This is a genomic window from Arthrobacter sp. MYb213 (assembly GCF_002979915.1).
In the GTDB taxonomy this organism is placed as follows: domain Bacteria; phylum Actinomycetota; class Actinomycetes; order Actinomycetales; family Micrococcaceae; genus Glutamicibacter.
This window is the reverse complement of sequence record NZ_PCQA01000008.1, coordinates 1-57,671: the sequence shown is the minus strand read 5'-3', so window position 1 is coordinate 57,671 and position 57,671 is coordinate 1. Positions and strand designations below refer to the sequence as shown.

50 protein-coding genes and 1 tRNA gene (1 of these 51 running past the window's edge) are annotated in these 57,671 nt (G+C 60.8%); 38 read left to right on the top strand and 13 right to left on the bottom strand.

Going from position 1 to position 57,671, the window contains the following annotated elements; genetic code table 11:
* The 3 genes in view from CQ011_RS16650 to aroA are tightly spaced (at most 12 nt apart) and all read right to left on the bottom strand, a layout consistent with a single transcriptional unit that may run on beyond the window.
* Positions 1 to 429, bottom strand: partial view of an inositol monophosphatase family protein gene (locus CQ011_RS16650; protein WP_105678828.1) — the 5' portion only. 366 nt of this gene lie to the left of the window's left edge; 429 of the gene's 795 nt are visible here — the first part of the coding sequence; it begins with the start codon at positions 427 to 429; its stop codon lies off the left edge, out of view.
* A 12-nt stretch (positions 430 to 441) separates the two neighbouring features.
* On the bottom strand, positions 442 to 1,536 hold the full coding sequence (rsgA, locus tag CQ011_RS16645) for a ribosome small subunit-dependent GTPase A (protein WP_105678827.1): 1,095 nt from the start codon (positions 1,534 to 1,536) through the stop codon (positions 442 to 444).
* Positions 1,536 to 2,903, bottom strand: coding sequence for a 3-phosphoshikimate 1-carboxyvinyltransferase (aroA, locus tag CQ011_RS16640; protein WP_286161243.1), 1,368 nt, complete (start codon positions 2,901 to 2,903; stop codon positions 1,536 to 1,538). The genes rsgA and aroA overlap by 1 nt, the downstream gene beginning before the upstream one ends.
* 210 nt (positions 2,904 to 3,113) lie before the next feature.
* On the opposite strand from aroA, the gene CQ011_RS16635 reads away from it, so the two are divergent.
* Both CQ011_RS16635 and rsrA read left to right on the top strand, forming a co-directional pair.
* Positions 3,114 to 3,764 (top strand): sigma-70 family RNA polymerase sigma factor, encoded by a 651-nt coding sequence (locus CQ011_RS16635; RefSeq protein ID WP_181148179.1) that lies wholly within the window; start codon positions 3,114 to 3,116, stop codon positions 3,762 to 3,764.
* A gap of 2 nt (positions 3,765 to 3,766) precedes the next feature.
* Positions 3,767 to 4,027 (top strand): mycothiol system anti-sigma-R factor, encoded by a 261-nt coding sequence (gene rsrA, locus CQ011_RS16630; protein ID WP_096256412.1) that lies wholly within the window; start codon positions 3,767 to 3,769, stop codon positions 4,025 to 4,027.
* Between the two features lie 87 nt (positions 4,028 to 4,114).
* Here rsrA and CQ011_RS18205 read toward each other — a convergent pair whose 3' ends face one another.
* The 3 genes from CQ011_RS18205 to CQ011_RS16620 form a co-directional block, all read right to left on the bottom strand.
* A complete protein-coding gene (locus tag CQ011_RS18205) occupies positions 4,115 to 4,189 on the bottom strand; it encodes a 50S ribosomal protein bL37 (protein ID WP_374954809.1) in 75 nt (24 codons plus the stop codon).
* Between the two features lie 121 nt (positions 4,190 to 4,310).
* Positions 4,311 to 4,916, bottom strand: coding sequence for a GDSL-type esterase/lipase family protein (locus CQ011_RS16625; protein ID WP_096256413.1), 606 nt, complete (start codon positions 4,914 to 4,916; stop codon positions 4,311 to 4,313).
* A gap of 166 nt (positions 4,917 to 5,082) precedes the next feature.
* Entirely contained in the window at positions 5,083 to 8,871 is a 3,789-nt protein-coding gene (locus CQ011_RS16620; protein ID WP_105678824.1) for a multifunctional oxoglutarate decarboxylase/oxoglutarate dehydrogenase thiamine pyrophosphate-binding subunit/dihydrolipoyllysine-residue succinyltransferase subunit, read from the bottom strand.
* A 430-nt stretch (positions 8,872 to 9,301) separates the two neighbouring features.
* Here CQ011_RS16620 and CQ011_RS16615 point away from each other — a divergent pair, with 430 nt between their 5' ends.
* The 4 genes from CQ011_RS16615 (at position 9,302) to CQ011_RS16600 (ending at position 13,487) form a co-directional block, all read left to right on the top strand.
* The gene (locus CQ011_RS16615) at positions 9,302 to 10,624 is read left to right on the top strand and encodes a hemolysin family protein (protein WP_105678823.1); all 1,323 of its coding nucleotides are present in this window, start codon (positions 9,302 to 9,304) and stop codon (positions 10,622 to 10,624) included.
* Entirely contained in the window at positions 10,617 to 11,687 is a 1,071-nt protein-coding gene (locus tag CQ011_RS16610; protein ID WP_181148171.1) for a hemolysin family protein, read from the top strand. The genes CQ011_RS16615 and CQ011_RS16610 overlap by 8 nt, the downstream gene beginning before the upstream one ends.
* 102 nt (positions 11,688 to 11,789) lie before the next feature.
* Positions 11,790 to 12,623, top strand: coding sequence for a metal ABC transporter ATP-binding protein (locus tag CQ011_RS16605; RefSeq protein ID WP_105678822.1), 834 nt, complete (start codon positions 11,790 to 11,792; stop codon positions 12,621 to 12,623).
* A 6-nt stretch (positions 12,624 to 12,629) separates the two neighbouring features.
* A complete protein-coding gene (locus CQ011_RS16600; RefSeq protein WP_105678821.1) occupies positions 12,630 to 13,487 on the top strand; it encodes a metal ABC transporter permease in 858 nt (285 codons plus the stop codon).
* Between the two features lie 33 nt (positions 13,488 to 13,520).
* Here the strand turns inward: CQ011_RS16600 and CQ011_RS16595 are convergent, their stop codons facing one another.
* A complete protein-coding gene (locus CQ011_RS16595; protein ID WP_105678820.1) occupies positions 13,521 to 13,925 on the bottom strand; it encodes a Fur family transcriptional regulator in 405 nt (134 codons plus the stop codon).
* A 139-nt stretch (positions 13,926 to 14,064) separates the two neighbouring features.
* Between CQ011_RS16595 and CQ011_RS16590 the strand changes: the two genes are divergently transcribed.
* The 3 genes from CQ011_RS16590 to CQ011_RS16580 are packed head-to-tail and all read left to right on the top strand — an operon-like array spanning position 14,065 to position 16,039.
* Positions 14,065 to 14,748 (top strand): MBL fold metallo-hydrolase, encoded by a 684-nt coding sequence (locus CQ011_RS16590; RefSeq protein WP_105678819.1) that lies wholly within the window; start codon positions 14,065 to 14,067, stop codon positions 14,746 to 14,748.
* Positions 14,745 to 15,596, top strand: coding sequence for a sulfurtransferase (locus CQ011_RS16585; RefSeq protein ID WP_105678818.1), 852 nt, complete (start codon positions 14,745 to 14,747; stop codon positions 15,594 to 15,596). Before CQ011_RS16590 ends, CQ011_RS16585 begins: the two co-directional genes overlap by 4 nt.
* Positions 15,597 to 15,610: 14 nt before the next feature.
* On the top strand, positions 15,611 to 16,039 hold the full coding sequence (locus tag CQ011_RS16580) for an HIT family protein (RefSeq protein WP_105678817.1): 429 nt from the start codon (positions 15,611 to 15,613) through the stop codon (positions 16,037 to 16,039).
* 7 nt (positions 16,040 to 16,046) lie between these two features.
* On the opposite strand, the gene hrpA is transcribed toward CQ011_RS16580, so the two are convergent.
* Positions 16,047 to 20,042, bottom strand: coding sequence for an ATP-dependent RNA helicase HrpA (gene hrpA / locus CQ011_RS16575; protein WP_105678816.1), 3,996 nt, complete (start codon positions 20,040 to 20,042; stop codon positions 16,047 to 16,049).
* 415 nt (positions 20,043 to 20,457) lie between these two features.
* Here hrpA and CQ011_RS16570 point away from each other — a divergent pair, with 415 nt between their 5' ends.
* From CQ011_RS16570 to CQ011_RS16555, 4 genes are all read left to right on the top strand, one after another.
* Positions 20,458 to 21,465: an ABC transporter substrate-binding protein gene (locus CQ011_RS16570; RefSeq protein WP_105678815.1), complete on the top strand. Its 1,008-nt coding sequence runs from the start codon at positions 20,458 to 20,460 to the stop codon at positions 21,463 to 21,465.
* Between the two features lie 101 nt (positions 21,466 to 21,566).
* Positions 21,567 to 22,487 (top strand): ABC transporter permease, encoded by a 921-nt coding sequence (locus CQ011_RS16565; RefSeq protein WP_105678814.1) that lies wholly within the window; start codon positions 21,567 to 21,569, stop codon positions 22,485 to 22,487.
* Positions 22,480 to 23,271: an ABC transporter ATP-binding protein gene (locus CQ011_RS16560; protein WP_105678813.1), complete on the top strand. Its 792-nt coding sequence runs from the start codon at positions 22,480 to 22,482 to the stop codon at positions 23,269 to 23,271. The genes CQ011_RS16565 and CQ011_RS16560 overlap by 8 nt, the downstream gene beginning before the upstream one ends.
* Before the next feature lie 210 nt (positions 23,272 to 23,481).
* Complete coding sequence (locus tag CQ011_RS16555) at positions 23,482 to 24,504, top strand: CobW family GTP-binding protein (RefSeq protein WP_105678812.1); 1,023 nt, start codon at positions 23,482 to 23,484, stop codon at positions 24,502 to 24,504.
* Between the two features lie 101 nt (positions 24,505 to 24,605).
* Here the strand turns inward: CQ011_RS16555 and CQ011_RS16550 are convergent.
* Positions 24,606 to 24,681 (bottom strand) — tRNA-Arg (locus CQ011_RS16550).
* A 152-nt stretch (positions 24,682 to 24,833) separates the two neighbouring features.
* On the opposite strand from CQ011_RS16550, the gene argS reads away from it, so the two are divergent.
* The 20 genes from argS (at position 24,834) to CQ011_RS16450 (ending at position 46,427) form a co-directional block, all read left to right on the top strand.
* The gene (gene argS / locus CQ011_RS16545; RefSeq protein ID WP_105678811.1) at positions 24,834 to 26,474 is read left to right on the top strand and encodes an arginine--tRNA ligase; all 1,641 of its coding nucleotides are present in this window, start codon (positions 24,834 to 24,836) and stop codon (positions 26,472 to 26,474) included.
* Between the two features lie 4 nt (positions 26,475 to 26,478).
* On the top strand, positions 26,479 to 27,900 hold the full coding sequence (gene lysA, locus CQ011_RS16540; protein ID WP_105678810.1) for a diaminopimelate decarboxylase: 1,422 nt from the start codon (positions 26,479 to 26,481) through the stop codon (positions 27,898 to 27,900).
* Complete coding sequence (locus tag CQ011_RS16535) at positions 27,901 to 29,190, top strand: homoserine dehydrogenase (protein WP_105678809.1); 1,290 nt, start codon at positions 27,901 to 27,903, stop codon at positions 29,188 to 29,190.
* Between the two features lies 1 nt (position 29,191).
* Positions 29,192 to 30,292, top strand: a complete 1,101-nt coding sequence (gene thrC, locus CQ011_RS16530) for a threonine synthase (protein WP_105678808.1) — start codon at positions 29,192 to 29,194, stop codon at positions 30,290 to 30,292.
* Between the two features lie 99 nt (positions 30,293 to 30,391).
* The gene (thrB, locus tag CQ011_RS16525) at positions 30,392 to 31,324 is read left to right on the top strand and encodes a homoserine kinase (RefSeq protein WP_105678807.1); all 933 of its coding nucleotides are present in this window, start codon (positions 30,392 to 30,394) and stop codon (positions 31,322 to 31,324) included.
* A gap of 331 nt (positions 31,325 to 31,655) precedes the next feature.
* On the top strand, positions 31,656 to 34,139 hold the full coding sequence (gene rho / locus CQ011_RS16520; protein ID WP_105678806.1) for a transcription termination factor Rho: 2,484 nt from the start codon (positions 31,656 to 31,658) through the stop codon (positions 34,137 to 34,139).
* A gap of 148 nt (positions 34,140 to 34,287) precedes the next feature.
* Positions 34,288 to 35,364 (top strand): peptide chain release factor 1, encoded by a 1,077-nt coding sequence (gene prfA / locus CQ011_RS16515; RefSeq protein ID WP_105678805.1) that lies wholly within the window; start codon positions 34,288 to 34,290, stop codon positions 35,362 to 35,364.
* Positions 35,327 to 36,235 carry a peptide chain release factor N(5)-glutamine methyltransferase gene (gene prmC, locus CQ011_RS16510; RefSeq protein ID WP_181148170.1) on the top strand — a complete coding sequence of 303 codons (909 nt, stop codon included), beginning with the start codon at positions 35,327 to 35,329 and terminating at the stop codon, positions 36,233 to 36,235. The genes prfA and prmC overlap by 38 nt, the downstream gene beginning before the upstream one ends.
* A gap of 30 nt (positions 36,236 to 36,265) precedes the next feature.
* Complete coding sequence (locus tag CQ011_RS16505) at positions 36,266 to 36,952, top strand: L-threonylcarbamoyladenylate synthase (protein WP_105678804.1); 687 nt, start codon at positions 36,266 to 36,268, stop codon at positions 36,950 to 36,952.
* Positions 36,949 to 38,067 (top strand): MraY family glycosyltransferase, encoded by a 1,119-nt coding sequence (locus tag CQ011_RS16500; RefSeq protein WP_105678803.1) that lies wholly within the window; start codon positions 36,949 to 36,951, stop codon positions 38,065 to 38,067. Before CQ011_RS16505 ends, CQ011_RS16500 begins: the two co-directional genes overlap by 4 nt.
* Positions 38,068 to 38,214: 147 nt before the next feature.
* Positions 38,215 to 38,649 carry a hypothetical protein gene (locus CQ011_RS16495; protein ID WP_105678802.1) on the top strand — a complete coding sequence of 145 codons (435 nt, stop codon included), beginning with the start codon at positions 38,215 to 38,217 and terminating at the stop codon, positions 38,647 to 38,649.
* Between the two features lie 286 nt (positions 38,650 to 38,935).
* Positions 38,936 to 39,727, top strand: a complete 792-nt coding sequence (gene atpB, locus CQ011_RS16490) for a F0F1 ATP synthase subunit A (protein WP_105678888.1) — start codon at positions 38,936 to 38,938, stop codon at positions 39,725 to 39,727.
* Positions 39,728 to 39,830: 103 nt separating this feature from the next.
* Entirely contained in the window at positions 39,831 to 40,043 is a 213-nt protein-coding gene (locus CQ011_RS16485; RefSeq protein ID WP_096256440.1) for an ATP synthase subunit C-like protein, read from the top strand.
* Positions 40,044 to 40,125: 82 nt separating this feature from the next.
* Positions 40,126 to 40,680, top strand: coding sequence for a F0F1 ATP synthase subunit B (locus tag CQ011_RS16480; protein WP_096256441.1), 555 nt, complete (start codon positions 40,126 to 40,128; stop codon positions 40,678 to 40,680).
* Positions 40,680 to 41,492 carry a F0F1 ATP synthase subunit delta gene (locus CQ011_RS16475; protein ID WP_105678801.1) on the top strand — a complete coding sequence of 271 codons (813 nt, stop codon included), beginning with the start codon at positions 40,680 to 40,682 and terminating at the stop codon, positions 41,490 to 41,492. The genes CQ011_RS16480 and CQ011_RS16475 overlap by 1 nt, the downstream gene beginning before the upstream one ends.
* Positions 41,493 to 41,624: 132 nt before the next feature.
* Complete coding sequence (atpA, locus tag CQ011_RS16470; RefSeq protein ID WP_105678800.1) at positions 41,625 to 43,262, top strand: F0F1 ATP synthase subunit alpha; 1,638 nt, start codon at positions 41,625 to 41,627, stop codon at positions 43,260 to 43,262.
* Between the two features lie 78 nt (positions 43,263 to 43,340).
* Positions 43,341 to 44,234 (top strand): F0F1 ATP synthase subunit gamma, encoded by an 894-nt coding sequence (locus CQ011_RS16465; RefSeq protein WP_096256444.1) that lies wholly within the window; start codon positions 43,341 to 43,343, stop codon positions 44,232 to 44,234.
* 38 nt (positions 44,235 to 44,272) lie between these two features.
* The gene (gene atpD / locus CQ011_RS16460) at positions 44,273 to 45,718 is read left to right on the top strand and encodes a F0F1 ATP synthase subunit beta (RefSeq protein ID WP_105678799.1); all 1,446 of its coding nucleotides are present in this window, start codon (positions 44,273 to 44,275) and stop codon (positions 45,716 to 45,718) included.
* Between the two features lie 2 nt (positions 45,719 to 45,720).
* Positions 45,721 to 45,990, top strand: coding sequence for a F0F1 ATP synthase subunit epsilon (locus CQ011_RS16455; RefSeq protein ID WP_105678798.1), 270 nt, complete (start codon positions 45,721 to 45,723; stop codon positions 45,988 to 45,990).
* 8 nt (positions 45,991 to 45,998) lie between these two features.
* Positions 45,999 to 46,427 (top strand): DUF2550 domain-containing protein, encoded by a 429-nt coding sequence (locus tag CQ011_RS16450; protein WP_105678797.1) that lies wholly within the window; start codon positions 45,999 to 46,001, stop codon positions 46,425 to 46,427.
* Positions 46,428 to 46,524: 97 nt separating this feature from the next.
* Here the strand turns inward: CQ011_RS16450 and CQ011_RS16445 are convergent, their stop codons facing one another.
* A complete protein-coding gene (locus CQ011_RS16445; RefSeq protein ID WP_105678796.1) occupies positions 46,525 to 47,733 on the bottom strand; it encodes an N-acetylglucosamine-6-phosphate deacetylase in 1,209 nt (402 codons plus the stop codon).
* 9 nt (positions 47,734 to 47,742) lie between these two features.
* Positions 47,743 to 48,438 (bottom strand): endonuclease NucS, encoded by a 696-nt coding sequence (gene nucS, locus CQ011_RS16440; RefSeq protein ID WP_105678795.1) that lies wholly within the window; start codon positions 48,436 to 48,438, stop codon positions 47,743 to 47,745.
* A gap of 91 nt (positions 48,439 to 48,529) precedes the next feature.
* Here nucS and CQ011_RS16435 point away from each other — a divergent pair, with 91 nt between their 5' ends.
* Complete coding sequence (locus CQ011_RS16435) at positions 48,530 to 48,880, top strand: Rv1322 family protein (protein WP_105678794.1); 351 nt, start codon at positions 48,530 to 48,532, stop codon at positions 48,878 to 48,880.
* Between the two features lie 52 nt (positions 48,881 to 48,932).
* Here CQ011_RS16435 and CQ011_RS16430 read toward each other — a convergent pair whose 3' ends face one another.
* Positions 48,933 to 50,051, bottom strand: coding sequence for an AI-2E family transporter (locus CQ011_RS16430; RefSeq protein ID WP_286161242.1), 1,119 nt, complete (start codon positions 50,049 to 50,051; stop codon positions 48,933 to 48,935).
* 444 nt (positions 50,052 to 50,495) lie between these two features.
* Here CQ011_RS16430 and CQ011_RS16425 point away from each other — a divergent pair, with 444 nt between their 5' ends.
* The 4 genes from CQ011_RS16425 to CQ011_RS16410 all read left to right on the top strand — a co-directional run bounded on the left by CQ011_RS16425 (position 50,496) and on the right by CQ011_RS16410 (position 55,634).
* Positions 50,496 to 52,241, top strand: a complete 1,746-nt coding sequence (locus CQ011_RS16425; protein WP_105678793.1) for a hypothetical protein — start codon at positions 50,496 to 50,498, stop codon at positions 52,239 to 52,241.
* Entirely contained in the window at positions 52,241 to 53,152 is a 912-nt protein-coding gene (locus CQ011_RS16420; RefSeq protein ID WP_105678792.1) for a co-chaperone YbbN, read from the top strand. Before CQ011_RS16425 ends, CQ011_RS16420 begins: the two co-directional genes overlap by 1 nt.
* A 176-nt stretch (positions 53,153 to 53,328) precedes the next feature.
* Positions 53,329 to 54,087, top strand: a complete 759-nt coding sequence (locus tag CQ011_RS16415; RefSeq protein WP_105678791.1) for an ABC transporter ATP-binding protein — start codon at positions 53,329 to 53,331, stop codon at positions 54,085 to 54,087.
* On the top strand, positions 54,069 to 55,634 hold the full coding sequence (locus CQ011_RS16410; protein WP_105678790.1) for a transporter: 1,566 nt from the start codon (positions 54,069 to 54,071) through the stop codon (positions 55,632 to 55,634). The genes CQ011_RS16415 and CQ011_RS16410 overlap by 19 nt, the downstream gene beginning before the upstream one ends.
* 160 nt (positions 55,635 to 55,794) lie before the next feature.
* Here the strand turns inward: CQ011_RS16410 and CQ011_RS16405 are convergent, their stop codons facing one another.
* The gene (locus tag CQ011_RS16405; RefSeq protein ID WP_146112651.1) at positions 55,795 to 57,543 is read right to left on the bottom strand and encodes an HNH endonuclease signature motif containing protein; all 1,749 of its coding nucleotides are present in this window, start codon (positions 57,541 to 57,543) and stop codon (positions 55,795 to 55,797) included.
* Between the last annotated feature and the right edge of the window lie 128 nt (positions 57,544 to 57,671).

Below are 57,671 nucleotides of genomic sequence, written 5' to 3'. Positions count from 1 at the left end.
ATCGAGCCCCGGTTCGCTCACATACGCGCCCAGTGAAGTAGCGGCGTGCCAACGCCGGGATAGTGCAGGTGCCGAGACCACACCCACTACCGGTTCATCGTCGATGACTAGCGCGATCAGCGTCGCCCAGACCGGTACATGGCGCACAAAGTTTTTCGTCCCGTCGATCGGGTCGATCACCCAGCGCCGCGACCCACTGCCGTGCACCCCAAATTCCTCGCCCAGCACCGAATCATCCGGGCGATGTTCGGCGAGCATCGCGAGGATCAGCTCCTCGGCCCCGCGGTCAGCATCGGTCACCGGAGTCATATCTGGTTTGGTATCCACGCGCAGGTCGTTGGCTCCGTAGCGGGCCAGGGTCAGTTCATCGACCCGCTGCGCCATCATGAGGGCGAAGTCGAGGTCCTCTTGCAAGGTGTATTCGGCCATGGGGTATTAGCGCTAGAGTGCGCCCAGCTCCTTTTCGTGCGAGATGTCTTCGGTGGTGATCAGTCGGCGGTACGAGGCGAGCCGGGAGGCTGCCGCCGGGGGAGTGTCAGGGTCTTGCACCCAGGCCTCTAATGCGCAGCCTGCGGCATTGGCCTGATGGTTACAACCGCGTGGGCAGCGTGTGGCGATCTGCGCCAGTTCGCCAAAGGCACCCAAAATATTGTCCGGGTCAACCAGCCCGAGCCCGAAGGAACGGATGCCCGGGGTGTCGATCAGCCAGCCGCCCGGGGCATCGCCTAAGCGTAAGGCCAGCGCGCTGGAGGAGGTGTGGCGGCCGCGGCCGGTCACCGAGTTCACCTGTCCGGTGGCTCTGGTGGAGCCGGTCAGCGCGTTGACCAGCGTGGATTTACCCACCCCGGAGTGCCCGATGACTACCGAAACGCAACCTGCCAGAAGTTCTTCGAGCTCATCTAATGCGCCCACGGCCAGGCGCGCGCTGGAGCCGTCGGCGCCGCGCGCATCCACACCGGTAGCTTCCGAACCGGTGGTCCGCGAGATCACCACGTCCAGTGGCAACCCCTCGTAGTGCTTCAAAAATTCAGCCGGGTCTTTCACATCGGCCTTGGTCACGCACAATACCGGAGAAATGCCCGCATCGTAGGCGGCTACCAGCGCGCGATCCACAAAGCCGGTGCGCGGTTCGGGGTTCGCGGCGGCGACCACGATCACCAATTTGTCCACGTTGGCCACCACCACCCGCTCGGTCGCGTCGGTATCATCGGCGCTGCGTCGCAGCAAGGTGCTGCGTTCTTCAATGCGCACCAGTCGCGCCAGCGTGTCCGGCTTGCCGCTGGTATCTCCCACCAGCGCTACCAAATCCCCGGGGACGATCGCTTGGCGGCGCAGTTCCCGGGCGCGGGCGGCGATGACGATGCGCTCCGCGGCACTATCCTCATCCAAAATCGCGGTGTAGCGTCCGCGGTCCACGGTAATAATGCGCCCGATCACTGCCTTGTCATAGGCGGGGCGGTCCTTGGTGCGCGGACGGGTGCCCTTTTTGTTCGGGCGGACCCGCACCGATGATTCGTCGTAGTCGCTATAACGCATTAGCCTGCCTGGCTTGGAGTGCTTGAGGTGCTTGAAATGTTGGCGGTTCCGGCCATCTGCTCCCACAGTGCGGGAAAATCGGGCATGGTTTTAGCGGTAGTCGCAATATTCTCCACCCGAACCCCGTCGATGGCGAGGCCCAATAGCGCTCCCGCGGTCGCCATCCGGTGATCTTCATAGCTGTGCAGATCCGCGGCATGCAACTGGCCGGGGTTAATCTGTAGCCCATCCTCGGTGGCGCGCACGCTGGCACCGACCTTGCTCAGTTCGGTTTCTAGCGCCGCCAGCCGGTCGGTCTCATGTCCGCGCAGGTGTCCGATGCCGCGCAGCGTGCTCGGCGAATCGGCCAGCACACACAGGGCCGCCAGCGTCGGGGCCAGCTCGGAGGCATCGGAGTAGTCGATCCCGCGGATGGTGCCGGTGCCCGTGACGGTCAGCACTCCGTCCTCGTCCAAGGAGACCTTCGCGCCCATGGCAGAAAGGATTTGTACCCATTTACCGCCGACCTGGGTGGTCTGCGCGGGCCAGAAAGGTACCCGCACGGTGCCCTTCGAGGCGAGCGCCGCAGCCAAAAACGGTCCGGCGTTAGATAAATCTGGTTCGACGGTGACGCTGAATCCTGCCAACCGGCCCGGTGCGATCTTCCAGCCGCGACCGTCGGCGTCCGTAGCCACCTGCACACCGAGTTCGCGCAGCGTCGCCACGGTCATCACAATGTGGTCGGGGCTCGCGATATGCCCGGGCGCCGCACGCAGGTGCAAACCGCCCGGTAGCGCATGGCCGATGAGCAGCATTGCGGAAATGAACTGCGAGCTGGCCGACGCGTCGATGCTCACTGTCTCGGGCACGCTCAGCGAGCTGGCGTCGAGCGTAAAGGGCATTAGCCCGGGCTGATCGGCAAAGCTAAATTCCACGCCGAGTTCCGCCAAGGCATCAAGTACCGGGGCCATCGGACGAGCCCGAGCAGCTTCATCACCGTCAAAGTGCACGCGTGCCCCGGTGACCGCAGCCAGTGCCGGCACAAAACGCATCACGGTTCCGGCTAGCCCACAGTCGATCTGCAGGGTTTGTGCACTAGCGGGGTGCAGCGCGCCTGCCTCGGCGGGATGCAGCACCACGGTGGTTGACCCGTCGTCCTGGGTCGAACGAGTGATCTGCACGCCAAAGGCTTCCAAGGCACGCAACATCAGCTCGGTGTCGCGACTAATCAGCGTGTTGTGGATCGTGGAAGGTGCATCCGCCAGCGCGGCCAGCAGCAGATACCGGTTGGTCAGCGATTTTGAGGCCGGCACGTGCACCGTCGCATCCAGCGCGCCGGAGGCAAAAGGTGCCTCCCACCAGTTCAGTTCGCATCCATGAGCGCTCACAGAGATAATCGCACTTCCCGTCTAAATCGGCCGTTGAACTCTTTGCCTAATTCTAGCCGAGAGCGCGCCGGGAATAACCGTCACCGGTCGGCGGTTGAAATAAGTGTGACGACGATGGAACAGACACAGACACAGAAGCCCTGCAAGGCTCGGCCCGGTGTGAGCGGCGCCCTGTCCACTAGTCGGGTCAAGCGCGTAGACTCATCGGTGATGACTGATAACACCGTGGACACGGACTTGCCCGATGTGAGCAAGGAGACCGAGGACGAACGTCGTGCGCGTTTTGAGCACGACGCACTCGGTTATGTCGACCAGCTGTACTCGGCGGCGTTGCGCATGGCGCGTAACCCGGCCGACGCCGAAGATCTGGTGCAGGAGGCCTTCACGAAGGCCTACTCGGCATTCCACCAGTACAAGCCCGGGACCAACCTGAAGGCTTGGCTGTACCGAATTCTGACCAACACCTACATCAACCTTTATCGCAAGCGCCAACGCGAACCGCTGCGCACCTCGACGGACACCATCGAGGACTGGCAGATGGCCGAGGCGATGGAACATAGCCCCACAGGGTTGCGCTCCGCGGAAGTTGAGGCACTCGATCACCTGCCTGATTCCGATGTGAAGGCTGCCTTGCAGTCCATCGGTGAGGATTTCAGGCTCGCGGTGTACTTCGTGGACGTCGAGGGTTTCAGCTACAAGGAAGCCGCCGAGATCTTAGGGGTGCCGATCGGGACCGTGATGTCACGGTTGCACCGCGGACGTAAGTCGTTGCGCGAACTACTGGCCGATTACGCCGCAGACCGTGGCATCAAAGCCGCCGGGCCAGGCACCAAGGCCACAGCGAAGAAAGCGGAGAAGTAGCGATGGACTGTAACTCATTGGGGGACTGCGCCGATGACCGCATGGTACGCATTTATGAGTACCTCGACGGCGCGTTGACGCTGGGCGACCTAAAAGACGTTAAAGCACACCTGGATCACTGCCCGGAATGCACCGAGCAGTACGATCTGGAGTGCATCATTCGTTCGGTGGTGCGCCGCAGCTGCCAGGAGGCTGCCCCACAGCAGCTGAAAATGAACATTATTACGCGCATCTCGCAGATCCGCACCGAGTCCGGGCACTAAGCTCCGCGCGGATCAAGACCCAAAAAGAAAACCCCGTATCCTTCGAAATTACTTCGAATGGTACGGGGTTCTTTGTGCTCAAATCGCTTAGCTGTTTGGGCGCTTGCCGTGGTTGGCACCGCCACGCTTACGATCTTTACGCTTACGTGAACGCTTCGACATGGTGACTCCTTTGCGGGATCAATAATTGCCTTCCCGAATGCTCGGGCCGGCTAATAGTCTTTCATACCTTGGCACCATTGCCTAACCGGTGCGCCGGTGGTGAGTCGGCGATTGCCCGGCTTTAGCTGGCGTCTGGTTCGGGCAGATCTAACCAGGAATACCAGCCACGGTGCAGCACCAGCCAGGCCATCAAACCATAACCGGCCTGACCCGGCACACCGCCGGAAGCGGTCAGGTCACTGCGCCACTGCGAGTGGGCGCGCAGCGGAGTGAAGGTGTCGATGTAATGGTGGTTGCGACGTAGCGCCACATCAGAGTAGACCCGGTTCAGCTCGGCGACGCGCTCATTGCGTGCGTCATCTAACCCCGGAGCCGGACCCACCAACAGTGCTTTAATGCTCATCTGCGAGGCCGAATCGAGGATGTTGGCCAGGTTTAAGCGGCTACGCGCGGTGGTCAGCCCCAGATCCACGTCCCGATCGGAGAGCGCAATGACCAGACGGTTCTCGACCTGATCGCCAAAGCGACGGGAGGCTTCGCCCATCCAGCGTTCGGCTAGCGCTTCGGAACCTTCTGCCGGCGCGGCCAGCACGAAGGACTGCAAACGTAGTGCGGGGTCTTGGGTTCGAGCCATCACTCGGCCGAACCAGCCCAGTGCGCGCGGGTCGCCGTGTCCTGCAAGTAACTCATCGCCGATGGCGGTGATGCGGATGGTGCGAAATTCCAACTTGGCGACCTTTCGTTGGTAAAACTAAATCTTTGTCAACCTTAGCAGTGTCCAGTTGCCAGATCGGGGAGGTAAGAGCGGGTTAAAGACCACAGCCGGCGAACCTGAGACCGTCATGACGGTCTCAGGTTCGCCGGCTGTAGTTACACAGTCACGAGCGTGTCGCTTAGCGTGCGAACGCGGCCTTGAGCAGCACCGCAGCTTCGGCTTCGTGACGCTTCGCGTTACCCGCGGAGGTCGCAGCCGAGGCCGGACGTGACACGAGGCTAACCTTCGTATCGAGCTCAGGAGCCACATACAGACCGAAGAACGGCCATGGGCCCTGGTTCGCAGGTTCGTCCTGAACCCACGAAACGCTGGCGTTCGGGTACTTGGCCAGCTCGTCGGCGATCTGCTTCACAGGTGCCGGGTAGAGCTGCTCAACACGAACGATCGCAACCTTCTCATCCTGCGCCTTGCTGCGCGCAGCGATCAGGTCGTAATACAGGCGACCCGAAACCAGCAGCACCTTTTCGACGGCATCCTTGTTGGTGATCGTCGAATCGGCGATGACCTCCTGGAAACCACCGGTGGTGAAGTCCTCCACCTGAGTTGCCGCGGCCTTCAAACGAAGCAGCTGCTTCGGGGTGAAAACGATCAGCGGCTTGCGTGGACGGGCGTAAGCCTGACGACGCAGCAGGTGGAAGTGGTTTGCACCGTTGGAAGGCTGGGCAACAACCATGTTGTTTTCCGCGCACATCTGCAAGAAGCGTTCGATGCGTGCCGAGGAGTGGTCTGGACCCTGACCCTCGTAGCCGTGTGGCAAGAGCATCACCAGCGAAGAGGATTGGGACCACTTCTGCTCGGCCGAGGAGATGAACTCGTCGATCACGGTCTGCGCGCCGTTGACGAAGTCACCGAACTGCGCTTCCCACAAGACCAGTGCATCTGGGCGTTCCACCGAGTAACCGTATTCGAAGCCTAGGGCCGCGTATTCGGAAAGCAGCGAGTCGTAGATCCACAGTGGGGCCTGGTCATCGCTGAGGTGGTGCAGTGGGTACCACTCGTTGTCGTTCTCGCGGTCGTGGAAGACCGAGTGACGCTGTACGAAGGTACCGCGGCGCGAATCCTGGCCTGCCAGACGAACCGGCACGCCTTCCATGGATAGCGAGCCCAAGGCAGCCAGCTCGGCGAAGCCCCAGTCAATGCCGCCTTCGCGGGACATCTTCTCGCGACGCTCCAGCAAAGCCTTGAGCTTGGTGTGCATGGTGAAGTCTTCCGGTACGGCCAGGTGGGCCGCGCCGATCTTCGCCAGCGTGGACTCGGTGATCGCCGAGCCACGTGCACCGTCGACGGTATTCTCGTCGGCGGCCTGCGCGAAAGGCTTCTCCAGGTCGTTAATGGTCGAGCCCGGGGTGATGATCGGGATCGGCGAGGTCTGCGCGGCGTGAGTTTCGGAGAAGATCCGTTCCAGGTTCCCCTTGTACTCGGCCAACACGTTCTCGGCTTCCTCCGCGGTGATATCGCCGCGACCAACAAGGGCCTCGGTGTATAGCTTGCGGGTGGAGCGCTTCGCCTCGATCAGGTTGTACATGATCGGCTGGGTCATCGACGGATCGTCGCCCTCGTTGTGACCGCGGCGGCGGTAGCAGATGAGGTCGATGACGACGTCCTTGCCGAACTTCTGGCGGTACTCGAAGGCCAGCTGGCCTACGTGTACGACGGCCTCCGGGTCATCCCCGTTGACGTGGAAGATCGGTGCCTGCACGGTGCGTGCCACGTCGGTAGCGTATACCGAGGAGCGTGAGGAACTTGGAGCGGTGGTGAAACCGATCTGGTTGTTCACGATCACGTGCACGGTGCCGCCGGTCTTGTAACCTGGCAGCTGGCTCATCGCCAGAACCTCGGAAACTACACCCTGGCCGGCGAATGCTGCGTCGCCGTGCACCAGAATTGGCAGCACGTTGTTCTTCGAATCCATGCGGTCTAGCTTTGCGCGGGTGATGCCCTCAAGCACCGGATCCACGGCTTCTAGGTGCGATGGGTTCGCAGCCAGGTAGACCTTGGTCTGGTTGCCGGCATCGGAGGTGTAGGAACCCTCGGTACCCAAGTGGTACTTCACGTCGCCCGAACCCTGGACCGAGCCCGGAGTTGCGGTGCCCTCAAATTCGCGGAAGACCTGTGCGTAGGTCTTGCCAGCGATATTTGTCAGCACGTTCAAGCGGCCGCGGTGCGCCATACCGATGGCGACCTCGTCCAGCTGCTCGTCGGCGGCGTCAGAAATGATCGCGTCCAACAGTGGGATCAGCGATTCGCCACCCTCAAGGGAGAAGCGCTTCTGGCCGACGAACTTGGTCTGCAAGAAGGTTTCAAACGCTTCGGCGGCGTTCAGCTTCGACAGGATGCGCAGCTGCTCATCGCGTGATGGCTTCGCGTAACCCGATTCCAGCTTCGCCTGGAACCATTCGCGCTCTACCGGGTTCTGCAGGTGCATGTACTCGGTACCGGTGGTACGGCAGTACGCGTCACGCAGGATACCCAGGATGTCGCGCAGCAGGGCGCGGTTTTTGCCGCCCAATCCGCCGGCAACCCATTCGCGATCCAGGTCCCACAGGGTCAGCCCATAGGTCTGGATGTCGAGGTCCGGGTGCTTGCGCTGAACGTATTCCAGCGGGTTGGTGTCCGCCATCAGGTGGCCACGCACGCGGTAGGAGTTGATCAGGTGCTGGATGCGGGCGACCTTGTTGACTACCAGGTCAACGTCAACCTGGTTGTCGATGGCCCAGCGTACCGGCTCGTAAGGGATGCGTAGCTGCTCGAAGATTTCGTCGTAGAAACCCTGCTCGCCGAGCAAGAGGGATTCGATGAGCTTCAAGAATTCGCCGGAACCTGCACCCTGGATCACGCGGTGATCGTAGGTGGAGGTCAGCGTGATGTGCTTGCCGATGCCCAAGGAGGCGACGGTCTTCTCCGAGGAACCACGGTATTCTGCCGGGTATTCCAGTGCGCCGACGCCCACGATGGCGGCCTGGCCCTTGGACAGTCGAGGCACCGAGTGCACGGTGCCGATGCCGCCTGGGTTGGTCAGCGATACGGTGGTGCCCGAGTAATCGTCGGCGGTCAGCTTGTTATTGCGTGCGCGCTTGATCAGGTCTTCGTAGGTGGTCCAGAACTCGTTAAAGCTCAGGGTCTCCGCGGCCTTGATATTTGGCACCGCGAGCATCCGCGAGCCGTCAGGCTTGGGAATGTCGATCGCGATACCGAAGTTCACGTGCGCCGGCTGGATCGCGGTTGGCTTCTTGTCGATCACGTCGTAGGTGACGTTCATCGATGGGATCTGGCTCAACGCACGGATCACGGCGAAGCCGATCAAGTGGGTGAAGGAGATCTTGCCGCCGCGGGCACGCTTGAGGTGGTTGTTGATGACGATACGGTTGTCGATCATCACCTTCGCCGGTACTGCGCGCACGGTGGTCGCGGTAGGCACGGTGAGCGAGGCATCCATATTGGTGGCGATGGCCTTCATTGGCCCGCGCAATGGGGTGCGTTTTTCCTCGCCGTAGAGCTCGGTCGACGGGGCAGGCTTCGGCGCCTGTGCCGGGATCGGAGCGGTTTTCGGAGCGGCATCCTTCGCAGGAGCCGATTCGGCCTTGGTCGGTGCCGGTGCTGCTGGCGCCGATTCGGTGGTGCGCGCCGCGGCCGCGGCGCGAGGTGCGCCCTGACCATTGCTCGACGCTACCGGTGCTGCCGGGGCAGCCTTGGGTGCTGGCGCAGGTGGTGCGCTTGGCTCCGCCTTCGCCGCCGGTGCCGCGGGGGCAGCCGATGCATTGTTTTCGGTGGTGAGGGACTCGAAAATATCCCACCATTTTTTATCGACCGAGTTCTTATCGACGAGATACTGCTGGTACAGCTCGTCTACTAGCCACTCGTTTCCACCAAACTCTTCAGTAAGTCGGTGGTGTGCTTGCTCTGGCACGTGCAACGCCTCTTCCCTGATTTCTACGTTGTTCTAGCTTGAGCCGGTGGTAGCCCGAGGACGTGAAAATGGCCACCGATACTCACAAGATTTCTAGACCTGCGCTCCAGTCTAGTGACATGTTGCAAGGTTTTGCCACGAGTCGTCGGGAATATCACGAAAGTGTCGCTAAACACTGACCATTTACCCCGAGCTAACTACCGCATATCGCGTCTGGCAGAATATTGTGCGCGATCGACGATCTTTCGTTAGACTAAATCGCACTATGGAATCTCATTCTCCAAGCCGGTCCGTCGCCCGCGGGCGCAGCACCGGCCATCACACCGAACGCCTGGCAGATTCTGCCTCCCGATTGGAGCCTTCTAGTTGCCGCTCAGAGCAAACTAGAGGCCTTCTAACCCATCGATTCCAGGGGCGTGGCTAACCGCCCATGGAATGGATCTTCATACTTTTCGGTGTACTGCTCATACTTGGCACCGGCTTTTTTGTGGCGGTCGAGTTTTCGCTCGTAGCCCTCGATAAAAGCACCGTCCAGCAGGCCATCGATCGCGGCGAAGCAGGCGCAAAACCACTGCTGCAGTGCCTGACCTCGCTGTCCACCCAACTTTCCAGCTGCCAGCTAGGTATCACGCTGACCACGCTGCTCACCGGTTATGTACTTGAACCGGCGATGAGCAAGCTGCTCGCCCCGGTACTAGAAAACTTCGGTATTGGCGGCTCCAGCGCCACCGCGGTCGCCGTGGTGATCTCCCTGGTAGTGGCCACCTTGCTCTCGATGCTGATCGGCGAGTTGGTCCCCAAGAACCTGGCGATCGCTAAGGCGATGGCGGTCGGTAAGGTGCTGGCCCGCCCACAACTGGTATTCACCGCCATCTTTAAGCCGGCGATCGTGGTGCTCAACGGTTTTTCGAACATGATCCTGCGCAGGTTCTTCGGCCTCGAAGCGAAGGAAGAAATTTCCGCCGCCCGTAGTGCCCAAGAACTTGCCTCGCTCGTTCGGCGTTCCGCGGAACTTGGCACCCTCGACATTCAGACCGCGCGATTTGTGGAATCAACCATTGAATTTTCCGAACGCACCGCGGCCGATGTGATGACCCCACGCACCTCGATGGCCACCATTGAATCCGAGGCGGACCTCTCCGAACTCATCATGATGAGCGCCGATACCGGGTTCTCCCGGTTCCCGGTCACCGAGGGCTCCAGCGACGAAATTCAGGGCATCTGCCACGTCAAAGCCGTCGTTTCGGTGCCACGCGAACGTCGTGCGGCGCTGCAGGTCGGCGAATTTGCGCGCGACGCCCTCTACGTTCCAGAGACCATTCACCTTGACGTCTTGCTCGAACAACTTCGCGCCGCGGAATTCCAGGTAGCGATCGTGATGGACGAATACGGTGGCACCGCCGGACTGGTGACCTTGGAAGACCTGGTCGAAGAGATCGTCGGGGAAGTCTCCGACGAGCATGACGAGGACGAGGAAGAGGCGGTCACTCAGCCCGACGGCCAATGGCTGTTCCCCGGGATGAACCGCCCGGACCACATCAACGAGCACTTCGACACGGATGTGATTCCCGACGACTCGGCCTATGACACCATCGGCGGCTTTATGCTCTCCGAACTTGGCCGCCTGGCCGAATTGAACGACACCGTGCACACCGCGGCCGGTACCTTCACGGTGACCGAACTTGATGGCCGCCGGATCGCGCAGGTACGTTTTGAACCTGCCCCGGACGTAGCGGAGGGCACCCATGAGTGACCTAATGGGAATCGCCTGGCTTTTCATCCTTTTGGCGATCAACGCGTTCTTCGTGGCCGGCGAATTTGCCGTCATGTCGGCGCGCCGCTCGCAGATTGAACCATTGGCCGACGAGGGAAATAAACGCGCGAAGATTGCGCTGTTCGCCATGGAGCACGTTTCGATCATGCTCGCGGTCTGCCAGCTGGGCATCACCGTCTGCTCGTTGTTGATCCTGAACATTTCCGAACCTGCGCTGCATCACCTGCTCGGCGTGCCGATGATGGCGCTGGGGATGCCGGTCGAGGTTGCGGACACCGTCGCCTTCCTGATCGCGCTGATCTTGGTGACCTTCTTGCACGTGACCTTTGGCGAGATGGTGCCGAAGAACATTTCGGTGTCCATCGCGGACAAGGCGGTGATGGTGCTGGCGATGCCGCTGGTGGGCGTCTCCAAGGTGCTCAAGCCGATCATCGCGATGCTTAACGGTGCGGCGAACCTGTTCCTGAAACTCTTTGGCGTGGAACCGCAGGACGAGGTGACTAGTTCTTATACCGCCGCCGAGGTGCGTTCGATTATCGATACCTCCTCGCAGGAGGGAACGCTAGAAAACAAGCACGCGCTGCGGCTGACCAAGGCGCTGGAATTTTCCACCGTCTCGGCGGCCTCCTGCATGGTGGAAGTTGACAAGTTGTTCACCCTGGAATGGGGGCAGACCACCGCGCGCGAGTTTGAAAAGAAGGTCGGCAAGACCGGGTATTCGCGCATGCTGATCACCCGCGAGGATGTGCCGGTGGGCTACTGGCATGTTAAAGACGTGATGCTGATCGACGATGCACACTCCACCGCGCCGCTGCGAGATCTGCCGCTGCACCCACTGGGTGTGGTGAAGCAGGATACCGAAATCGAAGAGGCGCTGGAGAGCATGCGTCAGGAGGGCAATCACCTCTCGGCAGTGGTCAACGAGGCGGGCGCCACCATCGGCGTACTGTTCCTGGAGGACATTATCGAGGTGTTGGTGGGCGAGATTAGCGATTCGACGCAGAAGCGTCACGCCCCGCCAAGCTCGCAGCAGGACAACTAGCCTCACAAATAAATGCGTATTGCGAACCAGTCGCAACTGGTAGAGTTAACTGCGGCATCGTACCCACGATGCCGCAGTTTCTTTAAGCGTGAAAGCCGGTTTATGAGCACTTCCCCGATCCTCAGCTTCGACGCGGCAACCCTGGCCTTCGGCCCGCGGGTGCTGTGGCAAGAATTGAACCTGCAGGTGAAACCCGGGGAATTTCTGGCGGTGCTCGGGCCCAACGGTTCGGGCAAAACCAGTTTCATCAACACCATGCTGGGCACCACCGCGCTGAATTCCGGGCGCGTTTCCATCGCCGGAGCCCCGGTGCGCCGCGGCTCAAACCTGGTAGGTCTGATCCCGCAACAACGCCCCTTTGGTGACAACGTTCCCTTACGCGCGCGCGATCTGGTGGCGCTCGGGGTAGACGGCAACCGGCCCGGGATCCGCATCGCCCGCAAGGCGGTCCACGCCAAGGTTGATGAGCTGCTGGAATTGGTGGGCGCCAGCGCCTACGCGGACCGGGCGGTCGGCGATCTTTCCGGTGGCGAACAGCAACGTTTACGCGCCGCCCAAGCGTTGGCCGGGAACCCGCGGGTGCTGCTTTGTGATGAACCATTGCTCTCCCTTGACCTGCACCATCAGCAGGCGATCAGCCAGGTGATTCACCGCCAGGCCGCCGAACACGGCGCCGCGGTCATCTTCGTCACCCACGAGATCAACCCGATCTTGCCCTATGTGGACCGCGTGCTTTATCTGGCCGAGGGTAAATTCCACCTCGGCAGTGTGGATGAGGTGATGCAGTCCTCGGTGTTGAGCAAACTTTATGGTGCTCCGGTAGAAGTGTTGCGCGTGAACGGACGGATCGTGGTGGTCAGCGGCGATGGGCAACGCCAATTGCCGCCCGACGGGCATGAGCACGCCGAAGATGCCACGACAGAGACCGGGAAGTAAGCGACGATGAACTTCGCAGATTTTATCGACCGCACGTTGAACTTTGACGACTATGGGCTGCTGCTGCCACTGGTCTCCAACTCGCTGATCGCCGGCGCCGCGCTGGGCATCGTCGGCGGGCTGATCGGCATCTTCATCATGATGCGCGATATGGCCTTCGCGGTCCACGGCATCGCCGAGCTTTCCTTCGCCGGGGCGGCCTTTGCGCTGCTCATCGGGGTGGACGTGGTGACCGGGTCGGTGGCCGGCTCGCTGATTGCCGCACTGGTGCTCGGAGTCTTAGGGACCCGGGCGAAGGATCGAAACTCGATCACCGGGGTGCTGATGCCCTTCGGCCTGGGCCTGGGCATCTTATTCCTCTCACTCTATGAGGGGCGCAGTGCAAATAAGTTTGGCCTGCTCACCGGGCAGATTGTCGCGGTCGACGACGTGCAGCTCGGCGGCATGCTGGCGCTCTGCGCGGTGGTGGTGCTGGCGCTGATCCTGGTTTGGCGTCCGCTGACCTTCGCCTCGGTGGACCCGGTATTAGCCAACGCCCGAGGCGTACGCACCGGCGGACTGTCGATCATCTTTATGGTGATTTTGGCGTTGGCGGTGGCCGTCGCGATCCAGGTAGTTGGTGCGCTGTTGGTGTTGGCGTTGCTGATCACCCCGGCCGCCGCGGCCTTGCGGGTCAGCTCCAACCCGGCGCTCACGGTGATTTTAGCGATCGTGTTTGCCGAGATTTCGGTGCTCGGCGGAATCCTGCTGGCGCTGGCCGGCTCGCTGCCGATCAGCCCGTACGTGACTACCATTTCCTTCGTGATCTACCTGGTTTGCCGCGGCGTGGAAGCGCTGCGGAGTCCGCGCAAACACCAGGTTTAACGCCGCCGCCAGACCGGCCGGCAGCGCTGCGGCTTAGCTGGCCTTGCGCCGGCAGTCCTCGCAGAGCCCATAAATTTCTACGGTGTGCTCCGGATCGGTGAACCCATTTTCTGCGGCCACCCGCGCAGCCCAACGTTCCACCGCCGGGGCGAGCACCTCCACGGTCTTCGAGCACACCCGGCAGACCAGGTGGTGGTGGTGTACCTCGGTCTCACAGCGCCGAAAACGGGCCTCGCCGTCACCGCTGCGCAACACATCGACCAGGCCATCGTCGGCCATCGACTGCAGCAGCCGGTATACCGTGGCCAGCGAGACCTGCTTCGCCGAGTCCACCAGCCAGCGGTGCAGCTCCTGAGCGGTGGCAAAATCGTCGACCTCGCCCAACGCCTCGGATACCGCGAGCCTCTGTTTGGTCACGCGGGTTTCTGGCTGCGCCATCTCGCTGCACCGTTCCTTCCTGAAAACTTTTTGGTCCGGGTACACTGATGCGCCCTTAGAACCTCAATTTTAGCCAACTTCGCCGCAAGATCCGTGTCTGTGACTGGCCGAGGGCGCGCCGTCGGCCTAGGCTGAAGCTATGCGCATCACATTACGCGGGCATTCCGCCATTCACGTGGCCACCATCGACGGTTCCTTGTTGCTCGATCCCGGCGTCTGGTCAGCACTTGACGGGGCTTTCACCGGCATTAGCGCGGTGCTGCTCACCCATCAACATGCCGATCACGCAGATCAGCCACGGATCGCGGACGCGGTGATCGAAAATTCGATGTTGCGCGTATATGCGCCCGACGCGTTGGCTCGCGCCCTGCGTGAGGCGCTGCCCGGCCCGCACCAGGCGCAGATTACGACGGTACAGGCCGGGGACGACTTTGTGGTCGGCGGAATCCGCGTGCGCGCCTTCGGAGGCACCCACGCCACCATTCATAGTTCGATCGAGCTGGTGGGGAACGTCGGCTATCTGGTCGGCGAGAGCGAGCTCTTCCACCCCGGGGACAGCTATCAGGTGCCCATCGGGATTCGCCCGCAGGTGTTGGCGCTGCCGCTGATGGCCCCGTGGGCAAAAATCGCGGAGACCATGGATTTTGCTACCGCGGTGGGTGCGCCGGTATGGGTGCCGATCCACGACGGGCTGCTCAACGAGCGTGGCCGCAACCTCTTTGACACCCAACTATCGACCCGAGCTCAGGGCTCCGGCGCGACGCTGCGCCGACTAGAGCCGGGCACCAGCTACGAACTTGCACAGATCGGAACGGACGCATGAATCCACTAATTTCGGCCTCCGAGCTGGCCGCACGGCTGGCCGAGCCCACACTAGTGCTCCTTGACGTGCGCTGGGTGCTGGGCCGCACCGACGGCAAGGCGCACTACGCGGCGGCGCATATTCCCGGCGCGGTGTTCGTCGACCTAGACACCGAACTGTCGGGTGCCACCACCACGCATTCTGGCCGCCACCCGCTACCGACTCCCGCAGATTTTGAGGCGAGCGCGCGCAGCTGGGGGATCGGTCAGGATTCCTCCGTGGTAATTTACGATGATTCCGGCGCGCTGGCCGCGGCCCGCGCCTGGTGGTTACTGCGCCACGCGGGTTTTGACCAGGTGGCGGTGCTCGACGGCGGATTGGACTCGTATAAAGAGCTAGGCGGACAGCTGGCAAGCGGGGAGGAAAATAACCCGCCCGGGGACGTGCAACTAAGTTGGGGCGCCATGCCGGTGCTCGATTTTGCCCAGCTTGAAGGTTATCCCGGCACGCTGATCGATTCGCGCGCCACCGCCCGCTACCTGGGAATCGAGGAACCTATCGACCCGGTGGCCGGGCATATTCCCGGGGCACGTAATCGGCCAACCACCGACAACCTCGACGCGCAAGCCAAATTTTTGCCACCCGCGGACCTAACCCGCGCCTTTCAAACTCTGCAACAGGGCGCGAAAACAGCCGGTGAAGACGCGCGGTTAGCCGCCTATTGCGGGTCCGGGGTGACTGCCTGCCACCAGGTGCTCGCCGGCGCGCAGGTCGGGCTTCAGATCGCGCTCTACCCGGGCAGCTGGTCACAATACTGTTCCTACCCGCAGGCGCCGGTCACCACCAGCGATGAACAACACCGTCACTAACCGAAAGGCCCTTTATGAGCACGCTCTTTAGCAAAATTATTAACGGAGACATCCCGGGACGCTTTATCTGGTCCGATGAGACCTGCGTCGCGTTCCTTTCCATCGGACCGCTCAGCGATGGCCACACCTTGGTGGTGCCGCGCGCGGAGATCGACGAATTTACCGACGCGGACGACGCACTGCTCACACACCTGAACCTGGTAGCGGTGAAGATCGGTCGCGCGCAGAAACGTGCGTTTAATGCGGCGCGTGCCGGGCTGATGATCGCCGGTTTTGAGGTCCCACACCTGCATGTGCACGTTTGGCCGACCAATTCGCTAGCCGACTTTGACCTGTCCAACGCGGCGGTCAACCCGGATCCGGCACGCATGGATGAGAATGCGGCCACACTGCGCGCGGCCTTGCATGAAGACGGCTACGCGCAGTTTGTCCCGGCCGACTAGGCGCACCCTACAGCGCCGCCAGCGAATCCTTAATCGCCTTGCGGATGCGCTTCTCGCTGACCGAATACGCGGTACCCAACTCTTGGGCAAACAGCGAGATGCGCATCTCTTCGAGCATCCACTTCACCTCGCGCAGCCCCGCCGGAGTGCGAGCTCCCTCGGGGACCTTAGACAGCGCGACGTCGTAGTCATCCTCTAATTTCTGGATCACCATCAGCCCGTGCCCATCTCTGGTCACCGCCCCGGAGGTGAGCTTAGCCAGACGGGATTCGATACCCTCCAAATAGCGCGGCAAACGCATCAGATGGCCGGCCCCGGTCGCGGCGATAAACCCTGGGTAAATGAGCTGTTCCAGCTGCGAGCGAATGTCGCTGACCGCGGCAAACATCGCCAACGACTTAGTGGCCTTCAGCGCGGTGTGTACCCGGGTCGCGGAGCCAAACACCTTGGAAATGACCGCGGTGATCGCAAAAACTGTGTCGATCTGCTCGGCGCGCACCGTTTCAAACAACTTCTCAAATCCGGCACGATCCATCGGCAGTGCCTCGGGGACCAGCTTGTCCACCGCGGCCATCGTGCAATCGGCGATCAGCTCATCGATCGAACCATGCGGATTTTGGCTAAAGGCTAGCCGCTCGGCATTATTCAGATGCCCGATGACAAACTTTGAGGCGGCCGGTAGGCGCAGCATCAGCAGGCGGATAATTCCGCCGCGATGTGCGCTGTCGCGTTCGGCGGCGCTGCGATAAACGCTCAGGCTCACGTCCTTGCCGGTATCCACCAACCCTGGATAAGCGGTAATTTCCTGACCCATCACGGTGGTGGTGACCTTTGCCGGCAGTACGTCCGCCTGAGTGTGCAGCGTCGGCCAGGCGGTGAGCCCCTGCTGATCCCACTGGCCTGAAGACCCGGATGAGCCCGATGCCTGCGACCCCTTCGCGTTTTTGGCGCCCTGAACCGGGTTCGCGCCCTGGACATTTTTGCCCTTCGCGCCAGCCTTACCCGCAGCACCAGTGTTACCGGCAGCCGGGGCCGCCGGTCGCGCCAAACTAGGGGAGTTAACCCCACTGGCCAACGCCGCCCGGTTCGCCGCCGCCAACTTGTACTGCAGCGCGGCCAAGTCATCTCCGCGGCCAAGCACCGTCCCGGCAGAGTCAACCACCTCAAAGCCGAAGCGCAGGTGAGCGGGAAGCGTCGAAAAATCAAACACCTCCGGGTCCACCACCATGCCGCCCAGTCGGCGCAGCACCAGCGCCAAGGATTGCGCCAAGTCATCGTTGTCCGGGTCAAAACCGGTGTCCAACATGGTTAGCGCACGGCCGGCCACATCGGGAGCCGGAACAAAGTTTTTGCGAATCGCCTTGGGCATCGAACGAATCAACGCGGTGATCAGTTCGTGGCGCAGCCCCGGGATCAGCCAGCGAAAACACGCCGGATCCAACTGGTTTAAGAACACCACCGGAACCTGCAGCGAGACGCCGTCACCCTCGGGCCCGATAGCCGCCGGGTTGTACTCATAATTGAGCGGCAGCGCGATGGAACCGTGAGACCAGGTGCGCGGGAACGCGGTCTCATCCAACTGATCCGCGTCCGAGGCGAGCACCGCCGCCGGATCAAAGTCCAACAGCCCAGGATCGGCAGCCGACGCGCGCTTATACCAACGATCAAAGTGCCGCTCGGAGACAACATTTTCGCCCAGCCGCGAGTCGTAAAAGTCGAACAGGTCCTCGTCGCTGATGCGCAGGTCATGACGGCGCATCCGAGTTTCGAGCTCTTCAACTTCGGCCAGCACCGCGCGGTTGCGGGCGAAGAACTTGTGGTGGGTACGCCAATCGCCCTCCACCAGGGCATGGCGGATAAACAGTTCGCGGGCCAGCGGCTGATCCACTCGCCAGTAATGCATGCGACGCTTGGCCACGATCGGCAACCCGAAGAGCGTGACCTTCTCATAGCCCATCACCGAACCCATTTTTTTGGACCAGTGCGGCTCCGAATAGCTGTGCTTGAGCAGATTCGGCGCGAGCTCCTCCACCCATGCCGGGTCGATCGCCGCCGCGGTGCGCGCCCACAGCCGCGAGGTTTCCACCAGCTCGGCGGCCATCACCCAGGTCGGCGACTTCTTAAACAATGCGGACCCCGGGAAGATCGCGAAGCGTCCGCCGCGCGCCCCCTGGTAATCACGTTTGCGTTCATCATAGAGCCCGATGTGTCCGAGCAACCCGGCCAGCAGCGACTTGTGGACCTGGTCCTCGTTCGCCGCCGGGTCAATCGGTGCGGCGGCCACGGTAATTTGCAGCGACTTGGACAGTTGGCGCAGCTGGGTGAACAGATCCTGCCACTCGCGCACCCGCAGGTAGTTAATGTGTTCGGACTTGCACAGCCGGCGAAACGCCGAGGAGGACAGCTCTTTTTGCTGTTCTTGGAGGTAAGCCCAGAGGTTCAGCAACCCGGTGAAGTCCGACTTTTCGTCGGCGAAGCGCTTATGGAGCAGCGCGGCTTTTTCGCGCTGCCCGGTGTCTTCGCTGGGTCGTTCGCGCGGATCTTGGATGCTCAGCGCGGCGGCCAGCACCATCAGTTCCTTAGCCACCCCACGGTTCGCGGATTCCAAAATCATCCGGCCCAACCGCACATCGAGCGGAAGCAACGCGAGTTTGCGTCCCACATCGGTCACTACCGCGCGCTTGTCTTCGCTTAGCGCCCCGAGTTCGCGCAGCAGGTTCACCCCGTCGGAGATCGCCCGCGCGTCCGGTGGCTGCACAAAACCGAAGTTTGAAACCTCGGCGGCGGTGGCCACCACACCCATCGAAATCATTTGCAAGATGACACTTGCCAGCGAGGTGCGCAGAATTTCGGGGTCGGTAAATTCCGGGCGCGAGTCGTAGTCCGCCTCGGAATACAGCCTGATCGCGACGCCCTCCGAGACACGCCCGCAACGCCCGGAACGCTGATTGGCGCTGGCCTGGGAGACTCGTTCGATCGGCAGGCGTTGCACCTTGGTGCGGTGGCTGTAGCGCGAGATGCGCGCGGTGCCGGTGTCGATCACGTATTTAATGCCCGGCACCGTCAGCGAGGTTTCGGCCACGTTGGTCGCCAAAATAATGCGCGGCGCGGCCCCCGGATGGAAGACCGCATGCTGTTCGGCTAGTGAGAGTCGGGCGAACAACGGCAACACCTCATAGCGCGGCAAGCGTTTGTTCGCCACCACCAGGGCGCGCAACGCATCGGCGGCATCGCGAATTTCACGCTCCCCGGAGAAGAAGATCAGGATATCCCCGGGCGCCTCGCTTGCCAGCTCACGTACCGCGTCGGTGACCGCGTCCAACGGATCGCGGTCATCTTCCAGCGAATTAGCGTCCTCGTCGGATAATTCCTCGGTGGATGCCTCCAGCGGGCGGTAGCGGATTTCCACCGGGAAGGTACGTCCGGAAACCTCGATAATCGGCGCTGGCTTAACCTCACCGGAAGGTAAAAGCGTGCCAAAGTGCGTGGCAAAGCGTTCCGGATCGATGGTCGCGGAGGTGATGATGAGTTTAAAGTCCGGCCGCTTGGGCAGAATTTCTTTCAGGTAGCCGAGCAAAAAGTCGATGTTTAGGCTGCGTTCGTGCGCCTCATCGATGATGATCGCGGAATACTTTTTGAGCAGCTTGTCGCGCTGAATTTCGGCCAGCAGAATGCCGTCGGTCATCACCTTCAGCTGCGTTTGGCGGGAAACTTCGCCGGTGAAACGCACATGGAAGCCCACCTCGTCGCCGATCTTGGTGCCCAGTTCCTCGGCGATGCGCTCGGCTACGGTGCGTGCGGCAAGCCTGCGCGGTTGGGTGTGTCCGATCATGCCCCGCTGTGCCAGCCCGAGTTCCAGCAGCATTTTGGGTAGCTGCGTGGTTTTACCGGATCCGGTCTCGCCGGCGATGATCACCACCTGGTTCGCGCGGATCGTCTCGATGATGTCCTCGCGACGCGCGGATACCGGAAGGGTTTCGGGATAAGAAATGCTGATGGCCATGATGAGCCCATTCTATGGCCCGAGGCTTCGCATCGCCGACTTCGGGCGCAGATCCACGTGCAAGGCCGGCACTTACGGGATAAAGCGTTGATTTGTGTCACATCTAAGGGGCTGTCAATTTTTCATTCCGTCCAGTGTCAGAGCGTCAGCTTCGGCAATGAGGATACGGATTTGCCTCCGGATCGACGCAAATCGTGCAGTTGTGCGCGTTAGCGGTCGATTGTGGGGTTAAACGTCTTTACTCACCTCGGGTTTGAAGCCTAGGTGAGGTCGTTCACATGTAAGATCGTGGGTAATCACCTGCACGTGATTCGGGTAGTTCCCGCTCCGGCTCGTCGTCGCCGACGGGCTGGGAACCGAATCGGTCGGGCATGGGGACATCACTCGCATATGGGAACTTGTTGAAAGGAACACCATGAAGAGCTTCACCGCTTTGAAACTTGTTGCACTTGCCGCCTCCGGCGCGCTGGCCCTGACCGCTTGTGGCGGCAGCACCGGGGATGAAACCTCAGGTAACGGCGGGGCCGCTGCGGAAGGTCCGGTCAAAATCGGCACCATCCAGTACGTATCGCACCCCTCCCTGGACGCCGTGACCAAGGGCTTCAAAAAGGGTATGGAAGAAGCTGGGTACACTGGCGACAAGATTTCCTACGACGACAACAACGCCCAGGGCGACCAGGCCACCAACGCCTCGATCGTCGGCAAGCTCGCCTCGGATTCAGACATCGATCTGGTCCTCGCGATCGCCACCCCATCGGCTCAGGCTGCGGCTCAGTCGATCACCAGCATTCCGGTACTTTTCTCCGCCGTCACCGATCCGGTAGACGCGAAGCTGGTAGCTTCCAACGAGGCACCGGGCGCAAATGTCACCGGCACCTCTGACAAGAACCCGGTCAAGGAGCAGCTCGAACTGCTCAAGCAGATCTCCCCAGACGCCAAGAAGGTCGGCATCGTCTACTCCTCGGGCGAAGCGAACTCCGCCGTCCAGGTCCAGTGGGCCAAGGATGCGGCCGCAGAGCTAGGACTCACGATCGAAGAGTCGGCGATCTCCGCTCCCTCGGAAGTTCAGCAGGCTGCTAACTCGCTGGACGTCGACGCGTTCTACGTACCTACCGACAACGCGGTAGTTTCCGCGTTGGAAGGCCTGCTGCAGACCGCACAGACCAAGAAGATCCCGGTCATCGCCGCCGATGGTGATTCGGTCAAGCGTGGCGCTACCGCCACCTTCGGTATCAACTACGAGAAGCTTGGCGTGCAGACCGCAAAAATGGCTGACAAGATCCTCAAGGGTGAGGCCAAGCCTGCCAGCATGCCAGTTGAGACGTTGACCGAGGTTGACCTGTACCTCAACGAGACCGCAGCGAAGAAGATCGGCCTTCAGTTCCCAGCGGAGCTCAAAGACAAGGCGATCGAAACCTACTAAGGGTTTAGCACTACCCACCAGCTAAGGAGGCGAGGCGCGAGATGTTAACGCCTCGCCTTCTTCGTGACCTATGAACTTTCTTACCACTCAAGGATCCACAAATGATCACAGCGGTTGAACTCGGGCTGATTTACGCGTTGATGGCGCTCGGGGTATATCTGACGTTCCGCATTCTGGACTTTCCGGACCTCACCGTCGACGGCAGCTTCACCACCGGTGCCGCGGTCGCCGCGGTAGGCATCGTGAACGGAATGAATCCGTGGCTGGCCACCGTGCTGGCATTCCTGGCCGGCATGGTCGCCGGTACGATCACCGGCCTGCTGCACACCAAGGGCAAGATCGACGGCCTGCTCGCCGGTATTTTGACGATGATCGCGCTGTATTCGATCAACCTGCGCATTATGGGCAAGGCAAATACGCCGCTGCTGGGCGAGGACACGCTGATCAGCCCGTTGCGTGCGGCCGGAATACTCGGCTCTGCCACCTCGGTGCTCATCCTCTTCGCCGTCGCGCTGGTTTTTGTGGCCGCGATCGTCTGGTTCCTGCACACCGAGATGGGCATGGCGATGCGCGCCACGGGGGACAACCACGAGATGATCCGCTCCTTTGGTGTCTCCACCGACAACCAGAAGATCCTTGGTCTGGCACTGTCTAACGGGTTTGTGGCCCTTTCCGGTGCGGTCATCGCCCAGTACCAAGGCTTCGCCGACGTGGGCATGGGCATCGGTGTGATCCTCATTGGTCTGGCCTCGGTGATCGTCGGTCAGGCAATTTTCACCCAGCGTTACATCTGGCTGGCCGCGGTGGCCGTCGTCTTCGGCGCGGTCATCTACCGTCTGGTCATCCAGTTTGCACTGGTCGCCGGTCTGGAGGTCAACGACATGAAGCTGATTTCCGCGGTGCTGGTGGTCGTTGCGCTGCTGCTTCCCAAGTGGAAGGGCTTCCAAAAAATTATGAAAAACTTCAAACGCAAGGACTCGGACGCCGAGCCGATCCAGGAAGAGGTGCGCAGCAATGCTTGAAATTAAGAACCTGTCACGGACCTTCTTCCCCGGAACGGTCAACGAGCGCAAGGCGCTACGCGATATCAACCTCTCGTTGGGCTCCGGCGAATTTGTCACCGTCATCGGCTCCAACGGCGCCGGTAAATCCACGGTGCTGAACATGGTCGCCGGCAAACTGTACCCGGACACCGGATCGGTCACCGTCGACGGTAAAAACGTCACTCGAATGGCCGACTACCGCCGTGCAAAGTACATCGGCCGGGTCTTCCAGGATCCGATGGCCGGCACCGCGCCGACGATGAGCATCGAAGAGAATATGGCGCTGGCTCACGCCCGTGGCCGATTCCGCGGACTGAGCATGGGGGTCAGCGCCAAGCGCCGGGAACTGTTTGTTGAAGAGCTCAAATCCTTGGAGCTCGGCCTGGAAAATCGGCTGAAAACCAAGGTGGGACTTCTCTCCGGTGGTCAGCGTCAGGCGCTAAGCCTGCTGATGGCTACCTTCTCGAAGCCGAAGATCCTGCTGCTCGACGAGCACACCGCGGCGCTTGATCCGCAGCGTGCGGCGCTGGTGTCCCGGTTGACCAATGAGATCGTGCAACGTCACCAGCTGACCACCCTGATGGTCACCCACAATATGGAGCAGGCGCTCGCGCTGGGCACCCGGTTGATCATGATGCACGATGGGCAGATCATTCTGGACCTGGACCAGGAAGCAAAGTCAGCGATGACCGTTAAGGGTCTGCTCGGGGAGTTTGAGAAGATCAAGGGCGCGCAGCTCGATGATCGCACGATGCTTCAGTAGCTTTAGCTATGCAGTGCCGCTAGCCGCCGGTGGTTCCTTCGTCTTGACGGGGTCCGCCGGCGGCTTGCTGCGTTAACCGGCTGAGCTTTGGCTTGCAGGCAGCGCACCGTACTACTGTTGAAGTCGAATGTTGAAGTCGAAACCGCGTGACCGCGATTCGCAGGATGGATCGAGCAGGTTAAGTCACGCAGGGCAGATAGGCGAGGGTAAATGGCACGCACACAAATTCCGGTCATCGGGTTAACCGGGTATTTGGGCGCCGGTAAAACCACGCTGCTCAACCATTTGCTGCGCACCCCGGGTGCCCGGATCGGCGTGGTGGTCAACGACTTTGGGGTGATCAACGTCGACGCGGGACTAATCACCGGGCAGGTAGACGCCGCCGAGTCGATCGCCGGCGGCTGCGTGTGCTGTCTGGATGACTCCGGGGGATTGGACCAGGCGCTGGCCACGCTCGCGGCCCCTCGGCTGCGACTGGATGCGATCATTATCGAGGCCAGCGGGGTGGCCGAACCCTTAGCGCTCGCCCGATTGATTCGATTCAGCCAGGCAAAAAGTGTGCGCCCCGGCGGGCTGATCGAGGTGGTGGACGCGGCGAACTACTTTGCCACGGTGGACACCCACGATCAACCACCTGCACGTTTTGAAGCCGCCTCGCTGGTGGTGCTCAACAAGATCGACCAGCTTGAAGGCGGCGAGCAAGAGACCGAAGCTGCGCTGACGCGCATCGCACAGCGGATCGCGCTGCGTAACCGGCAGGTGCCACTGGTGCGAGCCCAGCGTGGGGCGATCGACCCGGATCTGGTCTTCGACGTGGCCCTGGCCGAAGATCCCGAGGATCAGCTACCGCTGGGAGCACTGCTACGTGCCGAACATGGATCGCACACCCATCAGCATGCGGCCGCGGTCACCGTGGCCGCGCCGGAGCCGATTTCCCCGAGCGCGCTGGTAGATCTGCTCGAACGCCCGCCGGCCGGGGTGTACCGGTTGAAGGGGATTGTGTCGGTAGCTACCGCGCGCGGCGCGAAGTGGTGGGCGGTCAACCTCACCGGCCGGCAGATCCATGTGGCCAGCCATCGGGGAAGTGAGCAACCCGGGCTGGTGGCTATCGGTGTGGGGATCGATGAGCAGGCGGTTCGTGCGGCGCTGGATACCGCGGTGCAACCTAGCCAGTTGGCCGATGCGGCGGGAACCCGACGGTTACAACGCCACGCACGGCTCAGCGCTTCGTAGTCCGGCGGTTAGTCTGGCGCGGGTCAGCCTGGCGCGGGTGAGATCGGGCGCCAAAAAAGGGTAAAGAAAAAGGCCCCGCAGTGACTGCGGAACCTTTTTGCTGGTGCCCCTGAAAGGAATCGAACCTTCGGCCTTCTGCTCCGGAGGCAGACGCTCTATCCACTGAGCTACAGAGGCGTGTTGCTAAGCAACAGGAAAAATACTATCAGGTGATCGCGGCATCTGCGCAATCCATCTGGGCCACACGGGCCAGTCAAATGCCTACAGCATCACAAGCGGTTATGTCATGAATGCCTAAGAAGTGCACGAAAAACCGCTATTCTTGTACGGTGACTCCTGAAGAACTCTCCGCTGCCATATCCGCATGCCTTTCGCAGGCCGTAGCCGCCGGCGAAATCGCCGTCGAAGTACCCGACACCGTACGCGTCGAGCGACCCAAAAGCCGTGAGCACGGCGACTGGTCCACGAACATCGCGCTACAACTGGGTAAGAAGGCGTCCATGGCGCCGCGCGACTTCGCGGCCATGTTGGTGCGACGACTTTCCGAGGTGGAAGGCATCGGCGGCGTAGAAATCGCCGGGCCTGGCTTCCTGAATATCACCCTGGATACCGCCGCCGCCGGCGAGCTGGCGCGCACCATCGTGGAGGCCGGGGATCACTTCGGCCACAACCAGGCGCTGACCGGCCACGTGGTGAACATGGAATTCGTCTCCGCAAACCCGACCGGACCGTTGCACATCGGTCACACCCGCTGGGCCGCGCTGGGCGATGCGATCGCCCGCGTACTTCGCGCATCTGGCGCACAGGTCACCAGCGAGTACTACATTAACGACGCCGGCAACCAGATGAACGTGTTTGCACGTTCGGTGTACAACCGGATGCATGGCCTGCCGGTTCCCGAGGGTGGCTACCCGGGCGAGTACATCAAGGAGCTGGCGGACATTGTCTTGGCCCAAGCCCCGGAACTTGCCGAGCAGGACGAAGAAACCGCGCTGCCAAAGCTGCGCGAACTTGCTTACACCGCGCAGCTGGCGGACATTAAGTCCACGCTGGCAGACTTCGGCGTGAACTTTGACGTCTTCTTCTCCGAAAGTGCCTTGCACGATGGCGGAGCGGTAGCCGACGCGGTGGCCCGCCTACGCGAACAGGGCCACATCTTCGACCTAGAGGGCGCGGTCTGGCTGCGCACCACCGACTTTGGTGATGACAAGGACCGCGTGCTGATCCGCGCGAACGGGGAACCAACCTACTTCGCTGCCGACGCCGCCTACTACCTGTCCAAAAAAGATCGTGGCTTCAGCGAAAAGATTTACCTGCTGGGCGCGGACCACCACGGTTATGTGAATCGGCTTAAGGCCATCGCCGCCTGTGCCGGCGACGACAAAGAGGCGAACATCGAGGTGCTGATCGGCCAATTGATCAGCGTCAACGGTGCGAAGCTGTCCAAACGTGCCGGCAACATCATCGAGCTGCGCGATCTGATCAACTGGATTGGTGCGGACGCGCTGCGCTACTCGCTGGCGCGCTACCCGGCCGATTCGCCGATCGCGCTGGACCCGGAACAGTTGAAGAAGAACACCAACGACAACCCGGTCTTCTACGTGCAGTACGCTCATGCGCGCTCCTTCGGCGCCTCGGCCAACGCACAGGCCAAGGGCGTCACCCGCGAATCCTTCGACGCCTCGCTGCTCACCGACCCGAGCGAAAACGAGTTGTTGGCGGTGCTTGGCCAGTTCCCTTCGGTGGTTGCCGGCGCCGCACAATCACGCGAACCACACCGCATCGCCCGCTACCTGGAACAGGTCGCCGGCGCCTACCATTCCTGGTATGCCGCCACCCGCGTCACCCCGCTGGGCGACGGACCGGTCGAAGAAGTGCACCACACCCGGTTATGGCTCAACGACGCCACCACCCAGGTTCTGGCCAACGGACTGTCACTGCTGGGCGTCTCCGCGCCCGAGAGGATGTAATTTTATGACCGCTTCACCGCTGGCTCCGGCCTGGCTCTCTTTCCCGACCGACGTTAACGCACTGCGCGAGATTCAGTGGGCCGCCGGGGTTTCCCGGGGTGCTACCGGAGAGCTTGCGGTGCAGGGGTTGGCGGTGAGCGCGCTGGCTAAGGAATTTGGCACGCCGCTCTTTGTGATGGACGAGGATGACTTCGCCGCGCGCGCCCGAGGGTTTAAGACCGCGTTCGACGCAGCCTTCAAGGAACTCTGCGGGGGCGTGGACGTGTACTACGCCGGCAAGGCGTTTTTGTGCACCTCCGTGGCCCGCACCGTGATCGCTCAGGGGTTGCGCCTGGATACCTGTTCGGGTGGCGAACTTGCCGTGGCCGCGGCCGCCGGGGTGCCCGGAGCCAAACTCTCGCTGCACGGCAATAACAAGTCGGTCGCGGAGATCACCCGCGCGCTCAATATGGGTGTGGGGCGCATCGTGATCGACTCGCTCGACGAGTTAGAACGCGTGATTCTCATCTCTAGCGAGCTCGGCGTGAGCGCCCAGGTCATGCTGCGGCTGACCCCCGGGGTGCACGCCTCCACCCATGAGGCGATCGCCACCGCGCACGAGGACCAGAAGTTCGGGCTCTCCATACAGCCCGGAGTCACCGGTACCTCGCCGGCCATGCAGGCGATCGCGCGCGCCATCGAAGCGCCAAGTATCAACCTGCTGGGCCTGCACGCGCATATTGGTTCACAAATTTTTGAGTCAGACGGTTTTGCGATCGTCGCCCGCACGATGCTGGGCATCCTCGCCCAGGTGCGTGAAATTCATGGGGTGAGCCTGCCCGAGCTGGACTTAGGCGGCGGCTATGGCATCGCCTACACCGAGGCAGATACCCCCTCCACCCCGGCGATCCTTGCCGGGCAGATGGCGGCGGTGGTCGCGCAAACCTGTGCCGAGCTCGCGCTGGATTGCCCGCGCATCTCGATCGAACCGGGACGTGCGATCGCCGGACCGTCGACCTTCACCCTCTACGAGGTGGGCGTGCTTAAGGACGTCAACGTCGAAGACGGTTCCGGGTCCACCAGCCCCCGGCGTTATGTGTCGGTGGACGGCGGGATGAGCGACAACGCCCGCCCGGTGCTCTACGACGCGGATTATTCGGCGGTGCTGGCCAATCGTATGACGCAAAACGACGCAATTATTTCTCGCGTAGTTGGGAAACACTGCGAGTCAGGTGACATAGTCGTGAAAGACGTTTACCTGCCCGACGACGTAGCCGCCCAAGATTTACTGGCGGTTCCGGGCACCGGCGCCTATTGCTGGGCGCTGTCTAGCAACTACAACTATCTGACCCGTCCGGCGGTAGTTGCGGTGGCCGACGGCGCAGCCCGTTTGATCGTGCGCAGGGAAACCGAATCCGATTTGTTGGCCCGTGACATGGGAGTTTAAGTGAGCGGTGAAAAAAGCCTGAAGGTCGCCCTACTAGGTTGCGGCACGGTGGGTGCACAGGTGGCCCGAATCCTGATCGAGGACGGTGGCGCGCTGGCGGCCCGCAGCGGCGCCAGCTTGGAACTGACCGGGATTGCCGTGCGCAACCTGGACGCCAAGCGTGATGTGCAGCTTGATGCCAAGCTCTTCACGCTCGACGCCGAGGCGTTGATCGATTCCGCCGACGTGGTCATCGAACTGCTCGGCGGGATGGAACCAGCCGGGGCGTATATCGAACGTGCGCTGGCCCGCGGGGCGAGCGTGATCACCGGTAATAAGGCGTTGATCGCCGCCCGCGGGGCACAGCTGAACGCCGTGGCCGCGTCCACCGGAGCGCAGCTGCGCTACGAGGCAGCGGTGGCCGGCGCCATTCCGATCCTGCGTCCGATCGCCGACTCGCTGGCTGGCGACCATATTAACAAGGTCATGGGCATCGTTAACGGCACCACAAACTTCATCCTCGACGCGATGGATTCCACCGGTGCGGCCTTTGACGACGTGCTCGCCGAGGCGCAGGCGCTCGGTTATGCCGAGGCCGATCCCACCGCCGACGTGGGCGGGCTCGACGCCGCCGCGAAGGCAGCAATCCTCGCCTCGCTAGCCTTCCACACCACCGTCTCCTCGGATCAGGTGCACACCGAAGGCATTACCGAGGTTTCGGCCGCCGACGTGAGCGCAGCTGCCGCCGCCGGGTATGTGATCAAACTTTTGGCGATCGCAGAAAAGCTTGAGGCGGGCATTTCGGTGCGCGTCTACCCGTCGCTGATTAAGCGCGATCACCCGCTGGCCTCCGTACGCGGCGCGTTCAACGCGGTGTTTGTTGAGGCAGAAAACGCTGGCGACCTGATGTTCTATGGTGCCGGCGCCGGAGGAAACCCGACCGCCAGCGCGGTGATGGGCGATGTGGTCGCCGTCGCGCGGCAGCTGGCCGCCGGGGCCCCGTTGCCTCATGGCTCGGCCGATACCGCCGCGCAGTTGATCGATTTCTCCGCGATCAGCACCCGCTACTGGATCGGTTTGACCGTTTTTGACGAGCCCGGTGTGCTCGCTCGGATCGCTGCGATCTTTGGCGAACACGGGGTCTCGATCGAATCCATGAACCAGCAGGCTGCGCTCGGCGACGGTCCGGCCGCGCTGCGCATCCTCACCCACCAGGGCACCGAAGCTGCTCTGGCCTCCACCGTCGCGGCGCTCAAGGCGTTGGACGCGGTGGACACCGTTCTATCCGTAATGCGAGTTGAAGGAAACTAACATGGCTCATCAGTGGCGTGGAGTCATCCGCGAATATGCCGACCGTCTGCCGGTCGATGAGAACACCCAAGTGGTCACGCTCGGCGAAGGTGGCACCCCGTTAGTCTTCGCCCCGGCGCTGTCACAGCTCACCGGTTCCGAGGTATACCTCAAGGTCGAAGGGATGAACCCCACCGGTTCGTTCAAAGACCGTGGAATGACGATGGCGATGACCACCGCGGTAGCCGCCGGCGCGAAGGCTGTAGTCTGCGCTTCCACCGGTAACACCTCGGCCTCCGCCGCCGCCTACGCCACCCAGGCCGGGCTCAAATGCGCGGTGCTGGTCCCGGAGGGCAAAATCTCCATGGGCAAAATGTCCCAGGCGATCGCCCACGGCGCGGACATCATCCAGATCGACGGCAACTTCGATAACTGCCTGGACGTCGCGCGCAAACTCAGCGAAAGCTACCCGGTGTTCTTGGTGAACTCGGTGAACCCGGCGCGTATCGAAGGCCAGAAGACCGGCGCCTTTGAGGTGGTCGACTCCTTGGGTGACGCACCGGATTACCACGTGCTTCCGGTGGGTAACGCCGGCAATATCACCGCCTACTGGAAGGGCTACAAGGAGTACGCGGCTTCCTACACCAACCAGGCCGGGCAGGTGCTCGACGCGGTGTCTTCCAAGACCCCGATCATGTGGGGCTTCCAGGCCGCCGGGGCCGCCCCGATCGTCCTAGGTCACCCGGTCACCGAGCCGGACACCATCGCTACCGCCATTCGCATCGGCAACCCGGCCTCCTGGGAACAGGCAGAGGCCGCGCGCGATGAATCCGGCGGACTGATCGACTCGGTCACCGACGAGGAGATCCTTGCCGCACACCGCTGGCTCTCCTCGCGTGAAGGCGTGTTTGTGGAACCTGGTTCCGCCGCCGGCGTGGCAGGGCTGATCAAGCACCAAGCGGCGGGCAATGTCCCGACCGGCAAGAAGATCGTCATCACGGTCACCGGCCACGGCCTGAAGGACCCGAACTGGGCCCTGCAGAATGCCGACGGCAGCACCGTAGAACCCACGAAGGTAGGCTTCGACGTGGTGGAAGTTGCCACCGCATTGGGTCTGTCCTAACCAATAAGTAGCGGCCCGTCGTGTCCTTAGGGGCGCGGCGGGCCGAGTACTATCACCGGCTTTTCTCTCCAGCGCTAGCGCGCGAACCTCGAAGGAATCATGACGCAGCAGATCGCCCTGGGCCAGCAGATCATCGTGGCCCCACCGGCCACCAGTGCAAACCTCGGACCGGGTTTTGACTCGCTAGGTCTGGCCCTGGAATACCGCGACAGGCTTACCATTCGCACCGCGGAGCGCAGCAGTGTCACGCTCCACGGTGAGGGCGCGGACTCCTTGCCTACCGATGAATCGCACCTGATCATCGCGCAGATCCATAATTACTGGAAGGCGCGCGGTTTTGCGCCGGTGGGTATTGAACTGCACGCGGAGAACAATATTGCTCATGCCCGCGGTATGGGTTCCTCCGCCGCTGCGATCGTCGCCGCTTTTGCCGCCGCCGACGCGCTGCTACCGGCCGGCGCTCAAGGTGGGATTGACGCGATTTTCCAGGCCGCCGCCGCCTGGGAAGGCCACCCGGATAATGTGGCGCCGGCGGTGTTCGGGGGATTGAGTATTTCCACCACCAACACCGACGGAAGTTTTAGTTCCGTGCAGGTTCCGTTGCATCGGGCGGTGCGTGCGGTGCTCGCGGTGCCCTCCAACGGGTTGTCTACCGAGGCCGCGCGTGGGGTGTTGCCGGCACAGATCGACCATGCACAGGCCGCCGCAAACTCTGCCAGTGCCGCCTTGCTGATTCACGCGCTGAGCAATGACCCGGCGGTGCTTTTGGCCGGCACCCGTGACTACCTGCACCAGGATTACCGGGCGGTGGCGATGCCACAAAGCGCCGCACTGCTGGCGGCTTTGCGTGAAAACTCCTTGGCTGCGGTGATTTCTGGTGCCGGGCCGACGGTGCTGACCTTGGTCGCCGATGAGGCCGGGGTGCAGGCCGCACGCGCGGTGATCGAGTCCTTCGCCACAACTTCTTCGGTGGATTGGGACATCAAAGTGCCTGCGTTGGCATCGAACGGTGTTACAGTAGAAGTGCTGTAACACTCAAGGCAGACCGGATTGCTAAGCGCGCTGCGCTGTAGCGAATCCACTTGGCCAGTGTTGACCGGAGGAAACGCGGGTTCCGCACTTCTCTTCGTCCAGCCCTTCCGGATCTTTTCTGCAGTTCACAGCACCCTTGATACCCCATTTTTGTGCACGCTTGTGCCCGGAGGTATCTACCCATTAAGTCCAGTGTTCGCCTCAGGCATTCTATGTGCCGTGAGCGGCGTGGACGGTGTCACAACCACTGTTTACCGGCGGTGGCACCTCATATAAACGGCACAGTGGGTTTGTTTGAACCAGCCCATCCTACGAGTCAGAAGGAACTTTCGTGACCGAAACCACAAGCCTCAACGAAGGCGTGGACACCAAGACTTCCGAAACCAAGAGCGCCGGCCTGGCCTCTTTGAAGATGACCCAGCTCCAGCAGCTGGCCTCCCAGCTCGGCATCACCGGCGGCTCGCGCATGCGCAAAGCCGACCTGGTGAAGTCCATTGGCGATCATCAGCGTGGCGGTTCCATCGCCGCAAAGGACGCAGCGAAAGAATCGGCTAAAACCGCTTCGGCACCTGCCGCCCAGCAAAGCGATTCCGCACAGGCCCCAGCGAAGTCCGAGACCAAGGCACCGGCTAAGGCCACCCGCGGTCGTCGTGCACCGAAGGCAGCCGAAGCACCGGTAGCAACCGAGAACGTTGCCGCGACCGAGGCACCGGCGCCAGCCGCTGAGCAGGCCGAAAAGCCTGTTCGCGCACGTCGCACCTCGCGCCGCGTAACCGATTCGGGCAAGATCAACGCTCCGGCAGCGGTGGAAAACACCGAAACCGCTCAGGCACCTCAGGCACAGCAGACCGAGCAGGCGCCGCAGGCGGACGCCGAGCCGGTTCGCGCTACCCGTCAGCGTCGTAATTCACGCGCCAAGGTTGAGCAGCCAGAAACCAACGAAAACACCGGCTCGGAGGCGCAAGCCCCAGCTGAGCAGGGTGCATCGAACGGTGCTGCCGAGACCGAACAGTCCGGCGAGGCACGCGATGAGCGTCGCGAACGTGGCAACCGTCGCGATCGCAACTCGAACCGTCGTGAGCGTAATAACGACCGCAACAACGATCGTAATGCCGATCGTAATGCTGAGCGTAACGACGAGCAGGCCGGTCAGGATTCCGAGGATCGCACCAACGATCGTAATGATCGCCGTGAGCGTTCCAACGAGCGTCGTGAGCGTAATAACGACCGCAACAACGATCGCAATGCCGATCGTAATGCGGAGCGTAACGACGAGCAGAGCGGTCAGGATTCCGAGGATCGCACCAACGATCGTAACGATCGCCGTGAGCGCTCCAACGAGCGTCGCGAGCGTAACAACGATCGCAACAACGACCGTAATGAGCGCAACGAGCGCACTAACGATCGTAATGACCGTAACGAGCGCAGCAACGATCGTAACGACGAGCAGGGCGGCCAGGATTCCGAGGATCGCTCCAACGATCGCAACGATCGCAACGACCGTAATGCCGAGCGCACCGAGCGTAACCGCAACCGTCGCGAACGCAACCGTAACGACCGCAACGATCGTAATGATCGTGGGGATCGCAACGACCGCAACGACCGTAACGATCGCAATAACCGCAACCGTCGCAACCGCCGTGATGACCTCGACGAGCCACAGCTGAGCGAAGACGATGTCTTGTTGCCGGTGGCAGGCATCCTGGACGTGCTGGAGAACTACGCATTCGTGCGCACCTCCGGCTACCTGCCAGGGACCAACGATATCTACGTGACCCTGGGCCAGGTGAAGAAGTACAACCTGCGCAAGGGTGATGCGATCGTCGGTGCCGTACGTGCTCCGCGCGATGGTGAAACTCCAAACCCACGCCAGAAGTTCAACGCCCTAGTGCAGTTGACCTCGGTGAACGGCAAAAAGCCTGAAGACAACATGGAACGCGTCGAGTTCAACAAGCTCGTTCCGCTGTACCCAACCGAGCGCCTGCGCCTGGAAACCGATCCGAAGCTGGTCGGCCCACGTGTGATCGACCTGGTCGCTCCGATCGGTAAGGGCCAGCGCGGTCTGATCGTTTCGCCTCCGAAGGCCGGTAAGACGATGATCTTGCAGGCTATCGCGAACGCGATCACGGTCAACAACCCAGAGGTACACCTGATGATGGTGCTCGTGGACGAACGTCCCGAGGAAGTCACCGACATGCAGCGCACCGTCAAGGGTGAGGTTATTGCCTCCACCTTCGATCGTCCGGCCGATGACCACACCACCGTCGCGGAGCTCGCCATCGAGCGTGCCAAGCGCCTGGTGGAAATGGGCATGGACGTCGTGGTCTTGCTGGACTCGATGACCCGTCTGGGCCGTGCCTACAACCTGGCTGCCCCTGCCTCCGGACGTATCCTGTCCGGTGGTGTGGATTCGGCCGCGCTGTACCCACCGAAGCGTTTCTTCGGTGCCGCACGTAATATCGAAAACGGTGGCTCGCTGACCATCCTTGCCACCGCGCTGGTGGAGACCGGGTCCAAGATGGACGAGGTCATCTTCGAGGAGTTCAAGGGCACCGGCAACATGGAGCTACGCCTCTCGCGCAAGCTCGCCGACAAGCGCATCTTCCCAGCGGTCGACGTCAACGAGTCGAGCACCCGCCGTGAAGAGCAGCTGATGAGCGCCGAAGAGGTGCGCATCATGTGGCGTCTGCGCCGGATGCTCTCGGGCATCGAACCACAGCAGGCACTGGAAGTACTCACCGGAAAGATCCGCGAGACCGGATCGAACGCTGAATTCTTGATGTTGGTCAACAAGACCACCCCTACCAAGGATTAGCACCGCTGACCGCCATGGCGTTCAGGCAGTTGGCATTCACGCCGACCGCCTGGACGCCATCGGCGCGTCACACCACTTAGACTTTGACTTAGAGTCCGCGACACACGATCCGTGAGCCGGGCACCGCAGAACAGGAAGAACAGCGATTATGTTTGAATCCGTCAAGACGCTACTTCAGGAGCACGCCGCGATTCAGGCGGAGCTCTCAGACCCAGCGGTTTACGCCGACCAGGCTAAGGCCCGCAAGCTCGGCCGACGCTCGGCGCAGCTCAACGGTATCGTCGACGCATATAACCGCTGGAAGACGGCGACCGAAGATCTGGAAACCGCCCAGGAAATGGCCGACGAGGACCCGGATTTCGCCGAGGAGGTCGCGAGCCTGCAGGTGACCTTGCCGGAGCTGGAAGAAAAGCTTCGCCGCCTGCTGATCCCACGCGACCCTAACGACGCACGCGACGTGATCCTTGAGGTTAAGGGCGGCGAAGGCGGCGACGAGGCGGCACTATTCGCCGCGGACCTGCTGCGCATGTACACCCGCTTCGCCGAGCACAAGGGCTGGAAGGTGGAGATGATCTCCTTCAACGAGTCGGACCTCGGCGGCTACAAGGACGCCCAGGTGGCGATCAAGGGTAAGTCCAATGATCCGGCCGAAGGCGTCTACGCGCAGCTGAAGTTTGAGGGTGGCGTGCACCGCGTGCAGCGCGTGCCGCAGACCGAGTCCCAGGGCCGTATCCACACCTCGGCCGCCGGCGTGCTGGTACTTCCCGAGGTCGACGAGCCCGAAGAGGTCGACATCCACGCGAACGACCTGAAGGTCGACGTGTACCGTTCCTCGGGCCCCGGCGGGCAGAGCGTGAACACCACCGACTCCGCGGTGCGCCTGACTCACCTGCCTACCGGCATCGTGGTCGCCATGCAGAACGAAAAGTCGCAGATCCAGAACCGTGAAGCGGCGATGCGTGTGCTTCGCTCGCGCCTGCTGGCCCACCAGCAGTCGATTATCGACGCGGAAAACTCGGCTGTGCGTGCCAGCCAGATCCGCACCATGGACCGTTCCGAGCGCATCCGTACCTACAACTACCCGGAAAACCGCATCGCCGACCACCGCACCGGCTACAAAGCCTACAACCTTGACGCCGTGATGGACGGCGAATTGGAGCCGGTGATCGTATCCTGCATCCAGATGGATGAAGAAGAGCGCCTGGCAGCGCTGGGCGAGCAGTAAGCGCCAGCGAATTCTCGTGGAGCAACTGAATACCTCCCGGCGTACCGCCGCAGCGCAACTTCGCGAAGCGGCGGTACCCTCGCCGGGTGTTGACGCGGAGCTGTTACTGAGTTTTGTGACCGGCGATAGCCGCTCCGAGCTCAAACTGCGCGAACTGCGTGGGGAGAGCCTCACCGAAAAGCAGCACGCACAATATCTGGACCTTGTGAATCGGCGGGCGCAGCGTATTCCGTTGCAACACCTGACCGGTGAAGCGTATTTTCGCTACCTGACGCTGAAAGTTGGCCCCGGGGTCTTCTCACCGCGTCCAGAAACCGAAACCGTGGTGCAGGTCGGACTGGATTTCATCGGCGATGTACAAGGTTCACGCTGTGTAGATTTATGTTCGGGTTCCGGGGCGATCGCCGCGGCGTTGGCCACAGAACTTGATTCCGCGCAGGTGTGGGCGGTGGAGTTATCCGACGAGGCCATCGGCTACACCCGGGCAAATTGTGAACCCTACGGGGTGAGCGTGCTGCATCAAGACGCCTCGGCGCTACCGGCACAACTGCACGGCAGCATCGACCTGGTGATCTCCAACCCGCCCTACATTCCGCCTCATGCGGTGCCACGCGAACAAGAGGTCCGCGAGCATGACCCGCAGATGGCGCTCTACGGTCTGGGCGAGGACGGATTGCAGATCCCACGGTTGGTTTCCGCAGAGGCCAAACGCCTGTTGCGCGGTGGGGGACTGTACGTGATGGAACACGCCGAGGTGCAAGCAGCAAGCGCCGCGGCGATGCTGATCGAACTTGGATTCACACAGGTTACCGGACATCTTGACCTCAGCGGTCGTCCGCGAGCCACCAGCGCCCTGGCCCCGCTGACCTAATAACCGTTCAACGCATGAAAGAATAAACCCGTGAGCACAACATACTTGGTTAGCACCGAAGCACAGCGCGAGGCAGCGATCGCCGCAGCAAAAGCCACCCTAGGTGAAAAGCGTTGCATCGTGCTGCCCACCGATACCGTGTACGGGATCGGCGCCGACGCGTTCAGCCCACAGGGGGTAGCGATGCTGATGGCGGCCAAGGGACGCTCACGAAATATGCCACCTCCGGTGCTGATCGCACAGGTCGCCACCATGGATGGGTTGGCCCGCGACATTCCCGATGACGCGCGTAAACTTGCCGACGCTTTCTGGCCCGGTGCGCTGACCCTGATCCTGCCCGCTCAGCCCTCGCTGACCTGGGATCTGGGGGAGACCCGCGGCACCGTCGCGCTGCGTGTACCGAACGATGAAATCGCGCTGGAACTTTTGCGCGCCACCGGACCGCTGGCGGTCTCCTCGGCGAACCGCACCGGGCAGCCGGCGGCCACCACCGTAGAAGAAGCCATCGCCCAGCTCGGTGACAGCGTTGAGGTGTACCTCGACGGGGGATCGCGCGCCACCGACGAGGCGGAAACCACCCTGCCTTCGACCATCGTTGATGCCACCGGGGACACCCTGGTCATCGTGCGCGCAGGAGCGATCGACATCGATGAGCTGCGCGTGGTTGTCCCCAATATTCTCCCCGCGAAACCTGACACGCCGAATCAGGACGTATGAGAAGCTACGTCGTACTGATCGCGTTTAGCTTCGCGACCTCATTTTTGCTCACCCCGATCATTCGGTCGGTGGGAGAACGCTTTATCCGCGGACAACTGGTGCGCGAACGCGACCAACACCAGGTTCCGATCGTCAAATTTGGTGGCCTGGGCATCATGATCGCCTTCGGCGCGGGACTGTGGCTGGCCAGCCAACTAAGTTTCTTCTCCGGAGTGTTTGAGAATTCGGACCCGTTGCGCGGGGTGGGGATCGCACTGATCCTGATCGCCGTGCTCGGTCTCTGGGACGATGTAGGAGATCTGCGTTGGTACTACAAGGCCGCCGGCCAGGTGGTGATCGGCATCGTGATCGCCACCCATGGGCTGGTAATCCGCTCCTTACCGGTGGGTACTTGGCGGATCGAAGAACCGTGGGTACAAGGTGCGCTCACGGTATTCCTGGTCGTGCTGACCATGAACGCGATCAACTTCTCCGATGGGCTCGACGGGCTCGCAGCCGGGCTCGCAGCCATCGGCGCGGCTACCTTCTTTATTTACTCCTACATCTTGGCTACCCATGTAAGCGCGGATGACTACGCCAATGTTGGTGCGCTTCTTTGCGCATTGTTACTCGGCGCGTGTTTGGGATTCTTGCCACATAATTTTAACCCCGCGAATATTTTCATGGGGGAGACCGGAGTACTGACCATCGGGTTGGTCCTGTCGGTCTCTGCAATTGCCGTGACCGGGGACGTGCAGGGTTTGGACGCGCACCGCTTCCGCAACGTTCCGGCCTATATGCCGATGGTCTTACCGATGGTGATCGTCTTCTTGCCAGTGCTCGATCTGAGCTTGTCCGTAGTGCGCCGGCTACTGAACAAACGCTCACCGTTCTCACCTGACTCTAAGCACATCCACCACCGGATGCTTTCTCAAGGCCACTCGGTACGTAAAAGTGTGGTGTTGCTCTATGTTTGGGCCGCCTTGGTGGCCGCCACGGTGGTTTCGATCGCGTTCATCCCGCTCGCCGTGTTGATCCCGATCATTGTAATTCTGGTCATCGGCGCCGCTTTGCTGACCTGGTGGCCGTTGGTATCGGTTCGTTTTGTGAATCTGCGACGCAAGCTTGGCAAGTAATTCCCAAGCAATCAGTTTCTATCTCGTGTAGAATTCATTACGGATCATCTCCCAAGTGGTTTTATACTGCGCGGGGGTAATGAGTTTCATCAGCATCATTCGGTTGCAGATAGATCTTTGACAGCGAACTAGAGGGAGAGTGCGGGCATGAATTCACATTCGGCTCGCGTTGTCGTCTCTGCCGCTCCGAAATCCATCTGGCTACCAATTCTTGGTATCTCCATGCTGTACTCGTTGATCGCAGCGGCCGCATTTTTCCTGATTTCGTGGTTGATTGCAGATTTGCGATATGCACTGTCCGGGGCTTTAGCTTCCGGGTTAGTGATCGGCTTTTTCGCCGTCAGCATTTTGATTGCTGAGGCCGCCGGACGATTCCGCAGCACGTGGGCCATGCCCGCGTTTCTGGGAACTTTCGTCATCAAGGTATTTGGTATTGCCTTCTTGCTGTTGAACCTGGGATTACCTGACTGGGTTAATCGACAGGGATTCGTGCTTGCAGCTGCAGTCAGCCTCGTTGCCTGGCAGACCGGTGAGATTCGTGCCTTTATGAAGACACGACTTGCCATCTACAACGAAGCATAGACATACTGCCGCCGACCTTTAGGTCTGGGGCGAGCTGTGAGTTTGATAAGCTTACTACGGGTCATTTTTGGTGGGTTGCTTTACGGCGATCGGCCGTCTATGACTGGCATCCTTGGGGCAACCTAAGGATGGCACTTCATCAGCGTCGATGCGTTACGCAAAAACTCTGATGTAACCCGTTTGATTTTTTCTTCACACGGTGAGAGGCAGTTACCGCCAGTCACCGCCTTTTGCCCGTGACCGTTACTGCAGAGAGGACAGCGCGTTGTTCGCGTTTGCGCTCCCAATGGCCTCAGAAGAAGGCGGATTTATTCCGCCATCCGTATCCGATACTCACCTCCCGGAAATTTTCCCGTGGTTCGCTGAGTACGGAACCGGTTTCGGCAAGCAGATGGTCATGATCGTTCTTTCGATCGTGCTCATTACTTGGTTCTTCACCAAGGCCATCAAGAACCCGAAGCTGGTTCCAAGCAAGACGCAGTACCTCGCCGAGTCCGGCTACGCTTTCGTGCGTAACGGAATTGGCCGCGACATCATTGGTGAGAAGAACTTCCGTCCTTGGATTCCTCTGCTGTTCGCGACCTTCTTCTTCGTCCTGCTGAATAACCTCTTCGGAGCAATCCCATTCCTGCAGATTCCATCGTTCTCACACGCTGGTTCTGCATATGCGATGGCCATCATCATCTACGGCACCTGGATTGCCGTAGGTTTGAAAAACCATGGTATTCGCTACTTCAAATTGGCAGTCGTTCCGTCCGGTGTTCCGGGCTGGATCATGCCACTGATGATTCCTTTGGAAATCATCTCTAACTTCATCGTCCGCCCGATGACGCACTCATTGCGTTTGATGGCAACGATGCTGTCCGGTCACATCATCGTGATGCTGGCTGCTGCCGGCGCTCGTCACCTGATTGTTGTTCAGGATTCCTTGGCTATGAATGGTCTTGGCGTCTTGGTCATCCTCGGATCGGTCGCAATGTACTTCCTGGAACTTCTGATCATGGTCCTGCAGGCCTTTGTATTCACCCTGCTGACCGCGATCTACCTCCAGGGTGCAATTGAAGCCGACGCCCACTAAGGCCAACACTTCTTCCACCCACTAAAGATCTTCCTTGAATCGCTCAAGGAATACCTCACAACCTACCGGCAAAAGCCCGGTATCTTGAAAGGAACATAATCACATGTTGCATGGCTCCCTGAATATGATCGGCTACGGCCTGGCTGCAATTGGTTCGGCTATCGGCGTTGGCATGATCTTCGCTGCCTACATCAATGGTGTTGCACGTCAGCCAGAAGCACAGCGCATCCTGCAGCCAATCGCAATGCTTGGCTTCGCACTTGCTGAAGCACTTGCAATTTTGGGCTTGGTCTTCGCCTTCGTCGTCGGCGCCTAGTCTTTTCGCAACTTGTAGTGGCCTCGCCACTATCGCGAGGCGTACACACAAAGCGGAAACTAGTAGATAAGGAATAGTGAGAATGAACAGCACTGATTTCATCCTCGCTGCGAGCGAATCGGTTAACCCGTTGTTGCCGAACCCGTGGGAGATTCTCGTCACGGGTGTTGGTTTCGCGGTCCTTCTGTTCATCGTCATCAAGGTAATTGCTCCGAAGTTCGAGCAGTCCTATGAAGATCGCGTCACCGCGATCGAAGGTGGCCTGGAGAAGGCTGAAGCAGCGCAGAAAGAAGCAGAAGAGACCTTGGCACTGTACAAGGCTCAGCTTCTCGAAGCCCGCACGGAAGCTAACCGCATCCGTGAGGAAGCTCGTAGCGAAGGCGCTCAGATCCTTGCAGATCTGAAGACCAAAGCAACCGATGAGGCTACTCGTATCACCGAGCAGTCGCACCGTCAGATTGAAGCAGAGCGCGTTGCTGCTCTGACTTCGCTCCGCACCGACGTGGGCGTATTGGCTACCGAGCTTGCAAGCAAGGTAGTCGACGAAGCTCTCAAGGACGACGCCCGTGCACAGCGCGTGGTTGATCAGTTCCTGACCGATTTAGAAGCTCAGCAGAACGCAGGTGCATCGAACTAATGGCAAGTGTATCGAGCGAGTCACTAGCAAAGGCTTTGGAGTTTTTAGAACCCAAGCTGGCACAGGCATCTATTGATCTGCCAAAGGAACTGTTCGCGGTCCTGGAAGTACTGGATGCAAATGCCGGTCTTCGCCGCGCAATGACTGATCCAGCCCGTGAAGTTGCCGATAAGGCAGGCCTTCTGGCGCAGCTGTTGCGCGGAAAGGTCTCGGCTGATGCCGAGGCCACCGTTGCACAGTTGGCTTCCACCCGCTGGAGCTCGGAACGCGACATTAGCGATGCGCTCGAAACGCTGGCAGTTACCGCGGTCTCCGCGGTAGCCGAGCAGCAGGACGGCGTTTCTGGGCTGAACAAGCTGGAGCAGGATCTGTTCTCCTTCATCGAGGTAGTTCGTTCAAACCACGAACTACAGCGTGCGTTGGATGATGCCCAGGCCCCAGACGAGGCTAAGCGTGCACTGGCGCTGAAGCTCGTGCCGAACGCTTCGCAGACCGCACAGGTTTTGATCTCCCAGGCTGTTTCAAACCCTCGTGGTTTGAAGCCAGCAGCTTTGATTGCACGTTTTGTTGAGCTAGTGGCCAAGCGCCAGCAGCGTTGGATCGCTTCGGTGACCAGCACTGTGCAGCTCTCCGAGACTCAGCTATCGCGTCTGGAAACCAGCCTGAACAAGCTTTACGGTCGTCAGCTTAAGCTCAACGCCACCACCGACCCATCGCTGGTCGGTGGACTGGTGGTCAAGGTTGGCGACGAAGTTGTCGACGCTTCCGTGGCATCACGCGTGGCCGACTTGCGCCGCGCCCTGGTTAGCTAGGACGCATTGGAACCGGGAGTAATCCCGAATCCGATGTCCTAGCTACCAGGACCACAACAGACTTCATTCACATTCGATTCGTATCATTTCTTTTCAGATACGAATCACAATTTAGGAGAGCAGGGACTGCAGATGGCCGATTTGACCATCAATGCCAACGACGTCCGTAATGCCCTAAACGAGTTCGCATCATCCTACGAACCGGGTAAGGCAGAGCGTACCGAGGTGGGACGCGTCGTCGCCGCGAGCGACGGCATCGCCAAGGTGGAAGGTCTTCCTTCCGTCATGGCCAACGAATTGCTGAAATTCGCTGATGGCACCCTGGGCCTAGCCCAGAACCTTGACACCCGCGAAATCGGTGTTGTTGTGCTTGGTGACTTCACCGGCATCGAAGCTGGCCAGAAGGTCGAGCGCACCGGCGAGATCCTTTCGGTTCCAGTCGGCGACGGCTACCTGGGCCGCGTGGTTGACCCACTGGGTGAGCCAATGGATAACCTGGGCCCAATTGAAGCCGAAGGCCGTCGTGCCTTGGAGCTTCAGGCACCAGGCGTGACTCAGCGTAAGAGCGTGCACGAGCCAATGCAGACCGGTCTGAAGGCTATCGACGCCATGATCCCGATCGGCCGTGGCCAGCGTCAGCTGATCATTGGTGACCGCCAGACCGGTAAGACCGCTATTGCGGTTGACACCATTCTGAACCAGCGCGCCAACTGGGAAACCGGAGACCAGACCAAGCAGGTTCGCTGCATCTACGTGGCTATCGGACAGAAGGCATCGACTATCGCTGCCGTTCGTCAGACCCTCGCAGATAAGGGTGCACTGGAATACACCACCATCGTGGCGTCCCCAGCATCTGACCCAGCAGGCTTCAAGTACCTGGCACCTTACGCAGGCTCGGCCATCGGCCAGCACTGGATGTACGGTGGCAAGCACGTTCTGATCGTCTTTGATGATCTTTCCAAGCAGGCTGAAGCTTACCGTGCGGTATCGCTGTTGCTACGCCGTCCACCAGGGCGCGAAGCTTACCCAGGCGACGTCTTCTACCTACACTCCCGTCTGCTTGAGCGTTGTGCCAAGCTTTCGGACGAGCTCGGCGCAGGTTCGATGACTGGTCTTCCAATCATCGAAACCAAGGCGAACGACGTAGGCGCGTTCATCCCGACCAACGTAATCTCGATTACCGATGGTCAGATCTTCTTGCAGTCGGACCTCTTCAACGCTAACCAGCGTCCAGCCGTCGACGTGGGCATCTCGGTGTCCCGCGTGGGTGGTTCGGCACAGGTCAAGGCCATGAAGAAGGTTTCCGGTACTTTGAAGCTTGAATTGGCTCAGTACCGCGACATGGCTGCCTTCGCGATGTTCGCTTCGGACCTGGATGCTGCTTCCAAGCAGCAGCTGACCCGTGGTGCACGCCTGATGGAGCTGCTCAAGCAGGGTCAGTACACCCCGTACCCGGTAGAAGATCAGGTCGTTTCGATCTGGTCGGGCACCAACGGTTACCTCGACGATGTACCAGTGGAAGATGTTCAGCGTTTCGAAGCTGAGTTCATCGACTACCTGCGTCACCGCACCGAGGTACTGACCGTGATCGGCCAGACCGGCAAGCTGGAGAACGAGACTCTGGAAGCCATGAAGACTGCGGTTGTAGACTTCAAGGCCGGATTCTTCGGTGACGGTGATGACCAGTTGGTCGCCGCCGGACACGAAGAGCACGACGCTCTCGATGCCGAGTCCGTTGACCAGGAAAAGATCGTCAAGCAGAAGCGCTGACAATTTCCTTCACGTTTTGGGGTGCGGCGTCGCTAGCGGCGCCACACCCCGAGCGTAGGGAATAAGGAAAGGACACACATGGGAGCCCAGATTCGGGTCTACCGCCAGAAGATCGGATCGACTAAGTCGATGGCCAAGATCTTCAAGGCGATGGAACTGATTGCTGCATCCCGCATTGGTAAGGCACGTACGCGTGTTTCGGCTTCATTGCCGTATGCCAATGCGATTACCCGTGCAGTAACCGCCGTCGCGTCCCAGGCCGATGTCGAACACCCACTGACCACCGAGCCTGCACAGGTTCGACGGGCAGCCGTTTTGGTGATGACTTCGGACCGAGGACTTGCCGGGTCCTACTCCGCCAGCGTTCTGAAGCAGGCTGAGCACCTCGTGGAACTCCTGCGTGAGGATGGTAAGGAAGTCAAGACCTATTTGGTCGGCCGCAAGGCTCAGGCTTACTTCGATTTCCGTTCACGCGGATATGAGCGAGTGTGGACCGGAGATACCGATTCTCCGCGTTTCGAAACCGCACGCGAGCTGCGCGATATCCTCCTAGAGGATTTCGCCACCGACTACGAGCAGGGTGGCGTGGATGAAATCCACGTCGTATACACCCAGTTCAAGTCGATGGTTACGCAGGAACCGACGGTCATCCGTCTGTTGCCGTTGGAGGTTGTCGAGGATGATTCCGAGACTCCAACCGACGAGCTTTTGCCACTGTACGAGTTTGAGCCATCGCCGGAAGAAGTGCTGGACGCACTGCTTCCGCGATACATCGATTCTCGATTGTTCAATGCCCAGCTGCAGTCCGCAGCCTCGGAGCTTGCTGCACGTCAGCGCGCGATGAAGGCTGCAGGCGACAACGCCGGCGAACTGATCAAGAAGTTCACGCGATTGCTTAACAACGCCCGTCAGGCTGAAATCACCCAGGAGCTTTCGGAAATTATTGCCGGCGCAGACGCGCTGGACAGCTAAATTTCCGTTTCTCTCCGACCAGATAAGAAGTGAGAAAGATGACTGCCCAAATCAACGAGCAGGTTACCGCAGGGGCCACCGGCCGTATTGCCCGCGTGATTGGCCCGGTCGTGGACGTCGAGTTCCCTGCCGATGCACTGCCTTCAATCTACAACGCACTTACCGCGGAGCTAACCCTCAACGGTAAGACCACAACTATTACCTTCGAAACCAGCCAGCACCTCGGTGAGGGCCTGGTCCGTGCGGTATCGCTTCAGGCCACTGACGGCCTGGTTCGCGGTGCCCAGGTGAAGGACACCGGCGCTTCGATTTCCGTCCCAGTAGGCGACGGCGTCAAGGGCCACATCTTCAACGTATTGGGCGATGCCCTGGACGTTGATAACTCGGAGATTCAGGTCACCGAGCGCTGGCCCATCCACCGCCCAGCACCGAAGTTCGCGGACCTTGAGGGTTCGACCGAGATGATGGAAACTGGCATCAAATCGATCGACCTTCTCACCCCTTACATCAAGGGTGGCAAGATTGGTCTGTTCGGCGGCGCAGGCGTGGGTAAGACCGTGCTGATCCAGGAAATGATCACCCGTGTTGCACGTAACTTCGGTGGTACTTCGGTATTCGCCGGTGTGGGCGAGCGCACCCGTGAAGGTAACGACCTCTGGGTCGAAATGGAAGAAGCCAACGTTCTGAAGGACACCGCCTTGGTGTTCGGTCAGATGGATGAGCCACCTGGAACTCGTTTGCGCGTGGCACTGTCGGCACTGACCATGGCGGAATACTTCCGCGATGTGCAGAACCAGGACGTGCTGCTGTTCATCGACAACATCTTCCGCTTCACCCAGGCCGGTTCCGAGGTGTCGACCCTGTTGGGCCGCATGCCTTCGGCCGTGGGTTACCAGCCGAACTTGGCCGATGAAATGGGTCTGCTTCAGGAACGCATCACCTCGACGAAGGGCCGCTCGATCACCTCGATGCAGGCAGTCTACGTCCCGGCCGATGACTACACCGACCCGGCTCCAGCAGCAACCTTCGCTCACTTGGATGCAACCACCGAGCTGTCGCGTGAAATCGCGTCGCGTGGTCTGTACCCAGCGATTGATCCGCTGACCTCGACCTCGCGCATCCTGGATCCGCAGTACATCGGACAGGATCACTACGATACCGCCATCCGTGTGAAGGCGATTCTGCAGAAGAACAAGGAACTTCAGGACATCATCGCGATCCTGGGTATCGACGAACTGGGCGAAGAAGACAAGATTGTTGTCGCCCGTGCACGTCGTATGCAGCAGTTCCTGTCGCAGAACACCTACACCGCAAAGCAGTTCACCGGTGTCGAGGGTTCGACCGTGGACATCAAGGACACCATCGAAGGCTTCAAGGCCATCGCCGATGGCGAATTGGACCACATTGCAGAGCAGGCGTTCTTCAACATCGGCGGTCTTGACGACGTCGAGCGCCAGTGGGCCGAAATCCAGAAGGCCAGCTAATTATGGCTGAGCTTCAGGTAGAAATCGTCGCGGCGGATCACTTCGTGTGGTCCGGCGCTGCGAAGCTGGTCAAGGCACGGTCGGTTGACGGCGAGATCGGCGTTTTGCCCGGTCACGTTCCGATGCTTTCGGTGCTTGCCTCTGGGGAGCTGGAAATCGCTCCAGTTTCCGAAGCTCGCTTCACGGTGCAGATCGACGGAGGATTCTTCTCAGTCGATTCGGACCGCGTAGTGATCGTCGCCGATAACGCTGTGATTGGTACCGCAGCGTAGGCGAACCATTGATTGAGATAACCGCACCAGTTCTGCTCGCACTGCTCGTCTTGACGTGCATCGTGCTGTTCTTCGGGGCCATGGCCGTGCGCCGCATTCAATTGCGGCGCACGCTAGGCACCTTCGACGCCTCCATCCTCACGCCGAAAGGCCGGTGGATGATGGTGATCGCCCGCTACGGCGGGGGACATGTGGATCTGTTGCGGTTTTTCTCTGTCTCGCCGGTGCCGCGTTTTGTACTGCAGCGCCGCGGACTAGACCTCAATGGTTGGCGCCGGCCCACGGTGAACGAGGCGATGCTGATTCCCCCGGGATTTATCATCGTGCAACTGATCCAGGATGGTGAAGATCGAGAATTGGCCATGGATTACCGTGACTACACCGGTTTTTCCGCCTGGCTTGAGGCCGGGCCGATCGCCGGTAGCTGGCAAATCTAAGTTTTATTACGTGGTACCACCCGCGTTAAAAATCTCGCCGCAGCACACCTTGATGGTGTGCGGCGGCGAGATTTTTTGCGTTGGGCGTGAGGTTCTTTTAGAGCACCTGGCCGTTGCGGATGACCTGGTGTAGCTCCAGCTGCGCGTCGAGTACCACCACGTCGGCGCAGAAACCGTAGTGCAACGAGCCGACCTCATCGGCCAGGCCGATCAGCGAGGCGGGGATGGAGGTCGCGGACTCGACCGCGCGGGTGAGCGCGATGCCGGCGCTGACGGTACAGCGTAAGACCTCCAGGAGCGTGGCGGTGCCTCCGGCTAGCGAACCGTCGGCAAGCCGGGCCTGGCCCTCGCTTACGGTGACCTTCGCCGGGCCCAAGGAGTATTCCCCGTCGGAAAGTCCGGTGGCGGACATCGAATCGCTGACCAGCACCACTCGTTGGCCACCGATGAGGTTGAACACCAGGCGCACGGTCTCGGGGGACAGGTGCACATCGTCGGCGATCAATTCAAGGTAGGCGTTGCCGCGAGCTGCTTCTTCCAGGCAGGCGGCCACCGGGCCGGGCTCACGGTGATGCAGCGGCGGCATGCCGTTGAACAGGTGGGTGACCGTCGGCTTTTCGGTGAATCCATCTACGCCGGCGTTTTGAAGCTGTTCGCGGGCGAACTGCAGTGAGGTGGAGGTGACCTGCGCGCTGGCGTTGGTGTGGCCCAGTGAGGGCACCACGCCAAGTGCGACGAGCTGTTCGATGAGCTCCTCGCTGCCGGGCAGTTCTGGCGCGTAAGTCATCGTGCGTAGCTGCCCGCGACTGGCGGAGATCAACTCGTCGACAAATTCGGGATCCGGATCGCTCAGGAAACGTGGGTCTTGGGCGCCGCAGCGGGCCTCGGAGAGGAACGGACCCTCGGCGTGGATGCCGGCGATCTTTCCGGCCTCGGCGAATTCGGCCAGGATTTCCGCGGCGCGCAACATTTCTGCCGGCTCGGCGGTGACCAGCGAGGCCAGTAGGGTGGTGGTGCCTGCGCGGTGCAGGTAGTCCAGCGCGTCGGAGACCTGGCCGTGCTCCGGGTTAGCGAAGTCCGCGCCCAGCGCCCCGTGGTTGTGCAGGTCGATGAGCCCGGGGATCAGGATGGAGCCGCGGGGCACCTGATGCTCGGGGAATTGATCGGCGTCGGACTGGGTGAGCCAGTCGTCGCGGCTACCGGCGAAACGGATGCGATCGTCCTCGATGGCCAGTGCGCCATCGCTGATTTTCTGCCCGTCGGAGATGAGCGTGGCGAAGATGGCGTAACGCGAAGCGGTATTCATGTACCTAGCTTAGAAGAGTCTGCCCGAAGAGTCATCGATTCCGCGCATCACGTCGTAATCTAGGGTCAGGCAGCGGATTCCGCGGTCCTCGGCCAGGGTGCGCGCCTGCGGTTTGATCTGTTGCGCGGCGAAGACTCCGGTGACCGGCTTGAGTAGCGGGTCGCGGTTGAGCAGTTCTAGGTACCGGGTGAGTTGTTCCACCCCGTCGATGTCGCCGCGACGTTTAAGTTCCACGGCTACCGCGGCGCCCGTAGCGTCGCGGGCCAGGATATCTACCGGGCCGATCGCGGTCATATATTCGCGGCGTACCAGCCGGTGTCCGGTGCCCAATAGTTCGATCTGTTCGGCCAGCAGGCGTTGCAGATCGGCCTCCACACCATCTTTGATCAGCCCCGGGTCGGTCCCCAACTCGTGGGCCGAATCGTGCTCGATGGAGTGGAAGTAGATGGTCAGCTTGTCATCGGTCTTCGCGCTGGAGACGTTCCAGACGCTGAGCGCGCCAAGCGCGGCGGCGTCCTCATCGGGACTCGCCTCACGTAATACCAGCGGCGGATTCATCCAGTTCAACGGCTTGTAACTGCCGCCGTCGGAGTGGATCAACACCGAACCATCGGCCTTGACCATAATCAGCCGGGTAGCTAGGGGGAGGTGGGCTCGAAGACGGCCCTCGTAATCTACTGAACACTTTGCAACCACTAAACGCACGCGATCAAGCCTACCGCTAAGCCGGTGAGGTTTGCGACCCGGCGCCGGCGCAGTTCGTCGCGCGGGCCGGTAATACGGCATGATTAAAGGCATGCCACGCTCGAACCGCCCACGCCGCACCAGCGGACCCGCCGCAAAATCTAGGTCGCGCTCCGCGGGGCCTTCGCGTGAGCAGGGTACGGAAGATGACTGGATGCAGCGAGCCCGCTACGGGGTGGCGATGTTGCAAGATGCTCCCGATGGGCAGTGGCATGTGCGTAAGGTGTCTCCGTTGAACGCGCAAAAAACCTATACCTGCCCGGGCTGTCATCGCCCGATTACCCCCGGGGTGGCTCATTTGGTGACCTGGCGGGCCGATCATTGGTCAGGTGATGATGCGGCTGCTTCAAACCGGCGGCATTGGCATCCGAACTGCTGGGAATCGCGCTCCTACCGGTATTGAGTTTTGCTGGTGTTTGAGCGTGCGCGGGGATCGAACATTAGATGATCGGCGATTAAAGCCGGTCTTGGCGGGCGATAAATACCTCACGCAGCAAAATCATCGCGCTGGCGGCGACCGGAATGGCCATCAGCGCGCCGGTGATGCCCACCAGGGTGCCGCCGGCGATGACCGAGATCACCGCGACCGCGCCGGGTACCGCAACCGCCTTGTTCATAATGCGCGGGGAGATGAAGTACGCCTCGACCTGGAGGTAACCGAAGTAGCAGATCGCGTAGATCAGCGCGGTTTGCCAGCCGAGGGTGAGCGTGACCAGGGTGACGAGCACCCCGGCGATCACCGCGCCGACCAGCGGAATGAAGGCGAGCATCGCGACCAATAAGGTCAGCAAGGCGGCGAAGGGGACCTTGAGCAGCGTCATCAAAATGAGCGCCACCAGCGCATTAAGTACCGCGACGCTGGCCTGACCCATCACGTAATTACCCACCGAGCGGGTGATGCGGGTGATGATTTGATCGGCGCGAGTGCGCTTGGAGCGCGGGACCAGACGCAGCGAGAAGGACATCATGCCCGGCAGCGAGGCGAGGAAGTAGATCGCCAGCACCAGCACGATCAAGACCCCGAACATCGACTGCGCGACGGTCTGCGACACGCCCAAGACGCCACCGAATACGTTGGTGACCGCGCCAGAGTCGCCGAAGAAGCGTTCCACCTCGGTATTAATGCGCGCCGAGACCGCATATTGCGCGTCGATTTGTTTGACCCAGGGACTGTTCAGGAAGTTATCCACGATCTCCGGGGCGCGGGAGATGAACTGGGTGATCTGCGCGATCAGGGTAGGAATGATCAGCGCCATGAAGCCGCCAAAGATCGCCAGCAGGCCCACCATCGTGCTGGTTACCGCCAGCGGACGGTTCATCCCGCGGCGCATGAGGAAGCGCACCACCGGGTCAAGTCCCAGCGCGATGAATAGCGCGATCGAAATCCAGGTGATCAGCGAGCCGACATTTGTTAGCAGGTAGTAACCGGCCAGCGCGATGCCGACGCCGATGGTGCCAAGAAAGCCCATGGAGATCGGGTGTAATGCGGGGATCGGCTGGGGAGTGTCGGTTTCACTCTCGGGTAGTTCATCGAGCGCGCCGGGGTGGTTTGGGGGCTTAAACAGTGAGTTCACGGTGCGCGAGAGACGGCGCGCCCAGCGGGTGGTCGCTGATCGGGTCTCGGCGGGATCCTCGGGATGCGCCTGGGATGATGGGCGCCCGGCAGCGCCGTGGGAGTGCGTGCCGGGGGCCTCGGATGGATGCGGAGACCCGGGGGCCGGGGTATTGGGTTCGGGAAGCGGCGGCTGCCCGGAGGAGGTGGCGGACTGTGTGGGGTGTGCCGGTTTGCTGGCCGGGGTTGGTGCGGCGTGGTGCTTTGCCCGGTCGCCGCGCTGATCGGGCGACTGATTACTGTCCATGGCACTGAGCATACCGCTGGTAAGCCCTCACAAAGTGCTCTATGACACCCCGACATGTGCATTTGAGACAGTTCACAGTCCGTTCTCGGAACCATTGGGGCTAAGGACTCGTTAGACTTGTGAAAGAACAGCTGTGACCGTTGGCGAATAGGTGAAGTCGTGCGAAAAGTTATCTCCGTGATCGCGATCCTACTGGGGGCAATTGCCCTAGTGGTAGGCATCGGACAGAAGACCTTTTGGGCCCCGCCCGAAACGGTCACCGCAAGCATGCCAGAGTTTAAGGAAGAGTCACCACTGACGGTTATTCAACCCTCGGTGCAGAACCCGGGCTCCGAACCGGTGGAACTGGTGATCACCGGAAAGGGCGAATTTACCGCCTCACTGGCACGCAGTTATGACGTGGAAGCCTGGGTGGGCGACGCGGCCCATGTGGAGCTGACCGGCGTTGACCGTGAAAATCATCAGCTGATCGCCGAGCGCATCGACGGGGAGAAGAAGACTCCGAACCCCGCAGGCGATGACCTATTCTTCGATTCGCAGAAGGCCGATGGCACGATGACCTACCGCTGGACCGCCCCGGATGATGGCGACTGGTCGCTGCTGCTGGCAGCGGACGGCACCAAGGCGGCACCTAGTGAGATCTCGGTGACCTACGCCAACGATGACGCCATGCCATGGGCCTTGCCACTGATTATCATCGGCGCACTGCTGTTGGTACTTGGTGTAGCACTGCTGGTGATGCGCGTAATCAAGCCGACTAAGTCGGCAACCTCCGGACGCCGGGCGGAAAGCGCGGTAGCAAATACTAAGAACGGGCCGACCAAGCAGAATTCGCTCGCGGTTGCCGCGGTGCTGGCTCTTGCGGTGAGCGGGATTAGCGTACCGATGGCGCCTAGCAGCGATAAGCCCTCGGAATCTGCGAAGGCCTCTGAGTCGGCGAAGGCCTCTGAGTCGGCATCGGACTCGGCAAAACCTTCGCAGTCCGCTCCGGAGGAAAAGCCGAGCTACCCGGTACTCACCGAGGAGCAGCTGCAGCGAGTGCTTGGCGACGTGGAGAAGCAGATCGGCAAGGCCGACGAGAAGAACACCAAGAAGGATTTGGACTCGCGCGCCTCCGGTGCCTTTAAAGACCTACGCACCAAGCGCTATGACATCCTGAACGACAAGATCAAGATCGCGAAGCCGCTGGCGCTGAAGACCTCGGTTATTCGTTCGGCCGCGGTGCCTAATAGCGCCGAGGCGAAGTTCCCCCGCGTGATCACCGTGGTGACCGCGAAGGATTCGGATCCGGCTACCTTGCCAATTGCGTTGACCCTGCAGCAGAACAGCGCGCGGGATAACTACAAGGTCACCTTCGCAGCTCAGATGCTGCCGAACTCGACCTTCCCCGGGATCGCCGTGGGTGACCCATCGGTGACTCAGCTTGACGCCAATGCCGACGGGCTGAAGGTCAAGCCGAAGGACGCGCTGACTCAGCTGGCCGACGTGCTGACCAACGAAAAGTCCAAGCACAAGGACAACTTCGCGGAATCCGAATTTATTAAGGCGATCCACTCCGGACAAAAGGCCGAGCAGAAGGATGCCAACGAGGCGAAGGTGAAGTACTCGCGCACGGTGACCGATAAGGACACCGCGGTGGTTTCCACTCCCGATGGCGGGGCGATCGTCACCGGTCGACTGAACCAGAAGGCAGTCTTTGAACGCACCAAAGATGCCGACCCACTGGAGAGTGCCGACGAGCTGACCAAGAAGCTGCTTGGCTCGAGCACCTCAAACGGTAACGTAGAGATCACGTACGCGGAACCGGTGATGATGTACATCCCCGCATCCGGTAACGACGATAAGATTCAGCTGGTCGCCAGCGAGGTTTCGTTGCTGAGCGTCAAGCAGGTGGAGGAAAACTAATGACTGAACCACATATCCCTTCCGCGCGCGGAGCCATCGACCTCGGAGCGCTCGCAAGCTCCGGGCCACAGAGCACCGAGGCCGATAGCGCGGCTATGTCAGTCGCCACGTGGACGATGAACCTTGATGAGGCAGCGTTCCAGCCGTTTGTTGCCCTGTCCCAGCGGGTTCCGGCGATCGTTTCCTTGGGCTCGCCGCGCGTGCAGGTTTCTGTTGATCTTGATGCTGCGCTCAAAACCCTGGTGGATCGCCGTGCCGGCAAGATGGTGCTCGGTGTGGTTGACGCGGAGAAGTACCCGAATATCGCTAAGGCCTTCAACGCCGAGCAGATCCCGATGGTGATCGCGCTGGTCAACGGCCAGCCGGTGCCATTGTTCCAAGGTCCGGCGGCTGCCGAACAGATCGACCAGGTGCTCAACCAACTGGCCGAACTGGCAACCCAGCAGGGCCTTGGCGGGAGCGTTCCGGCGTTCTCCGGTGACAGTGGCGAGGCAGAATTACCGCCGTTGCATCAGAAGGCGGTGGATGCGATCGACGCCGGTGATTATGCCGCTGCGGAGGCCGCGTACCTGGAAGCCTTGGCCGAAAAGCCAAATGATCACGACGCTCAGGTGGGCGTGTATCAGGTGCGTTTGCTCTCGCGTACGGCCAATCTTGATTTGAACGATTCGCGTGCCGCGGCGGCAGCGAACCCCGACGATCTTGACATGCAGCTCAACGTCGCCGACCTGGATTTGGTCGGTGGGCATGTGGAGGACGCCTTCGCACGGTTGGTCACGTTGATTTCCCGACTGGCCGATGAAGACCGTGAGCGTGTGCGTCGTCGGTTGATTGAACTGTATGCGGTGATCGGCAACACCGATCCGCGCGTGGCGGCCTCGCGCCAGAAGTTATCACGGGTGCTCTTCTAACCCGCTGCTTGATCCGTTGTAAAGGCGACCGGCCACATTTTTGATGTGGCCGGTCGCTTTTTTCTACCCTGGCGTGTTCTCCTTTCCGTTGGGGTGCGCCATAGCAGGGTGGCGGCCTTCGAGATTAACTCCAAAGGATGATGCGAGTTGACTTGGGCGATTGATATTCTCGAAACATGAATAGCATGGCGCTCGAAATTAGAAATCTTGCCAAGCAGTTTGGCGACAAGGTGGCGGTGAATAACGTCAGTCTGCAGGTGCCCAGCGGATCCTTTTACGGACTGGTCGGACCCAACGGCGCGGGTAAAACCACGATGTTATCGATGGCCACCGGCTTGCTCCGTCCGGATCAGGGAAGTGCACTAGTCAACGGCGTAGACATCTGGGCGGCTCCACACGATGCGAAGGCCACCCTCGGCGTACTTGCCGATGGGGTACGCCAATTTGATCGGCTGACCGGACGGCAGCTGGTGACCTATGCCGGGCTGCTGCGCGGCATGGATCGTGAAGAGGTAGCCACGCGCACCGAAGATTTGCTGCGCGTGATGGACCTCGGCGCGGACGGTGACAAGCTCGTGGTGGACTACTCCGCAGGTATGACGAAGAAAATTTCCTTGGCGACCGCGATGATTCATTCACCGAAGTTGCTGGTGCTTGATGAGCCATTCGAAGCGGTGGACCCGGTGTCGGCGGCGAATATTCGCGACATCCTCAATGACTACGTGTCCTTTGGTGGAACGGTGATCGTCTCCAGCCACGTGATGGATCTGGTGCAGCGGATGTGCTCGCACGTGGCGGTCATCGACGGCGGCATGCTTAAAGCCTCCGGATCGGTGGACGAGGTACGCGACGGCATGAGCCTAGAAGATCGCTTTGTGGATCTGGTCGGCGGGCGCGGAACCAGCGAAGGGCTGTCATGGTTGCGCACCTCCTAAGACTGAAGCTACGACTTCTGGGCAACGGGTTTAAACGAAGCCCGTGGCAGCTGGTGGGCGTGATCATCGGCGGACTCTACGCGTTGGGGATCGTGGTGATGCTTTCGCTGGCCGGCTGGTTTACCGCCGAACAAAGTGATCTGCGCGGCTGGATCGCGATTCTGGCCGGATCGGTGATCGTGCTGGGTTGGGCGGTGATTCCGCCGTTGATTACCGGTGTGGATCTCACCCTTGAACCGCAGCGCTTTGTGCACTTTGGGATCGATGAAAAGACCTTGGCGCGCGGGCTGATCCTGGCCGGATTTATCTCCATCCCGGCGGCATTGACGCTGCTCGCCGCGCTGGGATTCTCCACGATTTGGCGGCTTGACCCGGCGGTGCTGGTGGTCGGTCTGCTTTGCGCGCTGGGTACCTGGCTGATGGCGATGTTCGCCTGTCAGTACCTGACCATCGTGGCTACCGCGTTGCGCGGCAAGCGACGCTTCCGCGAATTGTCCTTTGCCCTGGTGTTCTTATTGCTGGTGGGCCTGGGGCCGATTTTCAGCACCATCGGGTCAAACGCGGATTCAATTGTTGAGGTATTGAAGCCGATTACCTCGGTGCTCGGCTATACCCCCTTGGGTGCTTTTGCTGCGGTGCCTGGTGCGCTGGCTGCCGGCGAGATGGGGATGACCGCGATTTATGCCGTGCTGGCGCTGGTGTACCTGATCGGACTGTACTTCTTGCTCACCGGTGCTACCGGTAAGGCGACGGTGACCCCTCCTGCGGCGCAGCGCGCATCGACTGCGAAAGGCCTGGGCTTTTTTAAACTCACTCCGGCGACTCCTGCCGGGGCGGTGGCCGCTCGCGCACTGACCTATTGGTTCAAGGACCCACGCTACGCACTGAGCGTGATCATGGTGCCGATGCTTCCGGTGATCTTCTACTTTGCCGGCGGATCTACCGGTAGTTACACGATGATGCTGTTGTTGGGGCCGATGATCGGCATTCTGATGGGCTTTGCGATCTCCGCCGATGTCTCCTATGACAACACCGCCTTTGCGCTACATGTGCTCACGGGCGTCTCGGGCAAGGCAGATCGTTTGGGGCGTGTGATGGCCTGCTTCGTGCTGGTGATCGTGCCGCTGATTTTGGCCGCGGTGCTCCCTGCGTCGTTGACCGGTCAGCCGTGGCGCATCCCTGGAGACTTGGGGCTTTCGCTCGGTGCGTTCTTGATCGCGTTGGGTGTGTCCTCGATTGCCTCGGCCCGTTACACCTACGCGGTACCGCTGCCGGGGGATAACCCGATGAAAACTCCTCCGGGAAGTGGGGCACGTGTGGTGGTCACTCAGCTCGCCACCTTCGGCATCATGGGTGTGCTGCTGATTCCGACGCTGGTTCCGTACGTTACCGGGTGGGTGCTGCACTCAACGTTGGCCGGTTATATTACCTTGGCCGTTGGGCTGGTTACCGGTTCGCTGATGCTGTTCCTTGGCATCCGGATTGGTGGCAAGACTATGGATCAGCGTGCGCCTGAGCTGATGCAGTCGGTCATGATCAACCGCTAGAGATATCTGGCGACAACGCCCGTAGTGCTCGGACCGGAGAAAATCTGGTTCGAGGGCTGCGGGCGTTTTCGTGTTTTCTAGGTGTTTCGGCTCGGTCATTTCGACTGGGGGGTGTGGTCGGAGGTTCTTGCTAGCAAGAGAACGCTGCCCCGATCGGGAGTCAGTCCCAGTAAGTATTACGCCTAGGCTTTTGCGCAGGATCAATATGCTTCGGCAAAATCACGTGCGGCAACCCCTCAACCATCACAACCCTGATCCGACCCGAATCAGCATCCATATGCCCACCTCGGCACAGGCCAGCCAAGTTGATCAGCTTCGTTTCGCCGCCCATCCACCACGGATCAATATGGTGGAACTCAATCTTCTCCGGTGGCTCGGTACAACCAGGCACAATACACCCATGATCACGCGCCAGGACCGCACGCTTGAGCCTCTCCGGAACCAACCGTTGAGCGCGACCATAGTCGAGCAATTCACTCTTCGAGTTAAAGATTGCCGGGATAATATCGGCTTCGCATAACAACCGTCTCAAATCCCCGGGCGGAAGTTTCACCCCGTGAGCAGTGCGCGCATCACCGGAAGCGAGGTCTTGCAAGTTTTCGAGCTCCAAATGCACCAGCACCTCAGGCCTAATCCGTTGGCTACCACCTCCACCGGTCGGAACCAGGGTGAGGATGTCCATCAACGCATTCAACGCTCGCTCGGGGACCGTCGCCGGGACCTCGGTGGTTTCTGGTTCCCAGATCGCTTCCTCCAACGCCCCTTCAGGTAAGAAGTCCAAGATGCTAGGTTCTGCTGGAATCGCCTGTGCGGCTGCTTCGTCTGGTGTTTCTGGGTTGGTGGTTGGTTCGTCAACGGCAGGAGCGACTTCAGCGGGTGCGGGCTCGGTGGATTCCATAACGGTAGCTTGCTCGTCGAAGGAAGATTCCGTGCTGGTGTCCGCTTCGGTGACCGTTCCGGTCTGTGGCGGACGGTTGACCCGAGCCTGCGCCCCGGCAAGGGTGCGTCCGTTAGCCGCATGAGCTGCCAACGAATCAAAATACTCACCTTCCACCGTGGTGACGCGTAGTAAAAATTCGCGGGTGAACTCGTTCTTAATCGGCAACGGAAAGAACCCACGGCGCAACGAGGAAGACGTCGCAGTACCTGCAGTAGTACTCGCGGTAGTGATCAGCTCTTTGACCTGTTTGTTCGTTTCAGCAACACTTTGCCCGCCGGTAAGCAGGGTGGCTGCGTGTTCTTCCACCGGGCGGCCATCGGCATGAAACAACGTCGGCTCGGTACGGATCCCATCAAAGGTCTGATCCTTAGGTTCACGCTTAGCAAGTTTCTGACTGATCTCGCGCACCACCGCCGGATGCAAAGCCGGGGATTGTTCCGTGTCTGGGGTGGTAAATAGTGTGGCGAGGTGTTCAAAGCGCGGTGGAAGCTGGTTGCCAGCCATATCACGGCGGCTAATCAGGTCGCTGGCGTCGCCGATGAGTTTGCTCGCTTCACCAAAGGGGATATGAGTCCAAGAAGCTAAGAGCGCGGCGGGGGTTTGGAAGCTTGCTTTACCAGCGCAGCGGTGAGGTTGGCGGGTGGTGTCTGGGGCGGTGGTGCGTAGTGAGTCGAGTTCTGTTTCGTCCAGGGTGTGGGCGTTGGTAGCTGCAAGTCGGTCAGCACCGGTGACACGGATGCGGGCTGCTTCATCCTCTAGTTGTTGGCCGGTGGTGGCTAGTTCCAGGGCGAGGCGGGGATCGGTGGTCTCTGCCAGGTGTAGGCGCAGGAAGGTGAATAGTGCGGTGCCGGTGGTGGCGAGTTTGCGCAGGGTTTCGCCGGTGAGGTTTTCTGGCTCACTGGTGGCCGCGGCGAGCTCGCTGAGCGTCGTGTGCAGTTCTGTGAGGGTGGCCCCGGCGGTGGTGTTCATGATGTGAGTATGCGCGGGGTGCTGGGCTTGGACGGTGGGGGCGGAACCGAATGTGGATAAGTGCGGACACACCCGGTTGGATCGAACATTTGATAGCTGGAGGGAGGGTGCGTGGCGGGTGGTGGAGG

Excerpts from the sequence above, each read along its gene's own strand:
- CQ011_RS16500 (WP_105678803.1), top strand. The coding sequence starts at position 36,949 with ATGAGAAGCTACGTCGTACTGATCGCGTTTAGCTTCGCGACCTCATTT.
- CQ011_RS16420 (WP_105678792.1), top strand. The coding sequence starts at position 52,241 with ATGACTGAACCACATATCCCTTCCGCGCGCGGAGCCATCGACCTCGGA.
- CQ011_RS16435 (WP_105678794.1), top strand. The coding sequence starts at position 48,530 with ATGCCACGCTCGAACCGCCCACGCCGCACCAGCGGACCCGCCGCAAAA.
- CQ011_RS16580 (WP_105678817.1), top strand. The coding sequence starts at position 15,611 with ATGAGCACGCTCTTTAGCAAAATTATTAACGGAGACATCCCGGGACGC.
- CQ011_RS16585 (WP_105678818.1), top strand. The coding sequence starts at position 14,745 with ATGAATCCACTAATTTCGGCCTCCGAGCTGGCCGCACGGCTGGCCGAG.
- CQ011_RS16555 (WP_105678812.1), top strand. The coding sequence starts at position 23,482 with ATGGCACGCACACAAATTCCGGTCATCGGGTTAACCGGGTATTTGGGC.
- CQ011_RS16480 (WP_096256441.1), top strand. The coding sequence starts at position 40,126 with ATGAACAGCACTGATTTCATCCTCGCTGCGAGCGAATCGGTTAACCCG.
- thrB (WP_105678807.1), top strand. The coding sequence starts at position 30,392 with ATGACGCAGCAGATCGCCCTGGGCCAGCAGATCATCGTGGCCCCACCG.
- rsgA (WP_105678827.1), bottom strand. The coding sequence starts at position 1,536 with ATGCGTTATAGCGACTACGACGAATCATCGGTGCGGGTCCGCCCGAAC.
- CQ011_RS16405 (WP_146112651.1), bottom strand. The coding sequence starts at position 57,543 with ATGAACACCACCGCCGGGGCCACCCTCACAGAACTGCACACGACGCTC.
- CQ011_RS16610 (WP_181148171.1), top strand. The coding sequence starts at position 10,617 with ATGAGTGACCTAATGGGAATCGCCTGGCTTTTCATCCTTTTGGCGATC.
- CQ011_RS16495 (WP_105678802.1), top strand. The coding sequence starts at position 38,215 with ATGAATTCACATTCGGCTCGCGTTGTCGTCTCTGCCGCTCCGAAATCC.
- prmC (WP_181148170.1), top strand. The coding sequence starts at position 35,327 with ATGAAGAAGAGCGCCTGGCAGCGCTGGGCGAGCAGTAAGCGCCAGCGA.
- rsrA (WP_096256412.1), top strand. The coding sequence starts at position 3,767 with ATGGACTGTAACTCATTGGGGGACTGCGCCGATGACCGCATGGTACGC.
- CQ011_RS16570 (WP_105678815.1), top strand. The coding sequence starts at position 20,458 with ATGAAGAGCTTCACCGCTTTGAAACTTGTTGCACTTGCCGCCTCCGGC.
- hrpA (WP_105678816.1), bottom strand. The coding sequence starts at position 20,042 with ATGGCCATCAGCATTTCTTATCCCGAAACCCTTCCGGTATCCGCGCGT.
- lysA (WP_105678810.1), top strand. The coding sequence starts at position 26,479 with ATGACCGCTTCACCGCTGGCTCCGGCCTGGCTCTCTTTCCCGACCGAC.
- atpD (WP_105678799.1), top strand. The coding sequence starts at position 44,273 with ATGACTGCCCAAATCAACGAGCAGGTTACCGCAGGGGCCACCGGCCGT.
- CQ011_RS16455 (WP_105678798.1), top strand. The coding sequence starts at position 45,721 with ATGGCTGAGCTTCAGGTAGAAATCGTCGCGGCGGATCACTTCGTGTGG.
- CQ011_RS16410 (WP_105678790.1), top strand. The coding sequence starts at position 54,069 with ATGGTTGCGCACCTCCTAAGACTGAAGCTACGACTTCTGGGCAACGGG.
- prfA (WP_105678805.1), top strand. The coding sequence starts at position 34,288 with ATGTTTGAATCCGTCAAGACGCTACTTCAGGAGCACGCCGCGATTCAG.
- CQ011_RS16565 (WP_105678814.1), top strand. The coding sequence starts at position 21,567 with ATGATCACAGCGGTTGAACTCGGGCTGATTTACGCGTTGATGGCGCTC.
- atpB (WP_105678888.1), top strand. The coding sequence starts at position 38,936 with ATGGCCTCAGAAGAAGGCGGATTTATTCCGCCATCCGTATCCGATACT.
- CQ011_RS16615 (WP_105678823.1), top strand. The coding sequence starts at position 9,302 with ATGGAATGGATCTTCATACTTTTCGGTGTACTGCTCATACTTGGCACC.
- CQ011_RS16635 (WP_181148179.1), top strand. The coding sequence starts at position 3,114 with ATGACTGATAACACCGTGGACACGGACTTGCCCGATGTGAGCAAGGAG.
- CQ011_RS16595 (WP_105678820.1), bottom strand. The coding sequence starts at position 13,925 with ATGGCGCAGCCAGAAACCCGCGTGACCAAACAGAGGCTCGCGGTATCC.
- CQ011_RS16415 (WP_105678791.1), top strand. The coding sequence starts at position 53,329 with ATGAATAGCATGGCGCTCGAAATTAGAAATCTTGCCAAGCAGTTTGGC.
- CQ011_RS16475 (WP_105678801.1), top strand. The coding sequence starts at position 40,680 with ATGGCAAGTGTATCGAGCGAGTCACTAGCAAAGGCTTTGGAGTTTTTA.
- CQ011_RS16560 (WP_105678813.1), top strand. The coding sequence starts at position 22,480 with ATGCTTGAAATTAAGAACCTGTCACGGACCTTCTTCCCCGGAACGGTC.
- CQ011_RS16600 (WP_105678821.1), top strand. The coding sequence starts at position 12,630 with ATGAACTTCGCAGATTTTATCGACCGCACGTTGAACTTTGACGACTAT.
- thrC (WP_105678808.1), top strand. The coding sequence starts at position 29,192 with ATGGCTCATCAGTGGCGTGGAGTCATCCGCGAATATGCCGACCGTCTG.
- CQ011_RS16445 (WP_105678796.1), bottom strand. The coding sequence starts at position 47,733 with ATGAATACCGCTTCGCGTTACGCCATCTTCGCCACGCTCATCTCCGAC.
- CQ011_RS16590 (WP_105678819.1), top strand. The coding sequence starts at position 14,065 with ATGCGCATCACATTACGCGGGCATTCCGCCATTCACGTGGCCACCATC.
- atpA (WP_105678800.1), top strand. The coding sequence starts at position 41,625 with ATGGCCGATTTGACCATCAATGCCAACGACGTCCGTAATGCCCTAAAC.
- CQ011_RS16605 (WP_105678822.1), top strand. The coding sequence starts at position 11,790 with ATGAGCACTTCCCCGATCCTCAGCTTCGACGCGGCAACCCTGGCCTTC.
- CQ011_RS16465 (WP_096256444.1), top strand. The coding sequence starts at position 43,341 with ATGGGAGCCCAGATTCGGGTCTACCGCCAGAAGATCGGATCGACTAAG.
- CQ011_RS16485 (WP_096256440.1), top strand. The coding sequence starts at position 39,831 with ATGTTGCATGGCTCCCTGAATATGATCGGCTACGGCCTGGCTGCAATT.